We start from the raw sequence: 56,133 nt of genomic DNA, 5'->3' as shown, positions 1-56,133 counted from the left end.
CCCGATGGCGGACGACGTCCACCAGTGGGAGAACGACGAACTCACCGAGGCCGAGCGCCAGCTCGTCGAGTGGAACCTCGGGTTCTTTTCGACGGCCGAATCGCTCACGGCGAACAACCTCGTGTTGGCCGTCTACGACTACGTCACGGCCCCCGAGTGCCGACAGTATCTCCTTCGGCAGGCGTACGAGGAGGCGATCCACACGGACACGTTCATCTACTGCTGTGACTCGCTGGGATTCGACCCCGAGTATTTATACGGGATGTACGACCGGATCCCGGCGATCCAGGCGAAAGACGAGTTCGTCGTCGACCTGACCCGCGCCATCGACCGCCCGGACTTCACGATCGAGACCGAGGACGACGTCCGCGCGCTTCTCCGCGACCTCGTCGGCTTCTACGTGATCATGGAGGGCGTGTTCTTCTATGCCGGCTTCGCGATGATGCTCGCGTTGAAGCGGCGCGGAAAGATGGTCGGCGTCGGCGAGCAGTTCGAGTACATCATGCGCGACGAGTCGCTTCATCTGAACTTCGGTATCGACCTGATCAACACGCTCAGGGAAGAGCACCCGGGCGCGTGGACCGACGACTTCGAGGCCGAAATCGCCGAACTGATCGCCGAGGCGGTGCGACTGGAGTCGACCTACGCCGAGGAGGCCTGCCCCCCGGGACTGCTCGGGATGTCCGCCGAGGGGTTCATCGAGTACGTCGAGTACATCGCGGACCGCAGACTCACCCAACTCGGAATGGACGAGCAGTTCGGCACGGAGAACCCGTTCCTGTGGATGTCCGAGGCGGTCGATCTCAACCGCGAGGCGAACTTCTTCGAGCGGCAGGTCACCGAGTACCAGTCCGGCGGATCGCTTGACTGGTAGGCTCTCGAAGGCGACCATCTCGAAGCCGACGAATACGGCGGTTTCAGGACCCTGGACTCTCGCTTTCCGACTCCAGCTCGATGTCCCGATCGGCCTCTCGAGTCGCTGCCTCCTGCCGGGACAGGTCGACGTCGCGGGCGGTGTCGGCGTCCCGCGTCTCGTCGGTCCGGAGGTCGCTGTCGGCGACCGTGTCGAGCTGTTCGAGGGCGCTCTCGATGTCTTCGAGCCCCAGCAGCTTCTCGGTCTCCTCGTCGAACTCCCTGCTCTCTAACCCGTCCATCTGCTGGACGTCGGAGCCGGAGAGCGCCTTGCCGTAGCGGCCGACGAGGCTGGTGAGCTCCTGCGGGAGGACGAACNGGAGCCGGAGAGCGCCTTGCCGTAGCGGCCGACGAGGCTGGTGAGCTCCTGCGGGAGGACGAACGTGGTGGACTCGCCTTTGCCGATCTCTTCTAAGGTCTCCATGCCGCGTTCGATGATGGCGCGTTCGCCCATCGATTCGGCGGAGCGCGCGCGGAGGACGGTGGAAATCGCGTCACCCTGCGCTTCGAGGATCTGGCTCTGCTTTTCACCCTGTGCGCGGATGATGTTCGACTGTTTGTCACCCTCGGCCTGCTCGACCGCGGAGCGGCGTTCCCCCTGCGCTTCGAGGATCATCGCGCGGCGGCGGCGCTCNATGTTCGACTGTTTGTCACCCTCGGCCTGCTCGACCGCGGAGCGGCGTTCCCCCTGCGCTTCGAGGATCATCGCGCGGCGGCGGCGCTCGGCGCCGGTCTGTTGCTCCATCGCGCGCTGGACCTCTTGGGAGGGACTCACTTCGCGGACCTCGACGGCCTCGACGCGGATCCCCCACTCGTCGGTCGGCTCGTCCAACTCCTCGTTGATCCGGTCGTTGATCAGTTCGCGCCGGGAGAGCGTGTCGTCGAGTTCCATGTCGCCGAGAACGGCCCGAAGCGTCGTCTGTGCGAGGTTCGAGACGGCGTTCTTGTAGTCGTCGACTTCGAGGAAGGCCTTCTTCGCGTCCATCACCTTGATGTAGACGACGGCGTCGGCGGTCACCGGCGAGTTGTCNTTCTTGTAGTCGTCGACTTCGAGGAAGGCCTTCTTCGCGTCCATCACCTTGATGTAGACGACGGCGTCGGCGGTCACCGGCGAGTTGTCCCGCGTGATCGCCGACTGGCGGGGGACGTCGAGGGTCTGAGTCCGCATGTCGAACGCGTAGGTGCGGGAGACGAACGGGGGGATGAGGTGGACGCCGGGCTGGAGGAGCTTCCGGTACTCGCCGAACACGGTTAGCGCCTTTTTCTCGTAGGCGTCGACGATTTCGACCGCGCTGATGACCGTGACCGCCGCGACCAGGATCGCCAGCGCCGCGACGCCGAACACGAGACTCTGACTGAGGAGGGCGAACCCGACGAGGAGGGCGACGCCGAGCGCCGTGTACTGCCACACTGCATCGGGTATCGCCTCGACGGCGTCTCCCATCTCGAAGGGCTCGTTGCGCGGACCTTGGGTTCCCATGACCGATCTTACGGGGCAACGCTGTTAACGGTTGTCACGAGAACCGCAGAGAACGGAGATTTCGGCGGCTGGACACCGAACGAGCGTCCGATTCGGGCTCCGAGAGACTCCGCCGGCCCCCTCGGGCCCGCGTCGGGGTCCGAGATAGCGGCATCGCCCGCGGTCGACGGGCCGTTTTAAACGTCCGGCGTGCGCATCTCCGATAATGCCATCCGACGAAGACGACACGGCTCACGAGTTCCGTACGCGAAGCGTTCACGCCGGCAGCGACCCGGACCCGGCGACCGGCGCCCGGGCGACACCGATCTACCAGACGACCTCTTACGAGTTCGAGGACGCCGAGCACGCGGCCCGGCTCTTCGCGTTAGAGGAGGCTGGAAACGTCTACTCGCGGATCATGAACCCGACGAACGCCGCGCTCGAAGAGCGGATCGCCTCCCTCGAAAACGGCGTCGGCGCCGTGGCCACGTCCTCGGGGATGGCGGCGTTCGATCTGGCGAACTTCATGCTCGCTTCCGCGGGCGACAACGTCGTCTCCTCGTCGGCGCTGTACGGGGGGACTTACACCTACCTCACCCACTCAGTCGAGCGCCGCGGGGTGACGACCCGGTTCGTCGACCCGCTCGACTACGAGGGGTACGCCGACGCCATCGACGAAGACACCGCCTACGTCCACATCGAGACGATCGGGAACCCCGCCTTGGTCACGCCCGACATCGAGCGGATCGCCGACATCGCCCACGACCACGGCGTGCCGCTGCTCGTCGACAACACGTTCGCGACCCCGTACCTCTGCCGACCGCTCGATCACGGCGCGGACCTCGTCTGGGAGTCGACGACGAAGTGGCTCACCGGAAACGGCACCACCGTCGGCGGCATCCTCGTCGACGGCGGCTCGTTCCCCTGGGGCGAGTACCCCGAGAAGTTCCCGGAGATCGCCCAGGACAACCCGGCGTACCACGGGATCAACTACGTCGAGGCGTTCGGTGACGCCGCGTTCACGTTCGCGGCGGTCACCCGAGGGCTTCGCGACCTGGGCGACCAGCAGTCGCCGTTCGACGCGTGGAACACGCTCCAGCAGACCGAGTCGCTCCCGCTCCGGATGGAGCGGCACTGTGAGAACGCCGGGATCGTCGCGGAGTACCTCGAGGGACACGACGACGTGGCGTGGGTGAACTACCCCGGACTGGAGAGCCACGAGACCCACGACGAGGCGAGCGAGTACCTGGAGGGCGGCTACGGCGGCATGATCACCTTCGGGCTGGAGGGCGGCTTCGAGGCCGCGAAAGCGACCGTCGAGAACGCGGATCTCGCCTCGCTGCTCGCGAACGTCGGCGACGCGAAGACGCTCGTCATCCACCCGGCCTCGACCACTCACCAGCAGTTGACCGAAGAAGAGCAGGAGGCCGCGGGCGTCACCGGCGACATGGTACGGCTCTCGGTCGGTATCGAGGACCCCGCCGACATCGTCGCCGACCTCGAGGCGGCGATCGAAGCGTCGAGCGCGTAGACCGGCTTCCGGCCGGCCGTCTTCGCTTATAAGTCGTCGCCGTCGAACTTCCAGAGCCCGGCCAGCGGCGGGGCGATCGTCCAGAACACGAGCATCGACACCGCGGAGATCTGCTGGTTGAGTCCCTCGCCGCTGAACAGCTGTTCGCCGAGGAACGCGTTGGACAGCAGTTCGACGCCGGTCGTCGGGTTCGAGACCTGCAGGAACACGCCGACCTGCTGTTGGGAGACCGGCAGCGGATCGACGAGTCCGCTCGCGGCGTCGAGGAACTGCCCGGTGACCGCGCCCCACAGCAGCACGAACAGGACGTAGATCGACACCCCGCCGATGAGCGCCTGCCGCTGGGTCGTCGCGGCGGCCGAGCAGCCGACCGCGATGGCGACGAAGACGACGCCCAGGACCGCGGCGAAGACGGTGTACCCGAGGTAGGCGCCCGCGTTGAACGTCGAGAGCTGCCCGAGCTGCGAGAGCGCGATCAACACGACTGCCGGCAGGAGGAAGCCGGTGAACACCGCGAGCGACAGCGCTGCGCCTCGTCCCACGACCTTCCCGAAGACGACGTCCGCGCGGGAGTGCGGGAGCGACAGGAGTAGCTTCAGCGAGCCGGACTCGCGCTCGCCGCTCACGGCGTTGTACCCGACGACGACGCCTACGAGCGGGACGAGCGTCGTCACGAGGAACGGCCCGACGGCGAAGCTCAACAGGAACTCCGTCGCGAACTCTCCGCTCGGGCCGCCCGGCCTGAGAACGGCGGCGAACACGGCGACGAGCAGCGAGAACAGCGCCACGAGGATCAACATCCCGCGCGAGCGCACCGTGTCTTGGAAGTCCTTCTCCGCGATGGCGACGAGGCTCATCGGGCCACCTCCTCGGCGTCGGTGGCGGCATCGGTGTCGTCGGTGTCGTCAGCGTCGGTGTCGTCGGCGTCGCTGCTCCCCCCGCTTCCGTCGACACCCGGCGCGTCGCCCTCGGTGTACGCCAAGAAGAGGTCCTCCAGCGACGCCTCCCGCGTGTGGAAGTCCCGCACGACGACTCCGGCGTCCTCCAGCGCGGCGATCACCCGCGTCTTCGCGTCGTCCGCACAGCTCACGACGAGCGTGTTGCCGTCGCGGTCGACTCGGGTCACTCCATCGAGGTCGCGGACCGCGTCCGTCGCGGCGGCGTCCGCGTCGCCCACCGCGATCTCCAGCGTCTCCTCGCTGCCGACGGCCTCGCGGAGCCCCTCGACGGAGTCCTCCGCGACGAGTTCGCCGTCGCGGAGGATACCGACGCGGTCGCAGACGGCGTCGACCTGTTCGAGGATGTGGGATGAGAAGAAGACGGTCGCGCCGCGGTCGGCCTCGCTCTGGACGATCTCGCGCATCTCCTTCGCGCCGGCGGGGTCGAGCCCCGAGGACGGCTCGTCGAGGATGAGCAGGTCGGGCTCGCCCACCAGCGCCATCGCGAGCGCGAGTCGCTGGCGCATCCCCTTGGAGTAGCCGCCGGCCTTGCGGTCGGCGTCCCCGAGGAGTCCCACGCGCTCCAACAGGGCGTCGGGGTCGTCGTCCGTCTCTTTCGATCGAACCGCGAACTCGACGTGTTTTCGCCCGGAGAGCCGGTCGTACACCGAGAACCCGTCCGGGAGCACGCCGGTTCGCCGGCGGATCGCGACGCCGTCGGCGGTGGCGTCCTGGCCGAGCACGCGCACCGTCCCTTCGGTCGGTCGGACCAAGTCGAGCACCATGTCGATCGTCGTCGACTTGCCGGCCCCGTTCGGGCCGAGGAAGCCGTACACTTCCCCGTCCTCGACGGTCAGATCGAGGTCCCGGACGGCCGTGACGTCGGCGAACTCCTTCGTCACGCCCCGCAGTTCGATGGCGGTCATACGCACCCGTTCTTGCGTCGTCGGATAAAGGGTTGCGGGTCGTGTCGACCCGACGACGGGAGCTGCGACCCGTTACTCGCCCTCGGCTCCCGGCGGCCACTCGATCCCGCGTTCGGCCAGGAACTCGGCGAAGGCGTCCTCGTCGAGCACGGGCACCCCCTCGCTATCGGCGTCGCTTCGCTTCGACCGCCCGGGGCTCTCGCCCGCGACGAGGTAGTCGGTGTTGCCCGAGACGCTCGACGTCGCGTTCGCGCCGTGCGCCTCGACGTGCGCCTGCGCCGCGCCCCGCGTCACCGACAGCGACCCGGTGAAGACGAAGGTGAGCCCGTCGAGGGGCAGCGGCGCGTCGCCGTCGCTCCCGGTGTCGACGGCCTCGGGCTCGACCCCGCGCTCGCGAAGCCCCTCGATCGCGGCGCGGTTCTCCGGGGTGTCGAAGAAGTCGCGGATCGACGACGCGACTTCGGGGCCCACGTCGTCGACCGCGCGGAGGGCGTCCGCGTCGGCGTCCATGACGGCGTCCAGCTCGCCGAAGTGCGTCGCGAGCGCGCGCGCCGTGGTTGCGCCCACGTCCGGGATCCCGAGTCCGGCGAGGAACGCGTCGAGCGGCGGGTCTCGGGTCGCGTCCAGCTCGGCGACGAGGTTCTCGGCGCTCGTCTCGCCCCAGCCGTCCAGCGCCGCCAACTCCTCGACGGTCAGATCGTACAGGTCCGGCAGCGACTCGACGAGCCCCGCCTCTCGAAGCTGCTCGACGCGCTCGGGGCCGAGCCCCTCGACGTCGAGCGCGTCGCGGCGCGCCCAGTGTTCGATCGCCCGGTCTAACTGGGCCGGGCAGCCGAGCCCGCCGGTACAGAACGCGAGCGGCCCGTCGCGTTCGACCGGGGCGCCACAGACCGGGCACGCCTCGGGGAACGCGTAGGTCCCCTCAGAGCGCTTCTCGACCACCTCGGGGACGTAGGGGATCACGTCGCCGGCGCGGTAGATCCGCACTCGATCGCCGACGTTCACGCCGAGCGCCTCGATCTCGGCCGGGTTGTGCAGCGTCGCCCGCGAGACGCTGACGCCGCCGACGTCGACGGGCGACAGCTCCGCGACGGGAGTGAGCCGCCCGGTGCGGCCCACCTGCACGGTGATCCCGTCGACGGTCGTCGTCGCGGTGCGGGGCGGGAACTTGTAGGCGAACGCCCAGCGCGGCGCCCGCGCGGTCGACCCGAGCGCCTCCCGCTTCGCGCGGTCGTCGACCGCGATCACCACGCCGTCGATCTCGTAGTTCAGGTCGTCGCGGTCGGCCATGAGGCGGTCGCGGTACTCGAGCGCGTCCTCGATGTCGCCGACGCGCTCGACCCGGTCGGCGCGGCGGAGCCCGAACGCGTCGAACGCGTCGAACTCCTCCCAGTGGGTCTCGGGACGCTCCGGGGGGTCGGCCTCCTCGTCGCCGGTTTCCCACGCCATTACGTCGAAAAAGAACACGTCGAGGGGGCGCGTCGCGACGACCGCCGGATCGAGTTGTCGGAGGGTTCCGGCCGCGGCGTTACGGGGGTTCGCGAAGGGCTCCTCGCCGCGCTCGATCAGCTCCTCGTTGTACGCCGAGAAGGCGTTGCGGGGCATGTACACCTCGCCGCGGACCGCCAGCCGGGCAGGGGGGTCGCCCCGGAGCCGCCCGGGGACCGAGCGGATCGTCCGGACCTGCTCGGTGACGTCGTCGCCCTCGATGCCGTCCCCGCGGGTCGCGGCCCGGGCGTACTCGCCGTCCTCGTAGACGACCTCGACGGAGAGTCCGTCGAACTTCGGCTCGCAGACGTACGCCGTCTCGTGGGGGTCGAACCCGGCCGCCTCGAGTCCGCCGCGGACGCGCTCGTCGAACGCCCGGACCGCGTCGGCGTCGGTCGCGTTGTCGATGGAGCGCATCGGCGCGACGTGCTCGACGGTCCCGAGCGCGTCGAGCGGCTCGCCGCCGACCCGCCGGGTGGGCGAGTTCTCGGTCGGGAGATCGAACGCTTCCTCGAGCTCCTGTAACCGGGTGAACAGCCGGTCGTACGTCTCGTCGGCGATCAGCGGGTCGGCCTCGACGTAGTACCGGTGGTCGTGCTCGCGGATCGCCGCCCGGAGCGCCGCCGCCTGGGCTTCGGCGGCGTCGCGGGAGAGCTCCGACGCCGGCTCGAACTCGGTCGGCGGCGCCTCGACGTACGGGTTCTCGTCCGGGTCCGCGTGTCGGCTCGGGGACCCGGCTGGGGGCGGGCTCGTCATCGGTCGATCGTTGCGACGGCTCGGGTTAAAAACGATTGTTCGGCGGCGACGCGGCCCTCAGACGACGCGTTCGCCGGCGGCGAACACCGCCTCGGGGTTCCGCCACGCCGAGACGTCCTCGGCGGGGTCCGCGTCGAGGACGACGAGGTCGGCGCGGTACCCCTCGGCGACGCGGCCGACGTCGTCGAGTCCGAGCAAGTCGGCGGCGTTGACGGTGGCGGCCTCGAGCGCGCCCGCGGGCGAGAGCCCGTAGTCGACCATGTACGCCAGCTCCTGTGGAATGTCCGCGAAGAAGTTGAACGGGGTGCCGGCGTCGGTGCCCATCGCGATCGTCACGCCGGCGTCGAGCGCGTGGTCCCACGCGTCGTCGAAGTGGTCGGCCGCGTCTTCGGCCTTCTCGACGGCCTCCTCGGGGATCCCCGCCTCGACGCCGTTGTCGACGATGCCGCGGAGCGCGCTCGCGGTCGGCACCCAGTAGGTGCCCTGCTCGGCCATCATCTCGGCGGCCTCCCGGTCCATGAACGTCCCGTGCTCGATGCTCGTGATCCCGGCTTCGACCGCGTTCTTGATCCCCTCGGTGCCGTGGGCGTGGGCCGCGGTCGGCGTGTTCGTCGGGGCCGCCGCGTCGGTGAACGCCGCCAGCTCCTCGGGGGTGAGCTCCGGCGCTCCGGTCACGGCTCCCTCCGTGAGGACGCCGCCGGTCGCCATGCACTTGAGCACGTCCGCGCCGTCGTGGAGCTGCTCGCGGGCCGCCTTCCGGACCTCGGCCGGACCGTCGGCCTCGCGGCCGAACCAGTTGCCGTGGCCGCCGGTCATGATCACGTTGCGGCCGCAGGCGACGACCCTCGGCCCGTCGATCTTCCCGTCGGCGACCGCGTCGCCGGCGTCGAGCGCGAGCGTCCCGCGCGCGCCGAGGTCCCGGACCGTCGTGACGCCGGCTTCGACGGCGTCCCGGAGGTTGCTCGCGGTCCGGTAGCTGGCGGTGTAGTCGCTGTCGGCGACCGCGGTGGCGACGTCCGGTCGCCCGTCCATCATCACGTGGACGTGCGCGTCGATCAGCCCCGGCGCGATCACCGCGCCGTCGACGTCGATCTCGGTCGCGTCGTCCGAACCGCGTCTGCGCTCGTCGAGCGCGTCCGCGACGCCGTCGCCGACCGCGACGATCTCGCCGTCGGCGATCGCCACGTCGGCCGCCCGCGTCCCGTCGACGTCCGCCACGCGCCCGCCTCGTAGTACGTACATACCGTATGAGAGTCGGTTCAACGGGTAAACGCTCGGGTCGCGGTAGCCCGCGTCCATCCGTCCGGCAGCATGTCAACCACCCACACATATAACTGATCAGACGTGGATCTCTCGCTCATGGCAACTGAACGTCAGGAGGACGCCAGCGGTGGATTGTACGAGCGGCGGATCGGGACGCCGCGGACCGGCAACGAGGTGAACGGCTACTGGCTGTTCGGGTTCGGCGTGTTGCTCGGGCTGCTCGGGGTCGTCGCGTTCCTGCTCACCGAGTCGGCGACGACGGGGCGCGGCATTGCGTACGCGCTCGCGGCCCTGGCGCCCCCGTTTATCATGCTCGGAGCGGTGATCCGCTTCCCGCTCCGGCGGCTCGGGACGGTCCTCGGCTATCTGGGCGCGGCGCTCAGCTTCCTCGCGGTGGTCTGGTTCGTGAGCATCTTTCCGGGCGGCTGGCCGACGGCCACCGGTGACACCGGGGTGATCGCGCTGTACGGGATCGGGCTGATCCTCGTCGGCCTCGCCGGAACCGTCGTGCCGCTGCTCTCGGACCCGGTGTACGAGGACTACGAGCGCATGCAGGCGGAGACGACCGAGACCGCCGCGGAGCGGGACGCGACGAGCGAGGAACTGACCGCGGTCCGCGAGGATCTCGACGCCGCGCGCGGCGAGTTGGCCGCCACCGAGGAGCGCGTCGCGGAACTGGAGGCCGAAGCGGAGGCGGCACAGGCCGAAGCGGAGGCGGCACAGGCCGACGCCGACACCGCCCGCGCCGAGGCGGCGACGCTTCGCGAGAGCAAAGCCCGCTTCGAGGTGTTCGAGGACGCGGGCGGTAAGCCTCGCTGGCGGCTGCGCCACCGCAACGGGAACGTCATCGCGACCGCCGGACAGGGATACAGCAGCCGCGGGAAGGCCCAGCAAGGGCTCCACAGCGTCCGACGGAACGCGCTCGGGGCCGGCCTGCTCCGGATCGACACGCCGGTCGCGGCCGCCGAGGCGATCGCCGCGGACGACGGTCCGGAACCCGCGGACGCGGCGGACCCGGAGGTGGCTATCCCGGCCGCCGACGGCGAGGTCGCGAGCGACGCGACGTTCGAACTGTTCGAGGATGCGGCCGAGGAGTGGCGCTGGCGACTCCGCCACGACAACGGGAACGTCATCGGCGACTCGGGAGAGGGGTACGCCTCGAAGTCCAACGCGAAGCGCGCGCTCTCTCGCGTCCGCGAGCACGCCGCCGCCGCGGACTATCTCCGCGTCGATCCCGCCGCGTTCGAGATGTACCGAGACAGGGGCGGCGAGTGGCGCTGGCGGCTCATCCACGAGAACGGAAACGTGCTGGGCGACTCGGGGCAGGGGTACTCCTCGCGGTCGAAGGCCCGGCAGGGACTCGACAGCGTGCGGTCGAACGTCGCGGCGGCCGGCGTCGAGGAACCGGGGGCCGACGGTGCGGAGGTCACCGGCGACGGTACCGGCGCCGCCGGTGCGGGCGCGACCTTCGAACTGTACGAGGACGCGGCCGGAGAGTACCGCTGGCGCCTGCGCCACCGCAACGGGAACATCGTCGCCGACTCCGGTGAGGGGTACGCCTCGAAGTCGGGTGCGGCGGACGCGATCGAGCGCGTCCGCGAGTACGCCCCCGACGCCGACGTGTTAGAGGTCGGCAACGCGGCCTTCGAGATCTACGAGGACGCGGCCGAGGAGTGGCGCTGGCGCCTGCGCCACCGCAACGGGAACATCGTCGCCGACTCCGGTGAGGGGTACGCTTCTCGGTCGAGCGCGGTCGAGGCGGTCACGAACGTGAAAGACGCCGCGCCCGGCGCGGACGACGAGACCGTCGAATAGGACCGAACGCGCCGGCGCACCTTTTATATTCAACTGCTCACGACGCCGCCAAGAGCTTCAGCCGCAGGTCGCGCTCGTCGATCTCGTATTTAAATGCCGGATGGCCGTCGACGAGGACGTACGGGACGCGCTCGCCGTACTCCTCGGCGAGCGCGGGGTCCTCGTCGACGTCGACCATGTCGAGATCGATCGCCACGCCGAGGTCGGCCGCGGTCTCCTCGATCGTCTCGCGGGCGACGACGCAGAGCGAACAGTCTTCGCGGGTGTACACCGTGACGGGGACCGCCTCGGTTTCGCTCATTACCGACAATCGGGGCGGCGGCGACGAATCGGTTTCGGTCAGCGTCGTTGTTCGGACCGGGACGCGCGCTCGCGCTCAGAACACGCCGCGGTCGCCGTCGAGCTGCTGTCGCCCGCTGATGACGGTCGGGGTGCCGCCGGTCTGGATGATGTTGAACGCGGTCATCAGGTCCGACCGCGAGATGATCCCGATCAGCTCGTCGCTCTCGTTGACGACCGGGAGGCGGCCGACGCCGTTCTCCTGCATCGTCTGGAGCGCGGTCATCGCGTCGACGTGGGGGCCGATCGCCACCACGTTGTCCGCCATCACCTCGCCAACGCGGTAGGCGTCCCGCTCGACGTCGCGCACCGACCGAGCGTCTTCGAGCGTCACCATCCCGACGAGGTCCTCGCCGTGCAGCACGGGGTAGCCGGTGTGCCGCTCCTCGAACATCCGCTGCATCAGCTCCGAGACGGAGGTGTCTTCGGTGACCGTGTGAAGCTCTTCGCGCGGCGTCATCACGTCACCGACGGTAACGCCCTGGAACGCGGCTTTCAGCGTCGTCTGCTGGGCCTCGCCGGAGGCGGCGATGTAGATGAAGAAGGCGAGCACGATGAGGAGCAACTGGAACGTGAACAGGCCGATGAGCCCCATCAGGAAGGCGAAGCCCTTCCCGATCGAGGCGGCCCGCTGGGTCGCCTGCGCGTGCGGCTGGTTCCGCGCCAAAAGCGCTCGGAGCACTCGCCCGCCGTCCATCGGGAACGCCGGGAGCATGTTGAACACCGCGAGTACGATGTTCAGGAGCGCGAGGTAGCCGAACACGAAGAGCACCGCGTCGGCGCCGATGGGCGCGACCGCGAAGACGACGTAGCAGACGAGGCCGACGGCGACGCTGACGAGCGGCCCGGCGATCGCGATCCAGAACTCGTGTTTCCAGTCCTCGGGGAACTCGGCGAAGCTGGCGAGCCCGCCGAGCAGCCACAGCGTGATCGATTCGATCTCGTAGCCGTACCGCATGGCGACGATCGAGTGGCCAAACTCGTGGAGGAGCACGCCGCCGAACAGGCCGAGCGCGGCCGCCAGCCCCAGCGCCCACGGGGTGAGTCCCGCTTCGATCGCGGTCGGGTCGATTCCGGCGCTGAGGCTCTGGTTCATCACTTCGGCGATCATCCCGATCTGTGAGCCGATGAGGTACGCGAAAAGCGGCAGTACGATCAGGAACGTCCAGTTGAGTCGGACCGGGATGTCGAGGACGGTCCCGATCTTGAGTCCACGCATATCCCCGAGTTGGGCGGGTGACTGGTTAAATACCCGGGCGACTCCGCGCGCCGTCGCCGGTGCCGCGCCGGACCGGTCATCTCGCTCCGTGCTCGCGTGTCTCGCTCCGTGCTCGCGTGTCTCGCTCCGCGATCGTTTATGCCGCTTCGCGTTCCACCGTCTCGTATGCGAGACACGACCATCGACTCCGAGGAAGGCGGCCCGACCGATTCCGGGGAAGCCGACGCCGCCGGTCCGGTGATCAAACGCGGCGCCGAGATCGATTACGAGCCGGTCGACGCCGCCGAGGGGCTCCGCAAGGGCGTGCTCCTCGACGCGTCGGACGGCGCGCCGCACTTCGCGATGCGCCGGTTCGAACTCGACGCCGGGGCCGAGGTCCCCCGGCACACGAACGCGGTCGAACACGAGCAGTACGTGCTCGCCGGCGAGTACGTCGTCGGGATCGGCGAGACGGAACACCGGGTGAGCGCGGGCGACGCGCTCCTCATCCCGGCGGGCGTCGAACACTGGTACCGGAACGACGGTGACGACCCCGGGGCGTTCATCTGCGCGGTGCCGAACGGGGACGACACGATCGAACTCGTCGAGTAGCGCGGACGCAGTGGCGTGCCGGGCGCGGCGTCGCGGCGAACGGAGCGAACGGGGCGACCCCGGCCCGCCCTCCTCGATCGTCTCTACTCGATCGTCCCGACCCGGTCGGCGACGTAGCCGAACTGGTCGCGGTAGCCGTACGGCGACAGCAACACGGGGTAAAACGGCTCTTCGGCGCGGATCTCGTCGCCGTCGGCGGCCGCGAACGGGTCGCCCGCCTCCACGCGCTCGAAGTTGCGCGCGAACACCTCGTACTCCTCAGCCTCCGGTTTCGGGATCCGGTCGCGGAGCCGGAACACCGCGACGTCGTCGCGCCCGCCCGCGTCGACCACGTCGTCGGCGCCGGGGGCCGGCAGCACGCCGGTCGCGGTCAGGAACGCTCGGGTCAGCCAGTAGGCGTTGTCGGCGGCGGCCTCGGAGCCCTGCAGCCCCGCCTCGACCTCGAGCGTGTGCGGGTGCTCGATGAGTCGCCCCTCGGTGAAGGCGTCCGTCTGGATGACGACCTCGACCGGGAGGTGGGGCGCGACCGCGCGAGCGACCTCGTCCATCGAGTCGATGACGGCGAACGGCTCGGCGTACGACTGCGTCGAGTGGATCGCGAGGGTGGTACACCCCTCGACCTCCTCCAGCAGGCGGGCGGCGAGTCGCGATTCGAGCGCGTCGGCCTCGGGATCGCCGGGGAACGCTCGGTTGAGGTCGGTGTCGAGGTAGCGAACCTCGGCGTCGAGCGCCGCTTCGTTGGCGATGATCAGCCGCACCGGTCGTTCGACGTCCGGCTCCGTGTCGAGGAGTCGGCGGACCGCACGGGCGCCGCAGGGCTCGTCGCCGTGGATCGCGGCGACGACCGCGACCTCGGGCTCGCCGTCGCCCAGTTCGTACACGTCCATACCCACCGCAAGCGGCCGGCTGATAAGTGGTGTTCGGATCGACCGCGCGACCGGTGACGGCCGCGACCGGTGACGACCGCGACCGGTGACGGCCGCGACCGCACCGGACCCGGCGTCTCAGTGTCCCTCGTCGATGCGCTCGGCGTACTCGTAGTCCGCTGGGTACGCCGTCGGCCGCGCGCCGTCGATGGTGATCCGCCACCCGTCGAGCTCGTCCGGGTCCTCGAGGGCGGCCCGCAGCGTCTCCCGAACGTCGTCGACGTCGACCCCGTAGAAGTCGCCGGGCACGCCGCGGAGGTACTGGAGCGCGGTCTCGAACAGCGACCGCATCCCGTCGTCGTTCTCGAAGTCGACGTGCTTGTACGCCCCCGCGGCGACCTGCACCATCCCGTGGAGGTAGGCGGACTCGACGGTCCCCGACCCGTAGTTGTACCACTCGTCTTCGAAACAGTCGTGCGACTCGTGGTAGTCGCCGGCGTTGAACAGCCGGACGCCGTGCTCGGTCGCCCGCCGGAGGGTCGCGTGCTCCCAGTAGCCGCCGGCCGCTCCGTTCTCCGCCGACCCGTCCGCCGCGTGCCACCCGGTCGGATTCCCGAGCGGCGGGGCGACGCCCGGGTCGCGGGTGTGCTCGTCCATGCGGCCCCGTCTCGCGCGCAGCGACCTAACGGTTTCGCGGCGGCGCGCGTTGCGGCCGGATCGAACGGTTCTTTCCCCGGCCGGGCGTCGACTCGGCCGATGGACGTGGGCCTCCCCTTCGCGATCGGCGCCGCGCTCGTCTGGGGCGTCTACATCTTCGTGCTGAAGCGCTCGTTCTCCGGCTATCCGCCGGCCGGGCTCACGGTGCTTATCAACGCCGCCGCGATCGCGTGGTTCCTCCCGGTGACCGTCGCGACCACCGACTTTGGCGGGCCGAGCCCCGTCGATGACCCCGCGGGTGCGCTCGCCGCCCTCGGTCAGTCGATCGCGGGCGTCGACCCCGCTGCCGTCGCCGTCGTCGCCGGGACCGCGGCGGCGACCGCGGCCGCGTTCGTGCTCTTCCTCCGCGCGATCGAGACGGGGGACGTCTCGTACGTGACGCCGATCAACAAGGTCGTCCCGATGTTCGTGCTCCCGCTCGAGGTGCTGTTGCTCGGCGAGGTGCTCGCCCCGATTCAGGTCGCCGGGGTTCTCGTCGCCACGGCGGCGGTGTACGTCGCGAACTACGAGCCCGGAAGCTTGCTCGCGCCGATCGCCGGCGCCGTCCGCTCCCGGCCCGCGCAGCTCGCGCTGGTGAGCGCGGCGTGTTACGCCCTCGCCGACCTCGGGAAGCGCGTGGCGCTCCAGGAGCTCGCGATCCCGGGGACGCTGTGGGTGCCCCTGCTGCTCGCCGCCGCCGGACTCGTGCTCCTCCCCGGGGCGATCCGAAACCCGCCCGCGGTGACCCGCCGCGACGCGCCGAAGTTCCTCGCCGCCGGGGCCGTGGTCGCGATCGGCGAGCACCTGACGACCGTCGCGTTCGCGGCGCTGCCCGCGAGCGTCGCCTCGCCGGTGATAAACACGCAGGCGATCGTCGCCGTCGTCCTCGGCGGTGTCGTCCTCGGCGAGCGCTACTTCCGGATCCGACTCTTGGCGGCCCTCCTCGCGGTTATCGGTGTGACGATGATCGCGCTGTGAGGCGGCCGTCGCGTTTCACCCACAACACACGTTACGTTGGGGCTCTGATCCCCGGTATGCAACGGGACGTGAACCAGGATCCCTGGTACGCCGAATCGATCGTCTCCGCGCTCGGCGACGGGGCGTACGTCCTCGACGCGGACCGGAATCGCGTGTTCGTCAACGATCGGCTCCGCGAGGTAACCGCGTTCGGCGACGACGTCCTCCACGGCAAACACCCGGAGCGGGTCGTCGCCGAGGGGTACTGGAGCGAGGAGATGGGCGACCGCTACCGCGCGGCGGTCGAGCGCGTGCTCGCGGGCGAATCGACCGACGAGCGGGTCCAACTGACGACGACCCTCGGCGACGGATCGACGGTGACGACGGAGACGCGGCTCACGCCGCTCACCGGCGACGAAAACGCGCCAGTCGCCGGCGGGGACGCGTCGAGCGGCGACGTGATCGGCGTCGTCGGCGTGATCCGCGACGTGACCGACCGAGTCGAGCGCGAGCGCGAACTGGAACGACTCAACCAGCGGCTCGAACGCCTCGCCGGCTTCCTGTCGCACGACCTCCGGAATCCCGTCTCGATCGCGCAGGGATACCTCGAACTGGCGCGAGAGACGGACGACATCGACCGTCTCGATCCCGCGGACGACGCGCTCGACCGGATCGAGTCGCTGATCGACGACGCGCTCGTGATGGCCCGGGATCCGGAGTCGATCGAGACCGACGCCGCCCCGGTCGACGTCGGTGACCTCGCGACCGACTGCTGGGAGTCCGGTGACTTCGGGGAACCGGCGGCCGACGCCCGCCTCGTCGTGGAAGGCGGGGCGACCGTCCGGGCCGACCCGTCTCTGCTGCGTCGGGCGATCGGAAACCTGATCGGCAACGCGGTCGAGCACGCGGGCGAGTCGCCCACCGTGCGCGTCGGAGTCGACGACGAGGGGATCTACGTCGGCGACGACGGGCCGGGGATCCCAGCGGACGAGCGCGAGGCGGTGGCCGGGTTCGGCGTTTCGAACGACGGCGGGACGGGAATCGGTCTCGCCATCGTCGAGCGCGCTGCGGCCGCCCACGGGTGGTCCCTCGAACTCGGCGAGTCACCGTCGGGTGGGGCCGAGGCACGGCTGGTCGGCGCCGAACCGACGGGATAAAGGGGTGTGCCGTGTAACGCTCGGTCGCGTGCGAGGGTAGCCAAGCCCGGAAACGGCGGCGGACTCAAGATCCGCTCCTGTAGAGGTCCGTGGGTTCAAATCCCTCCCCTCGCATCGCCGGGGTCCACCCCCCGTGATGCGGAAGAGGCTCGCTGGAGCGCTCTTCCCTCGCAAAACTCTCACAGACCGAACGCGACGAGCGGCGGCGCTTTATAAATGGGGCCGAGCGTGGCGATCGGTGTCGTCGATCGCTGTGTCACACCACTCGGTGCGGTGGCGCGTGCCGACGAGCGCCCGGAGGGTGCGAGTCGCACGCGCGAGGGAGGCGGCGGGCCGGCGCGGCTCCGCCCGCGCCGGGCCGTCCGCCGAGGCTGGGGAGGCGTGAGGCTGCGGTTGCGGTCTCGCATTTATAAGTGACCGGCTGGGGCTTCAGACGTGTCCACCGCCGCTCCGCCGGTCTCCACTTATAAGCGATCGACTGGGCCTGTGGAACCGTTCACCGTCGTCCGTCGTCACCTATGTATACGCGATCGACCCAGCGCGAGCCCGGCGAACGCGACGACGCCCAGTTGGACGCCGACGCCGACGGCGGACCCGACCGCCGAGACCGCGGTCACCGCGCCCTGCTGCGGCTCGACCCACAGCAGGATCGCGGCGGTCCCGACGAGGGAGACGACCGCGGCGACGACGCCGGCGGCCAGCGCCGTCGCGCCGACGTCGACCCCGTCGCCGCGCCGCCCGACCCCGTCGCCGCGCCGCCCGACCCGGTACGCGGCGCCGAGAAGGAGCCCGTACACGAGGACGAACGCGACGGCGCGCCCGCCGAGCGTGTACAGCGTGAGCGCTCGCGGGCTCGGGACGCCGACGGACGATTCGAGGACGACGGTCGGGACGCGACGCGTGAGGCTGATCGCGGCCGCGGCGACGGCGGCGACCGCGGGAGGGATCGGGGACCAGTTCACGACCCGATCACGGCCGGAATCCGTTGTGAGCGTTACGGTCCGTCGGATCGTCCGTGCCGGGTCGGACCGTTTCGACTCGCGTGCCGACCGCACACAGCCTCGCCGTTCGCGCCGCGATCGGCGATCTGACACGATCGTCCACCCGAAACGAAGGGTCCGAAACGGTTTTGCCGGCCCCTGACGGACGGTCGATATGCCAACGGATCCCGACACAGGGTACGACCCGTCGCTGGGTCGGAAGTTCGTGTTCGTCACCGGCGGCGTCATGTCCGGGCTGGGGAAGGGGATCCCCGCCGCCAGCACCGGGCGGCTCCTCGCGAACGCCGGCTTCGACGTCACCGCGGTGAAGGTGGACCCCTATCTCAACGTCGACGCCGGCACGATGAACCCGTACGAGCACGGCGAGGTGTACGTTCTCAAGGACGGCGGCGAGGTCGACCTCGACTTGGGCAACTACGAGCGCTTCCTCGGCACCGACATGACGTTCGATCACAACGTCACCACGGGGAAGACGTACCAGCACGTCATCGAGCGCGAGCGCGCCGGTGACTACCTCGGCAAGACCGTCCAGATCATCCCGCACGTCACCGACGACATCAAGCGACGCATCCGAGAGGCCGCCGAGGGGTCGGACGTGTGTCTGATCGAGATCGGCGGCACCGTCGGCGACATCGAGTCGATGCCCTTCTTGGAGGCGCTCCGGCAGTTCGCCAGCGAGGAAGACCCCGAAGACATCCTCTTTACGCACGTCACGCTCGTGCCGTACTCGAAGAACGGCGAGCAGAAGACGAAGCCGACCCAGCACTCGGTGAAGGAACTGCGGTCGATCGGGCTCCAGCCCGACATCCTCGTCGGGCGCTGTGCGGACAAACTCGACCCCGACGTGAAAGAGAAGATCGCGCTGTTCTGTGACGTGTCGACGGACGCCGTCTTCTCGAACCCCGACGTGGAGGACATCTACCACGTCCCGCTGATGGTCGAAGACGAGGGCCTCGACGAGTACGTGATGGAGCGGCTCGGAATCGCCGACGAGGCGCTCCCGAAGGCGGAGCGCTCGACCGAGTGGCGCGAACTCGTCACCCGCGACCGCGAGACGGAGATCGACGTCGCGCTCGTCGGCAAGTACGCCTTGGAGGACGCGTACATGTCGATCCACGAGGCGCTGAAACACGCCGGGATCCAGACGGAGACCGAAGTGAACGTGCTGTGGGTCGACGCCGACGAGACTCGTGACCACCACAAAGAGCGGCTCGCGAGCGCGGACGCCGTCGTCGTCCCCGGCGGGTTCGGCTCTCGGGGGACCGACGGGAAGATCGAGGCGATCCGCCACGCCCGCGAGAACGACGTGCCCTTCCTCGGGCTCTGTCTGGGCTTCCAGATGGCCGTCGTCGAGCACGCGCGCAACGTCCTCGGTCTCTCCGACGCCCACTCCGCCGAGCTCGATCCCGACACGCCGCACCCGGTCATCGATCTGCTCCCCGACCAGTACGAGACGGAGGACATGGGCGGGACGATGCGGCTCGGCGCTCACGTGACCGACATCGAGCCGGGCACGCTCGCGGCGTCGGTGTACGGCGCCGACTCCTGCACCGAGCGTCACCGTCACCGGTACGAGGTGAACCCCGAGTACATCGACCGGCTGGAGGCGGACGGGCTCCACTTTTCGGGGCGCGCCGGCAACCGGATGGAGATCCTCGAACGCGCCGATCACCCGTTCTTCTTCGGGACGCAGGCGCACCCCGAGTTCCGGTCGCGGCCGGACCGGGCGAGCCCCCCGTTCGTCGCGCTCGTCGAGGCGGCGCTGGAATCGACGGACACAACCGAGCGGAACGCGGACGTGAGGCTATAGATGGTCGAGACGGAGGCGTTCATCGACGAGGCGGTAACGGAGATCCGAGAGGCGATCGGCGACGCGAACGCGGTGATCGCCCTCTCGGGCGGTGTCGACTCCTCGGTCGCGGCGACGCTCGCGTACGAGGCGGTCGGCGACCAGCTCACCCCGGTGTACGTCGACACGGGGCTGATGCGGAAAGGCGAGACCGAGGAGATCCGCGAGACGTTCTCCTTTATGGAGTCGCTGCGGGTGATCGAGGCGCAAGACCGGTTCTTCGACCGGCTCGCGGGCGTCACCGACCCCGAGGAGAAGCGCCACGTCATCGGCGAGGGGTTCATCGACGAGTTCGAGACCGTCGCCCGCGACGTCGGTGCCGACTACCTCGTGCAGGGGACGATCTACCCCGACCGCATCGAGTCGGAGGGGAACATCAAGTCGCACCACAACGTCGGCGGACTCCCCGACGTCGTCGACTTCGAGGGAATCGTCGAGCCGGTGCGTGACCTGTACAAAGACGAGGTCCGCGAGGTCGCCCGCGAACTCGGCTTGGAGGAGGTCATCTCCGAGCGGATGCCGTTCCCCGGCCCCGGACTCGCCGTCCGGATCGTCGGCGAGGTCACGCCCGAGAAGGCCGCCGTCGCCCGCGAGGCGACCCACGTCGTCGAGGAGGAACTCGAAGAGTACGACCCGTGGCAGGCGTTCGCCGCCGTGCTCGGGAAGGCGACCGGCGTGAAAGGCGACAACCGCGTGCACGGCTGGGTCGTCGCCGTCCGCTCGGTCGAGAGCCGCGACGGGATGACCGCGCGCGCCCAGGAGATCGACTGGAGCACGCTCCAGCGGATCCAGAGCCGGATCACCGGCGAGAACGAGACGGTCGCGCGCGTCGTCTACGACGTGACTCACAAGCCGCCCGCGACGATCGAGTACGAGTGATGGCGGACCAGCCCATCGCCGTCGTCGCCGGCCCCGACGAGCGCGGGCTCGGCGAGGAACTCGCTGCGCTCGGCGTCGAGATCCGCCGGATCGACGGGCTCGTCACCGCGGAGACGCTGACGGAAGCGGGTATCGAGGCGGCCGACTACTTCGTCCTGACCGACGTCGACGAGGCGACCGGGATCCCGATCGCAAAGGAGCTGAACCCCGACGTGTTCGCGGTGACGTACGCCGAGCGATCGCTGCCGGAGTTCGTCGCCGGCGTCTCCGACCTCGCGATCGATCCGGACCTGATGGACCCCGCGATGGTCGCCGCGGAGCTATATCACGGACCGATCGACGAGTAACGGTACCGAATTCGCGGCGGTCGCCCCCGCGGAACCGAGCTATTTACCGCTCTCACTGGTACTGTTCATCCCGCCACTGCTCTCACCGTCACTGCTCTCGCCGTCACTGCTCTTCTCGCCACTGCTCTCACCGTCACCGCTCGTGTCGACGCGCCGCCGCTGGCGGACGGACAGCCACACCGCACAGCAGAAGGCCGCCGCGACGGCCGCCGTCGTGAGCGAGAACGCGATCCGGTAACCGGCCTCGGTGTAGACGACGGTTCCGGAGACCACGTCACCGGTTCGATACCCGTCGAGGACGACGCCCATCATGGTCGGGAGGACGGCGCCCCCGACGAATCCCGCTCCGTTCACGGTCGCCGTGGCGACGCCGCTCGCCTCGGCCGGGTACCGTTCTTTGATTATCGGGAGCGCGAGCATGACGAATCCGAGGCTGAACCCGACGAGGAAGAACACGCCGGCGACCGCGGCGAGCGGCGGATCTCCGAGGGCGGGCACGACCGCGAGCACGAGCGTGAACAGCCCGAGCCCCGCGATCAGCGGTCCGTGACGACGACCGATCCGGTCGGAGACGCGCCCCATCGCGGGCGCACCGATCAGCATGCCGACCGCCCCCGCGAGCGTGAAGTACGAGGCCGTCGTCACGTCGAGCCCGTACACGACGACGAGGTACGGCACGCCCCAGAGCCCGATCACGGTGAGGATCGTCCCCATCGCCGAGAAGAAGACGACCGACAGCAGCCACTGGTCGAGGTCGCCGAGCAGCGTTCGGAGGTGTGCGCCGGTCTCGCGAAGGCTCGCCGTGCGCTGCTTCGGGACGTTCTCGATCGGATCGAGTCCCGCGTCGCTCGGCGAGCGACGAACGAGCGCGAACACCGCGATCGCCGCCGCCAAACCGACCACGGCGAGCGCGCGCACGGTCGGCCGCCATCCGATCTGCTCGATCGCGACCGCTAACGGGACCGTCGCGAGGATCGCGCCGAGTCCGGCGATCCCGGTCGTCACGCCCGTCATCGTCGCGAACTCGTCGACGCGGAACCAGTTCGCGCAAAAGCGGAGGGTGGCGATGAAAATCACGCCGCTGCCGAGCCCGATCACCGCCCGCGAGAGGAACGCCGTGAGGTAGCTATCGCTGAGCGTGAACGCGACTGCACCCGCGCTGAGGACGACTGCCCCCGCCGCCCCGACGTACCGCGCGCCGTATCGGTCGGCGACGACGCCGGTCGGGATCTGCACGACCGCGTAGATGAAAAAGAAGGAGGCGTGGAGCGTCCCGAGCTGTGACGCCGAGATCGCGAACGCGTCGACCAGTTCTTCGGACAGCACCGCCGTCGAGAGCCGGTGGACGTTGACGAGAAGGAAAACGACCGCCAGCGACCCCCACCCGAGCCAGCGGCGCTTCGTGGGGTCGGTGAGCGCGCTCATGCGCGATGATCCGCAATCCCGGGCCTAAAAGCGTGGCACACCGGAAAGCGAGGGAGGAACGCCCGCTCTTCGCAGGTCTGATCGGCCGATCAGGCCGACGCCATCTCTTTTTCGAGGTCGCGGAGCCGCTCGATTCGGTTCTCCGTCGACGGGTGCGTCGAGGCGATCCGACCGACGAAGCCGGCGCGGACCGGGATGATGAAGAAGGCGTTCATCTCCGCCTCCTCGCGGAGGTCCTCTTTCGGTACGCGGTCCATCCGGCCGTCGATCGTCATCAGCGCCGAGGCGAGCGCGCCGGGCTTACCCGTGATCAGCGCCGCGCCGCGATCGGCGGTGTACTCGCGGTACCGCGAGAGCGCGCGGATGAGCAGGAACGAGACCGCCCACACGAGAAGCGACACGAGGATCGCGACCACCACGGGCGCGCCCTGCCGGTTGTCGCCGCTGAACAGCCATCCCCACCGCACGATGAAGAAGGCGATAGTCGAGAGGAACGAGGCGATGGTCATCACCATCACGTCGCGGTTCTTCACGTGCGCGAGCTCGTGAGCGAGCACGCCGTCGAGTTCGTCCTCGTCGAGCACCTGCAGCAGTCCGGTCGTCACCGCGACCGTCGCGTTCTTCTTGTTCCGGCCCGTCGCGAACGCGTTCGGCACCTGCGTGTCGGCGACGGCGACCGTCGGTTTCGGGAGGTCGGCCTGCTGGCTGAGTCGGTCCATCCGCCGGTGGAGGTCCGGGTACTCCTCGGGGCTCACTTCCCGGGCGCCCATGCTCCGCAGGGCGAGCTTGTCGCTGAAGAAGTACTGCGCGATCGAGAACGCGCCGAGCATGATCACGGGAAACAGGAAATCCCCGAAATACAGGCTCAGCACGCCGACGAACACGACGTAGAGGGCAAAGAGCAGAAACATCGTGAACGCCATCCGCCCACGCAGTCCCCAGTCCGTCTTCCATTCCATACCCGTATTTTACCTCTCAGTCGGTTAAAGACTGCCGGAGACGGCGACGGAGACGGAGACGGCGACGGCAGCGCTTTTCACCGGCCCCGGCTGACCCGCAGGCATGGAGACCGTTCTCGTCACCGGCGGCCGCGGCGCCTCCGGGCGCTGGATCGTCGACCGACTCGCAGGCGACTACGAGGTCGTCGTCGTCGATTACGAGCACCCAGGCCTCGACGCCGATCCCGAATCGAACATCTCGTTCCGCGCGGCCGACCTCGCCGATCGGGGCGAGGCGCTCGACACCGTCGCCGCCGTCGACCCCGACGCCGTCGTTCACTGGGCCGCGATCCCCGTCGCCGGCACCCACCCCGACGGCCGGGTGTTCGAGACGAACGTCCACGCGGCGAAGAACGTCCTCGACGCTGCGGGCCGGGCGAACGCCCGGATCGTGCAGGCGTCGAGTGACGGGGCGTACGGCTTCTTCTTCGCCGATCCGACGCCGCTCCCCGACGAGCTACCGATCACCGAGGACCACCCCCTCCGCCCGGAGGACCCGTACGGGCTCTCGAAGGTGACCGCGGAGGCGGCCGCCGGCGCAGTCGCGCGCCGCGAGGGCGTCCCGGCCGTGTCGGTCCGGCCGTCGTGGATCCAGCGCCCCGGCGAGTACGGCTGTCGGAGCGAGGAGTACGTCGGCGACCTCGACGCCGGCGCCGGCAACTTCTGGTCGTACGTCGACGCCCGCGACGTCGCCGACCTCGTCGCCGCCGCGCTCGCGGGGACCGCGGGACCGGACCCGGCCGTCGCGCCCGGCACCCACGAGGCGGTCAACTGCGTCGCGGCCGACAACGCGCTCGGTCGGCCCCTGCTCGGACTCCTCCGAGAGTCGTACGACGAGGCCCCCGACGACTGCGCGGTCGAGCCGGGCGACGACCGGAGCGCCTACGCGATCGCGAAGGCCGACCGGCTGTTCGGGTGGATGCCGTCGCATTCGTGGCGAGAGGCGGCCGACGAGGCCGTCCCCGAGCCGACGCTGTTCGAGGGGTAGGCCGCCGAGAACGCGCTGTGCCGACCCAATACTTGCCGCGACGAACGACCTCCCTCAGGCCTCGGTCTGCGGCGCCTCGGGGGTCTGCGTCGCTTTCGACGGCGAATCGACTGCCGACCGAGCGTCACTGACGGCAGCGTATCTGCCCACTGTCGGTCGCTTGATGAGGCGACGTCCCGTCGAGTGAGCCCATGAGCAAGGCAGATCCCACCGAACGGTTCGCGGTATCGGCCGAGAGCGAGAGCGAGACGAAGACGGTCGTCGAGGCGCGCGACTTCGAATTCGTCGTCGACGAGCCGGCGGCGCTGGGTGGGACGAACGAGGGACCGAACCCCGTCGAATACCTCATCGGCGCGTGGGCCGGCTGTCTCAACGTCGTGGTGCACACCGTCGGCGAAGAGCGCGGGATCGACCTCGATAACGTCGCGATACATATCGAAGGCGACCTCGATCCCCGGAAGTTCCTGGGCATCGACGAGACTACCCGAGCGGGATATCAGGAGGTCAACGTGCGAATCGAAGTCGAGTCCGACGCCGACGAGGAGGCGCTGGAAGCGTTAGGCGCGGCGGTCGAGGAGCGGTGTCCGGTCGGCGACAACATCGAGAACCCGACGCCGACAGACGTGACTCTCGAAGCGGCCTGAGACGCGGCTCTCGAAACAGCTTGAGCAGTCACGCGACAGAAAACCGATCCAGCTGATCTTAAATCGTCAAGATCGCGTTGACGAGCGTCCGCGTCGCGATCGCTGTCGCCGCGCCGAGCCACGTCAGCAACACGAAGTGGATGTAGCCGTTCGCGGGGTTCCCGCCGTCGATCCGCCGGATCATCTGCGAGGAGAGCGCGGCGTTGAACAGGACGACGGTGAGAAGCAGGTACTCGATCAGCGGGATGTCGTACGCGCCGGGGTAGACGATCTGGCCGATGTCCATCTGATCGAGATCGAAGTCAGCGGTCAGGTCCGCGAGGATCGCGACGATCTCTAACCCGATGAAGAACGCGAACGTCGCCGCCGCCGTGATCCCGTACAACAGCCCGATGAACGTCATCGCCGCCTGTCGGCGCTGCTCGCGAAGCTGATTCACGGCGTTCATGTTCTTCGAGATCAGCTCGCCGAGCATCTTCGGGTCCCCGCCCATCTGTCGCCCGACGAGATACATCTCGGAGAACTTCTGGATGAGATACGATCGGGTGTCGTACGTGAATGACTCCCACGCACCCTCGGTGCTGATGCGCATGTTGAGCCGCCGGTAGAGGCGCTCGATGGCGGGCGAGAGGTCGCCGAAGTTCTTCTCGCGGAGGGTGGTCAACACGTCCGTCGTCGTCGACTGCTTGGCGCTCTCGGTCGCACCGAGCGCACGGATGAACGAGGGGAACTCCCCGTCGCGGGCCGTGATCCCCTGTTCCTCGTTCCGGAGAACGATCCCCGTGATGATGAGCGGCGAGATGGGAACCGCGAGGTACAGGGGGAGTCGTACGTCGTCGATGAACCACAACAGCCCGGGGAGCCCCGGGCCGTAGCCGAACATCCCGGCGGCCGTGATCCCGATGATCAGAAACGAGAGCCCGCCGCCGATCCCCAACGACGCCCACAGCTTCAGGTCGCCGGGCGCGCGTTCGTCGGGGTGAAACCATATCGGGTCGTACGGCGAGGTCGCCCGGATCATCGCGTAGAAGCCGAGCTGGACGAAGACGAACAGGACGATGACGGCCGCCACGGTCGCGGTCGGGTCGTTTCCGGTCAGGATCGGGAGGACGATGGCGAAGACGAGCGCGAACGTCATCGAGAGGATCATCGACATGTACAGGTCCTTCATCACCTCCAGGTTCGCCAGCGAGGACTCGTACAGCGTCTCGTACTTCGCGAGCATGACGTCCTGTTCGGAGACGAGGAACTCCTCTAACGACTGTCCGGCGCCCATCGTGTAGCCGAGCCGATCGAAGAAGTCGGCCATCGCGTCGGAGGGGACCTCTTCGGCCCGCCGGCGACACGCGTCGTCGAGGCTCTGGTTCCACGTGTCCACGAGGTGGACGACGCGGGCGATCTCCTCGGCGGCAACGCCGTACTCCTCTTCGCGCGCCAGCGTCCGGAACACCTCCATGCGGTCGATGTTCGTCGTCGACAGCACCGTCATGTGCGTCATCACGAGGTGCAGTTGGTTGTCGATCTGGTTCTCCAGGCTGGAGAGGTAGATCTTCGGGTAGATGACCGCCGACACCAACACCAGCCCGCCGAACATCGGGACCGGCACCCGCGCCGCGAAGGGAAGCGGGAGGACGAACAGTCCGACCACGCTCGCGACGAAGACGAGGATCGCCGGGATCAACACGGCCGCGACGTACTTCCGCTTGGAGATGTCGAGCTTGTCGTACGAGTCCAAGACGTCGGCGGTCAGGCTCGCCGCCGTCGCGAGCCCGTCGCCGACCTCTTTGACCGCCATGGCTACCTGACGTTCCGGTGCATATCAAAGGGGAGTCCCTCGACGCCGTCGCGCTGGAAGGCGTCGATCGCGTTGTTCACCTCGTGGTAGCCCAAGATCCCCTCCTGTATCATCCGCTCTATCAGTTCGGCGCGGAACGACAGGTCGTCGTAGATGTCGCGCGTGTCGGCGTAGCCCAGCAGCGTCGCGATCTGCTCTTCGAGCACGTAGGAGTTGTTCATCCCCTGAAAAACGATCTCGTCTTCGACGGGGTCCCAGCTGAAGACCTCGCGGGTGACGACCCCTTCCATCTCCTTCGAGTACCCCTCGATCTCCTGGACGCTCGTCACCCGCCGGAGCACGTTGTCGCCCTGTTTCACCCGGTTCTGGAACAGCGCCACGTCGGCGTTGTCCATGAACGTCTCCGGGACGTTGATCGGCTCGGAGGTGAACCGCTGGATCATCGAGACGATGTCGGACGCGTGGAACGTCAGCATGACCGGGTGACCCGTCTGGGCCGCCTGGAACGCCATGCGACCCTCGGCGCCGCGGACCTCGCCCACGATGATGTAGTCGGGCCGCGACCGCAGCGCGGCGGCGACCAGATCGAACATGTCGACGTCGGAGCTCCCCTCGCCGCCGCCCTCGCGGGTCAACAGCTGTTGCCAGGTGTTGTGCGGCGGGATGACCTCGGCGGTGTCCTCCGCGGTGTAGATCTTCGAGTCGCTCGGGATGTACGAGAGGATGGCGTTCAGCGTCGTCGTCTTCCCGGACGCCGTCTCCCCGACGACGAACACGGTCTGTTCGTTTTCGAGACAGAGCCAGAGGTACGCGGCGAGCTCCGGCGAGAGCGTCCCCCAGTTGGTGATCTGGTTGATCGACAGCGGCACCTCCTCGCCCTGCCGGATCGTGAGCGAGGAGCCCTTCAGCGAGACGTCGTCGGAGTAGATGATGTTGATACGCGACCCGTCGGGAAGCGTCGAGTCGACGATGGGGTCGGAGTCGGACAGCGGATCGCCGATCCGTTCGCCCATGTTGCGCAGCCAGTTGTCGAACTCCTTCGGGGTGCCGAAGTCGACCGTCGTCTCCAGCATGCCGTAGGTCCCGTGATCGACGTGGCACTCGTGGGGGCCGATGACGTGAATGTCCTCGTTCGCCGGGTCGCGCATCACCGGCTCCAGCGGTCCGAGCCCGACGATGTCGCGGTTGAGTCGGTATCGGATGTTCTCGTACGTCTCCTGCGTGACGGAGAGTTTCCCCATGTTGAGCACCTTCGAGAGCCCGCCGCGCCACCCGCTCAGGCCGTCGTCGATGTGCGTGACTTCCTCTAACAGCTCCTCGATGAGGTCGTCGTACTCCGCCTCGGAGTCCGGGGCGCTGTGCTGGCCGCTCACCGCGAGCAGCCGGTTTTTCACCTCGTTGAGGATCGTCGCTTCCGGGCCGGACACCTCCGGTTCGATGGCGTAGTACTTGGTGTCCTGCCCGAGGTCGCCGTAGATGTGGCTGTAGATCGGACCGCCGACCGGGTAGATGACGTTCGGTCGGTTAGACTCGTACTCCGATTTCGGCTCCTCGATGAACTGCGGGAACTCTCCCGTGATCTGTTTGAACTCGCGGAGGTGCTCTCGGAGGTGCGGCCGCTGCATGGCGGCCTTCCGGAGTTCGTCGGACGGTTTCGCGGTGCCGTGTTCGGTCATTGTCTCTGTCTCCTCGGTGACCTGTCGTCGCGGTCGGTCGCGTCCCGCACGAGCGAGACGACGGGGCCGTCACGTGCCATCGGGTTCATCACGCGACGCTGCGGCTCTCGATGACGATTCCGGTTCCCGATCGGACCGAGAAGCCGATCGTGTCACCGACCTGCTCGCCCATGCCGGCGAACCGCTTCACGTTGATCTGCCGGCGGATGTCGTTGCCGACTTCGATCATCTGCAGCTGGAGGAACACGTCCGCGATAGACCGGAACGGACCGATCGCGTCGTCGTCGACGGCGGAGGGGTCGACGGTCAACACGACGACTTTCCCCTGTGAGATGATGTTCCGGAAAAAGGAGATGATCTCCAGGGCCGCCTGCCGCTCCTCGTTTTTCCGGACAAGCGCCTCGAACGTCGGGTCGTTCCGGAAGATGGCGTCGAACGTGTCGAGGAAGATGACGTCGGAGTTCCACATCGCTTCCGCGTTCATCAGCCGCTTGAGCAGCTCCTTCCGCTCGCCGTCGCCGTCGGAGAACGCGCCGCCCGAATCGAAGTCGGCGTGTAAAAAGAGGAGCTCCTCGTTCAACAGCGGCTTCACCATGTCGTACTCCAGCGAGTGCATCTGATCGATAAACCCGCGGACGGTGAGCTCCGTCGACATCATCGTCACCGACGCGCCCTCCTCCACGAGTCCGTAAGCGAACCGCTGGGAGATGGCGCTTTTCCCCGCGCCGTAGTCGCCCTCGATGAGGACGATGCTCCCGCGGGGGATTCCGCCGCCCAGCTCCTTGTTCAGCCGGTCGCGCTCTCCGAGTCCGATCGAGAGGAGGTTGTTTCCACGTGGCATCTCAGTTGGCCTCCGTCCGGAACTGGAACAGCTCCTCGTCGCCGTTGATCGTGAGGTACACTCGGTGGTCGGTCCCGGGCTCGAGGGTCTCGTAGCCCTCGATCTCGCTGACGTTGATCGTTAACTGTAGCACGTCGCCGCGGCTCCACGCCGCGCCTTCGCCGGCCGAGAGAAGCTCGCCCGTCGTCGCGTCCGGTCGGACGAACTGGCCGTCGAACATGACGTCGAGTCCCGACCCGTCGGGCGCGAGCCGATAGGTGCCGGTGTTCTTTATCAGAAGCGTGACGTTCTCGTCGCCGCTCGCGTTGTACACCCCCGCGTTCGGGTCGGAGATGACGGTCACGTCGGTCCGGAGCTGCTCGGTCGCGTCGAGCCCGGCGTCGTCGACGGCCGCGCTCACGCGGTCGACGCCCGTCGTGATCGTGCCGACGACGCCCGCGGCGATCACGAGGCTCGCAATGAACAGGATGAGGTGCGAAACGGGAACGCTCGCCATCTATCAGCTCACCTCCGTGACCGTCGCGGCGTCGCGGACGCCGGATTCGACGACGAGGATGACGCGGGTCTCGCCGGTCGTGACGGCCGTGTCGAAGTCCGTCCCGTGTTCGAGGGTCACCGTCAGCTCCTCGCCGCCGAGCCAGAGCTCGGTGTCGCCGTCGCCGTCGACCGCGGTCGCCGTCGCGTCGGCGCCGAGGTCGACGTACTCGTTGCCGACGACGAGCGTCGCGTCGGTCACGACGAGACCGACGGCGCCGTCGTTGCTGGCGTCGATAGTGAGTTCGCTCGTGGCGCCGTCGTAGGTCGCGTTCTCCACCGTGAAGTCGGTGTTCTGCCGTTCGAGCGACCGCTCGTGCACGCCGTGTTGGGCGTCGGTGACCCGATCGAACCCGTTGGCGGCGACGGGGTAGAACGCGGTGAACGCGAAGAACAACCCCGCGACGATGATCGCCGTCGACGCGGAGACGCTAACACCCATCTCCCCACCCTCCGTCGGCCGGGTCGGCGCGGTCGGAACGCGGGTTCGGATCGTTCATGGGTCGAGTGGAGCCGCTGTTCCGCTCGCGGCCGTTCGCGCGCTGCTCGCGGTCGTCCGAGGTGGACGTGTCGTCGGGCCGGTCGACGGGATCGGACTGACCCACTTCCTCGCGGTGACCGTTACGCTCTCGGTGCCCGTCGCCCGCCGAGCGGCCGCGCCGGTCACGGTCGTCGCGTCGATCACGTCGCCCGCGCCCGTCGGACCCGAACGCGGGAGCGCCGCCGCCGACCAGCGAGCCGCCGGCGAGGTCGTCCCACCGGTCGAGCAGTAGCAGGTGGCCGCTCGTCCCGTTGAGCTGGGTCACGTACCGGAGGCTGCGGGTGTGGTGTTCCCGAACGAGCCGGTCCGTGCCGGGGCGGTCGACGAGATTCCGGTCGATCGTCCCGAACCCGGAGAGGAAATCGCGGAGCCGCGCGGCGGCGTCCGGACCGACCCACTCGATGCGCTCGTAGTAGTTGATCGCCCGTACGGCGTCGGTGACGTCGCTCTCGGAGACGAGGAACTCCAGCCACTCCATCACGAGGAGGTCGCCGACGTAATCGCCGGGGAGCTCGGTCAGGTACGGCTTCCCGCGGCCGCCGGCGAGGTCGTCCTTCCGAACGTACTCGAAGCCGTCTCCGCTCGCCTCGGCCGGGTCGCCGCCGGGCCGTTGTCCCCGAGTCCGCTCCGGCTCCGGATCGGGCTCGGGATCCGGCTCGTCGAACTCGACGCCCCCGGACTCGTCGAACGAGTCCGTTTCGCCGTCGAAGCTCTCGCCGAAGTCGTCGTCAAACGAGTCCGTTTCGTCGCCGAGGTCCTCGTCGAACGGGTCGTCCGCGTCCTCGTTCCCGTTCTCGTCGGCCCAGTCGGCCTCCCCGGCGTCGTACTCCTCTTTCAGCTCGCTGAAGCTCTTTCCATCGTCGTTCATATCGTCTTCGTCGTCCGCCGCCCCCGCTTCGGACGCGGCGTCGGCGGAGTCGCCGTCGTCCGTGTGGTCACCGTCCAGTTCCTCGTCCAGCTCGCCGAAATCGTCGTCTTCGTCCTCGAAGTCGTCGTCGAGCAGATCGTCGTCGAAGAACCCGTCGGCGTCCGCGTTCGCGACGTCCTCGTCGAGATCGCCGTCCTCCTCGTCCTCCTCGTCGTCGTCGAAGAGGCCGAACGAGCCCTCCCCGCCGCCGCTGACGCTGTCGAACCCGCTCGAATCGTCGACGAACGGGTTGATTCCGCGGGTGACCATCTCGTAGATATCGAGGAGGTTCCGAACGTCCTCTTCGATGTCGTCGACCGCGGCGGAGATCTCCTCGTTTTCCGACCGCACCGTCGACACCGTCGAGGAGAGCGAGGAAACCTCGTTTTCGAGGTCGTCGAGTCGCTTTTCCAGTTCGTCGGTATCGGCGCCGCCGCCCCCGCCGTCTTCGAACCCGTCGTCCCACTCGTCCATCCCGTCGAAGTCGTCGAAGCCGTCGCCGCCGCCCATACCGCCGCCACCCATGCCGTCACCGCCCATCCCTCCGCCGCCGAAGGGGTCATCGCCGCCGTCCATGCCTCCCGCGTCGTCATCGTCGGAACCGCCGTCATCGAGGAACCGATCGAGGACGCTCGCGCCGACGAGCCCCAGCGTGGCGACTGTCCAAGCAGCGGTTGGGGCTCCCCACACTGGTAGTTCGAGGCCCATTACCACATACGACCGGCAGTGCACACTTCAATTCACCCCTCAAAATATCAGCTGTGAGAAAACACGCGACCCGGTCGGGCCGCTCGCGGACCGTCGACCCCCGTTCCCGACTCAGATCGTTCGTTCGAACCCGTCGGCCGCTCGGACGACCAGCCGCCCCTCGGCGCCGAACCGAACCGTCCGACCGACGTCCTCGCCGACGTCGCGAGCGACGATCGGAATGCCGGCCGCGTCCAGACATCGCTCGACGCGTTCGACGTTCCGCGGTCCGACGGCGTCCGTGAGATCCAGCATCTCGGCGCCGCCGGCGATGCGGGCCCGCAACCGCCTCGGATCTGCGCCCGCGTCGCGCAGCGCCGCGACGAGGGCTTCGATACCGCTGTCGACGTACTTCCCGGCGCGAGCGGTGGGGCGTTGCTGCCCGTCTTCGGTCGGCAACATCGCGTGTAACAGCCCGCGGACGCCAGCCCGGGTGTCGACGAGCGCCACCGCGACGCAGGAGCCGAGCCCGCTGGTCGTCAGCGTCTCCCCCTCGGTCGCGACGGCCAGCTCGCCGACGCCGACCTTGATTCGACGCGAGTCGGTGCCGATTCCCGACCCGCGGCCACGCGACACCGGTCGGTGAGTCACGGCTCCGAGAGTCGCGCGAGCGCCGCGGCCAGTTCGCGCTCGTCCGGGAGCGCGTACACGTCACACCGCGCCTGGACGCCCTCGGTCCGTATCGCGGCGTCGATGACGAACCCGTAGTCCTGCCGCCGGCTCAGCTTGGCGACCAGCGGGCTCATCGCCGACGCGCCGATGTCGTGGACGAACTCGGGCGGCGAGTGGCTGATCGACGTGCCGAGCACGTTCGCCCAGCCGTCGATGAACCCGCTCGTCATCACGTTTCCGAGCTCGCACAGCGCGTTTTCCGCCATCCCGCCGAGCGGTTCGTCGGGCTCGGTGGGGAGCATCGCCGCGGCGATCTTCGCGGCCGACTCCTCCTCGAAGAGGATCGCGAGGTAGCCGCTCGGATCGCCCCGGAGTTCGAAGACGGTCCCCGCGTGCGGCTCGGTACCGACCTCCGCGGGCACGTCGGCGAGGGGGACGAATCGGAGCCGACTCACGTCGACGCTCGTCTCCAGACCGGTCATCATCGCGATGTTGTCCGCGGCGTTCGCCGAGCCCCGCTTCGCCAGCGACGCGAACGTCGACAGCGACTCGTACGGGATCGCCGTGGTTCCGCCGCCACTCGACTCGGCCGCGGTGTCACCGCCCCCAGCGCCGGTGGCTCCGGCGCCGGCGGCCCCCTTCGCTCCCGGTGCCGCGGCGGGGGCGGTCTTCCCGACGACGAGGTCGCGGAACGGTCCGGAGTCGGGCAGCATGTATATCGAGAAATCGAGGTCCGTCGCCGTCGCGTCCAGCCGGCTCTCGAAGAGGAACACCCCGTCACCGGCGAGCGCGCCGTCTGGTAGGACGGACGCCCCGTCGGCCTCGAAGTACCGCGGCGGCGTCATGTCGATCGCCTTTCCGAGGTAGTTCGCCCAGCCGTCGAGGAACCCGCCGAGCGCGATGTTACCGACCTCCGTTACCGCGCTGCGTTCCATCGCCTGTCCGCCCGGCAGCAGCGAGAGGAGAGCGTCGGCGTGGGCGGCGTCGAACGCGAGGACGGCCTCACCCTCCAGCCCGCCGCGAAGGCCGACGCTCACGCCGATCGACTCGCGGCCGGCGAACGATTTGGCGAGGTCCTCGCCGCTGGCGACGCTCGCACCGGTGACTTCGACGGCGAGGTCGGTCCCCGTGAGCGAGGCGAGCGCGCCGGCGGCCTGCTCGGCCCCGCGTTCGGCGAGTCGGTTGCAGGCGCCGAGCGCCCGGACGTCGACGCGCATTAGACGGCCGATCCGATGGCGTCGAGCACGTTCGGCTTCTGGAACGGCTTCGTGATGTACCCCTCAGCGCCGGCCTTGATGGCGGCCTTCATCTTCTCTTCCTGGCCGACGCTGGTGCACATTATCACCGTCGCCTCCGGATTCTCCTCCATGATCTCCGTCGTCGCCTCGATCCCGTCGCGGATCGGCATCACGATGTCCATCATCACGAGGTCCGGGCCGTGTTCTTCGTATTTGTTGACCGCTTCTACGCCGTTTTCAGCCTCGCCGACGATCTCGAACTCCCCGTCGAGGATCTCTCGAAGGAGGTTCCGCATAAACTCCGAATCGTCCGCGATAAGCACGCGCGTAGCCATGATTACCTCAAAGACGGCCCAGCGACCACTTAACGACTCCCCCGCGGTTCTCAGCGCTGAGAACCGATCCCGTCTCCGGCACCCTGCGGGGGGATCCGGCGGGGAGACCGTCCGCGGGAAAACCGGCGGAAGGGCCGATCGTCACACCCAGTGTCCGAGGAGGTACGTCGCGCCGACGAGGACCGTCCCGCCGAACGTCTCTCGCGTTCCGATCCCGAACGGGAGCAGCGTCCCCGGCGCCCCGTCGGGACCGTCTTCGCCCGGCGCCTCTCCGTCGCTATCGGCTCCGTCCGGAGATTCGCCGTCTGGGCGCTCGTCGCTCGAACCGTTCGGCTCCGACTCGTCGCCGTCAGCATCGCCCGCCCCGTCCTCGCTATTCTCGGCGTCGGTAGTGTCTCCTCCCGTCTCGTCGGTCTCTCTCGAGCCGTCTGCGTCGCCCTCGCCGACGCGCGTCACCGCGGGATCGGCCTCAACGGTCAGCGTCCCGTTCACCCTGTCTCCGTCGATGACGAGGCTGTACGGGTACTCGCCCGGTTCCAGGTCGGCGTCGATCCCCGCGAACGTCTCGTTTTCCGAGCTCTCCGGCGCGACCGTGACGTGACGCTCTTCGACGATCGTCCCGTTGCCGACGTCGAGCGACAGCCGTTCTCGGTTCTGCAACTGCCCGACGTTTCGCACCGTCGCAGAGAGGTTCCCCAGCGACTCGCCCCGAGTCACCGTGAGGTTCGTCGTCGTCCCGTTCGCCAACCGCAGTCGTGCGGGGTCCGTGGCGTTCTCGACGACGAGGATCGTTCGACTGTCCTGCAGCGACTGTCCCCGGTAAAGCCGGTAGTTCGCTTCCGTTCCGGGATCCACGTCGGTAAGCCCGCTGTCCAGCGAGAAGCTCCCGTTAGCGACCGCCAGATCGGACTCGGTCCGCGAGGGGCTCTCGTCGTCGTCCCGAACGATCGTCGCCGACAACTCCGCCGCGGGCAGAATCGAGGTCGTCCCGGTGACGGTGCCGTTGCCGCTCTCGACGAGGATCGTACGATCGTCGGTGACGTGGTCGTACCGGAGGTACCGCTCCCGGACGCTGAAGGACGCCTCGGCGCTGACCCGACCGTCTGCGGTTTCGTGGTACGGGTACTGCGCCGACACCCGCTCGTCCGTTGCCGACGCCGCGTCGAACGCCGTCGGGGGACCTCGATCATCGCGATCGTCGAACGCGTACCGCTCGCCCTCGGTTCCCTCCAGCGCGAACTCGACCGCGTACTCGTCGCCCGGATCGGGGCCGTCGGTGAACGGGCCGCCGTCGCTCGTGTCGATCGCGAGGTAAAACCGGCTCGGTGCCCGATCGCTGTCTCCGCGTTCGAGCGCGTCTCCGTCAGCGAGAAACAGGGTGACGTCGTCCGGGTCGGCGTCCGCGAGATCGAGTTCCGTGCGGTGTTCGTTCCGGCCGGGGTTCGTCTGCCGGACTCGTAGCGAGACGCCCTCCTCGGCCTCGAGGAGGTCGACGAGGACCCGGTGGTCGATCGTCGTTCCGGCCTCGATCCCCTCGCCCGTCCGGTTTTCGGCGAAGTGCGACAGGGCGCCCCAGAGACCGGTCGATTCGAAGCCGAGCACGACGCGGTCGCCCTTCGTCACCGCCGTGCGGTCGACCCCGTTCTCTCTGAGTGCGCCGATCGACTCGCCGCCGTCGTCGCCGTCGGCGATCACATCCGCGTCCTGAGTCGTGAACACCTCGACCTCGTCGTGGAACGTCGGCTTCTCCAACACGAGGTCGGACTCCGCGGCGACCTTAACCGGGTCCACCGCCCCGGACTCTCGGACGATGAACGTCCCGTTCGTAACGGCGAGCCGGTACCGCTGCGGGACCAGCGGTCGCGCGAGGCCGCCTGCACCGGTCGCTCCGGAGAGCTCCGTGCGAAGCTCCGTGAGGTTTCCGGCAATCGCGTCGCCGTCCTCGTTCCTGAATTCGAGGTCACAGGTCACGGTGGCGTCGCTACAGCTGTCGACGTTGCTCTCGTTCGTCCCGAGAAGCCGCGTGTTGATCGTCGTGGACGAGCCGCTCACTTTGAGAACGTCGACGAACCCGACCGTTCCGCCGTCGTCGGTGATCCGGTTCCCGCCGACCAGCAGGTACGCGGTGTCGTTCCCCGAGGCGTCGACGACGTGTCTGATCTCCACCGGATCGCCCGCCGTTCCGGTGTACACCGATCGGCTGAACGCCCCGCTGATCTCTCGACGGGTGGCGTCGTCCGATTCCGCCGCTTCGTCGGTCGTGATCGCCGAGGCCGTCCCGCCTTCGTCCGTCGTCGTCGCTCCGTCGGCCGACATCGCTCCGCCGGCCGGTGTTGCATCTTCTCCCCCGAGAGTCGCCGCGGCGGGCCCAGTGGCCGCGGCGCCGAAAAGCGAGAGGAACACTGCGAGCGCGACCAGCACGACGCGGAGTGTCGAAAGCCGGGATCGCAGCGCGACGGTCCCGTTCTCTTCTTCCGGGCCGTTCCGAACGCGCCCGTTACAGGGGTCCGCTCGCCCGCCATTGTGATCGGTCGTCGTCCGATCGGACCGATTCGTGCCGTCCGGTGGAACTCTGGAGGTCATCGTGGTGTCGATCTCGTCGTCACGGGGCCGAATCGCGCGAACGGCTCGCCGTAGGTTGGTACACGGTCGGGATCTCAACGACTAAAGCGTACCCTCCCGATTATCGCCTCGGAGAAACGCAGCCGGCTGTCGCGGTTCGGCTCGGGCCGAATCGGTAGACTGCGGCGGGATCGCTCCCACGGGCGAGCCCCGAAGAGTTAAGCCCGACCGCGGCCCGGTTCCGATGAGGATGAAGACCTGTCCCCGGTGTGAGTCGTCGATCGACGACGGAGCGCGCTACTGCATCGACTGCGGCGCCCCCCAGACCGAGCCGGCGGCCGAGGAGCTGGACGAGTACGTACAGCGACAGGCCCAGCAGGTGGCCGCCGAGTCCGGAGGTGGAGCCGTCGGGGGTTCCGGCGGGGAGGGACAGACGGGCGGCAACGGCGACAGTTTCGCCTCGATGGCGGAACTCACCGACCGCGAACAGCTCTGGCGACGCGGCTGCTACGTCGCCGGGTACGGAACGATCGTGGTCGCGCTCACGCTGGTCCCTCAAATCGGGGCATTCCCCCTGATACTCGGGGGCATCGCGATCCTCCCGCCGATCCGCCGTCTGACGGCGGAGCCGCTCGGGAGCCCGCTGAAGCGCGAGGTGATGGCCGGGCTGTACGCGATACTCTCCCTGCTCGGCGCGCTGCTGCTGGTCTTTTTATAACCTGTCCTGGTCTCACTCGATCCGGAACCCGCCAGCATCCTCCGCCGCGCTGACGAGGTCGCCGATGCTGTCGCTCGCCGTGAGCCCCTGGCTCGCCGCGAACCGCTTTATGGCGACCGCCGGCAGATCGACGGTCGTCTCGGAGGCGACCAGCAACAGCCCGAGCGCTTCCGGGGTCGGCGAGCTCGGGCCGGCGTTCGACGCGAACCACGAGACGAGAGTGTCGAACGTCGCGGTCACGTCGTTCGAGACCATCCGCTGCCGCGTGGTGTCGCCGTCGACGTGCAGCGTCGCGTCGATCCCGTAGGTGAACCCGTCGTCGTCGAAGGACGTGGCGAGCCACCGGCTCACCGCCTGTCGGTCGACTGTGGCCCCGCCGGCGCTCCCGGCGCCCCGGGCAGTACCCTCGACGGCGCCAGCCCCGGCCGCGTTCGTTCGTGGGTCTCCGCCCGGAGGACGCCGCGCCGCGGGGCTCTCGGGGTCGGCGGCGGTGAAGCCCGTCTCGTCGGCGGGCGAGCCGCTCGGCCGCGCCCGACCGACGTTGGGTCGGCCGTTTGTCCCGACGACGTACCGGCTCTCCCCGATCTCGACGACGGTCTCGTCGTCGGTGAAGTCGAGCTCTTCGGGGTCGGCCGGTGGCACGTCCGGATCGGCCGCCGGTGCGTCGTGGTCACTCATGACGTAGCCGTTATCGCGCGAGAAAATAGGTGTTCCGGGCGGAGCGATTCCGCCGGCACAGTGGTTAGGGGGCTGTTCGAGGCTCGTTAGAGCCGGACCGCTTCACCGCCCTCGTTGAAGAGGTCGGGTGCGCGGAGCTCGACCGTCGTGGTCGCGCCCGAGGGCGAGACGATGTCGAGCGCCGACTGGTCGCCCTGACCAAAGATGTCGCCGTCGTCGCTGCCGAACGGAGCCTCTTCGGGGTTGAAGACGAGCGTGAACCGCTCGTCGTCGTTCAGGACCGCATCGCTTGCAGGGACGAAATTCCCGCTGGAGTTCTGGACGGCGAACTTGCCGGCCTGGATGTCCGTCGCGTTGTTAACCGTCTGGTCGGAGGTGTTCGTGTTGTTGAACACCAGATTCTCCTGTCCGTTCGGACCGACCGCCTGCACCGTCGCGGTACTCAGATCGATCTGATTGGAGCCGGCCGCGCCCGAGACGCCGACGCGGATCGCGGAGAGGTTCGTCGGGTTGTCGCCGTCTTCGGCGATGCCGACGGTGCTCGTCACGTCGATCCGCTCGGACACGAGGTCCGTGCTCTCTTGACCGGTCGCTTCGGCCTGCGACTGCAGGAAGCCGGCCGTATTTATCAGTACGCCCGCCGCGATGGCCGCCACCAGCACCATCGCGATGAACACGATGAGCGTGCCGATACCCACCTGACCGCGGTCGCCGTCGTCGTCAGTAATGAACTCGAACATCGTTAGAGCCTCACCGAGGTCTGGTCGTTGGTCAGCGTCGTCGGGACGCGGATCTCCGCGGTCGTCGTCGCGCCGGATCCCGTGGTGAACGTCACGGACATCCGGTCGCCCTCTGCGAGGGCGCTGTAATCGGGGAGGTCGTCTCCTTCGACGTCGACGGTCACTAGCGCTCGATCGCTGCTGTCGGTCAGTACATCGTCATCGGCGCCGAGGATGTTCTCGACGCTCGTGTTGAGATCCTCAACTTGGATGGTCTCTTGCCCGTCCGATCCGAGGAACTCGATCGTCGTCTGGTTCAGATCAATGAATCCCGAGCCCGGGGCCTTCGCGACCACGAAGTTGAGCTCGTCGACCGTGTTATCGGTCACGTTGCCGGACTGGCTCACGATCTGGATCCGATCGGAGACCTGCGAAGTACTCTCTTGACCCGTCGCTTCCGCCTGCGTCTGCAGAAAGCCGGCCGTATTTATCAGTACACCCGCCGCGATCGCCGCCACCAGGACCATCGCAATGAATACGATGAGGGTCCCGATGCCCACTTGACCGCGGTCGTCGTCGGTAGTTGCGTCGAACATTTGTATCTCGAACGCCCGTGAGGTCCGCTCCCGGGCTCTATTCAGCGAGAGGTCAGACCTGTTGATAAGGTATCGGTCCAAGATATTGGATGTAATAATCGGCAGACGTAGAATAGATATCTCTCAACACTACTGGAAAATGACAATAAATTGTTTCGAATCGAAGCGTTACAGCCGGACCGCTTCGCCGTCCTCGTTGAAGAGGTCGGGTGCGCGGAGCTCGACGGAGGTGGTCGCGCCCGAGGGCGAGACGATGTCGAGCGACGAGGAGTCGCTCTCACCGAAGTACTCATTGGAGTCTACGCCACCACCGAACGGCGCTGTTTCGGGGTTAAACACGACGGTGAATCGCTCTTCGTCATTCAGGACCGCTTCACTCGCGGGGACGAAGTCTCCGCTGGAGTCCTGCACGGCAAACCCTCCGTCCGGGATGTCACTGGTATTGGTCAGGACGGTAGCACCGCTTTCCACGGTCGTGTTAGTCTGGTTTGTCCCGGTGAAGATTAGGTTCTCCTGTCCATTCGGACCGACAGCCTGTATCGTTGCGGAACTCAGATCGATTTGGTTGGATCCCGCGGCGCCGGCGACACCGACGCGGATCTCCGCTAGATTACCGGTGCTGCTGTTGTTCACGATTCCGACTGAGCTCGTTACGTCGATGCGCTCAGAGACGAGATCCGTACTCTCCTGACCCGTCGCTTCTGCCTGCGATTGCAGGAATCCGGCGGTGTTGATCAGCACACCAGCGGCAATGGCGGCGACGAGTACCATCGCGATGAACACGATGAGCGTGCCGATACCCACCTGGCCGCGGTCGCTGTCGTCGTTAGTAATGAATTCGAACATTGTTACAGCCTCACCGATGTTTGGCCTTTCGTCAGCGTCGTCGGGACACGGATTTCGGTCGTAGTCGTCGCGCCGGAAGCTGTAGTGAACGTGGCCGAAACGCGGTCACCAGAGCTGATGTTGCCGTAATCAACTTCACCATCATCGAGATCAACATTAACCTCGGCCCGGTCGCTGCTGTCGGTCAGGACGACGTCGCTGGTGGTGGGGTCCGTGAAGATTGTTACACTACCACCGAGATCATCCAGCTGGAACGCCACCTGTCCGTTCGCTCCGATGAGTTCCACGCTCGTCTGATTCAGGTCGATACTGCCGGCGCCGGGTGCCTTCGCGACGACGAAGTCGATCTCGTCGACACCTTGACTCCCGTTAACGTCCGTAACATTACCGGACTGACTCACGACCTGTATCCGGTCGCTCACCTGACTCGTACTCTCTTCGCCCGTTGCCTCCGCCTGCGTCTGCAGGAAGCCGGCGGTGTTGATCAGGACGCCGGCGGCGATCGCCGCCACCAGCACCATCGCGATGAACACGATGAGTGTCCCGATACCCACCTGACCGCGCTCTTCCTCGTCGGATATGGTTTCGAACATTGTGTGTTGCGTGGGCCCCCGGCCTGCCCGGCGGGCGTTATCGTTAGGGAGTCGAAATTCCCTATTAAAGACACTGTGCTGGTTATCTGATCTGATAAAACTGTGCAGTCATGCGATTATCGGGTTATTTTTACGGCGATAGTTTATATAATTATTAACGACGATTCGACGCGATTCTCGACAGTGAATATTTGGGTGTCGTCGTCGTGACGGGGGCGAAGCGGACGGGGTTGCTCGCCGATCGGTCCGCCGACCGGAGCCGATCGGCGCGGGCTCGGCGCTACCGCTCTTGGAGCCGCGACAGTTCGGAATCCGGGATGACGAACTCCCGCGTGCCGGGTTCGTAGACGGCCAGGCTCCCCGCGACGAGCGCCATCGACGCCGCGATCAGGCCGGTGTTGACGAGCAGCAGCGCCTGCGCGTTGCCGAAGGCGGTCCGGAACGCGGCGACGGGCGTCGCCACGGCGGCGACGACGACCAGCCCGAACCCGACCGCCAGGTACGCCATCGCCGTGCGGCCCGACGACCGATACGCCGACAGCGCGAACGCCAACAGCGTCGCGCTCGCGCCGGCGAGAATGGTGGTCGTCACGAGATACAACCCCTCGATCAGTTCCATACGCACCCTGTTCGGAGTCGAGTTATAAACCCACGGTGGCGGCTATCACCGCCGATAACACGGCGAATCTGCATTCACCGACGATCGAACGGTACGACTCTCGACGCCGTCTCGTGGTGTCTTTTCGGATCCTACGGATCACCGGTATCCTTTTAAGCTGTAAAAATCAACAACGATAACGTGAATGGTGGGGGACGATCTGATCACGGTGCTCGGCAACAAGTACAACACGGACATCCTGACGGCGACGGGGGACGCGAAGTCCGCACAGGACCTGAGCGACGAGCTCGAAGTCCCGATCGCGACGTGTTACCGCCGGATCAACGAGCTTGAAGAGGCCGATCTGCTCGAACTCCACGACCGGCCGCTCTCCGACGAGCATCGCCGCGTGAAGGTGTATCGGCGGAAAGTCGACGGCGTCGGTGTCGACTTCCGCGACGGGCTCACCGTCGAAGTCGAAGAGCGATCCGCCGTGAAAAACCGCCTCGACGACGTGTGGCGCGACCTCTCGTCGGGCCAGTAGCGGTCACGGAGCCGACTCCGGGGCGCCCCGGGCCCACCCAGTCGACTCGATGCTTAAAACGACGGCTCGTCAGATCGCCCCATCATCGAGAACCCGCCGGCCCGCTCGTGGACCGTGATCCCTCCCTCGCCGATCTCCATCGGGAAGATGTCGGTGTCGATGTCCTGTTTCCGCATCTTCGCCACCCACACGTACCGGTTGACGCCGGAGTCGGTCGGCGTCTGGATGAAGTAGATGTTCCCGTCGGTGAGGAAGTTCTCCAGCCCCACCTCGGTGTCGGGGAACACCGCCCCCTGCTCGTTGATAAGCAGCGAGGTCAACCCGTTGGCCTTGAGGATGTCCGAGAACTTCAGCAGGTACGTCCGCTTCTCCTGTTCGGCGTCGAAAAAGAGCTGGAACATCGACAGCGAGTCGAGAACCAGCCGGTCGAAGTCGCCGTCTTCGATGGTGTCGAGCAGCCGGTCGACCGCCGTCGAGAAATCGGTCTCTCTGAGCATCTCGCGTTTGTCCAAGATCACGATATCGCCGTCGTCGACGGCGTCGCCGAAGCCCTCGAGCCCGATCGACTCGGCGGCGCCGCGGATGTCCGTCTCGTCCTCCTCGAAGGAGACGTATACGCCGCGCTCGCCGTGTTCAGTAATGCCGTGGTAGAGGTACTGGATCCCGAAAATGCTCTTTCCGGTCCCGGGGTTCCCGGAGACGAGGACCGTCGACCGCTCCGTGATTCCGCCGGTGAGGATCGAGTCGAGCCCCTCGACCCCGGTGGAGACGAGTTCTGACATTCGTCTCGTCTTTGGCGACGCGAGTATATAAAAGACGATCCGACGGAGCGCCGTCTCGGTCGGCGGCAGTCGCCGACCGATCGCCGGCACGGACGGCGACAGCTTTATTTCTCGACACACTAGCCATCCTGTATGCCCGGTGAAGCGTGTCCCGTCGCGTCCGGCGGTGATCGGCGGTGAGCACTCCGTCCGTCCTCGTCGTGGAAGACGAACCCGACATCGCCGCGCTGTACGCGGGCTTCCTCGAAGAGCGGTACGACGTCGCGACCGCCGAGACCGCCGCCGAGGCGATCGACCGGGTCGACGGCGAGATCGACGTCGTGCTGCTCGACCGACGGCTCCCCGACGGGAGCGGTGACGACGTTCTCGAACACATCCGTGAGTCGGGATACGACTGTCGCGTCGCGATGGTCACCGCCGTCGAGCCCGATTTCGACATCATCGGGATGGGCTTCGATCTGTACCTCACCAAGCCCGTTAGCCGCACGAAGCTGCTGGCGGCGATCGACACCTTGCTGACGCGCAGCGAGTACGACGGCCTCGTGCAAGAGGCCGCGGCGCTCGCGAGCAAGCGCGCGGTTCTCAACTCGCAGAAGCCGGCGGCCCAGCGCGAGGGAAACGAGTCGTACGCCGAACTGGTCGATCGGTTGGCGGCCCTCGACGCCGACATCGACGACCTCGGCGAGTCGCTCTCTTCGGACGACTATCGCGCGATGTTCCGCGACCTCGGCGAGGCCTAAGCCCGAGGCCGCGTTCGCCGCTCGACGTCGCGTTCGCCGCTCGACGCCGGACGTCCCGTCCTCACGACAGCTGTTCGCCGACGAGCCGGTCGGCCGCCTCGACGAACGCGTCGCGTGTGTCGGCCGGAATCGTCGCCCCGGCGGCGACGTCGTGACCCCCGCCGTCGCCGCCGACCGACTGACTCGCCTCGCGCATCACGACCGAGAGGTCGAGTCCCTGTCGGACCAGCGCGTGCGAGCCGCGCGAGGACACTTTCAGTTCCTCGGCGCTCTCTTCGGCGAACGCGATCACCGGCTTGGACCGATCGACGGCCGGCGACCCGATGGCCATCCCGGCGATGATACCCACGATCGTCTCGCGGATCCGCGACCCCGCGTCGAACCACTGGAGGTTGTCCTCGTGAGTGACGCCTTCCGTCTTCACCCACTGGAGCCCCTCCGAGAGGTTCCGCCGGTGCGTGCGAAGGAGTCGCCGCGCCTCGGCGAGCGCGTCGCCCCGATCTCCGAGACACACGGCGAGCCCCACGTCGGCTCGGTCGTAGCGGGCGGTGGCGTTGAGCAACGTGGAGAACTCGCTCACGTCCCGCAGCTCCGTCCCCGGCTCCTCGTCGACGAGCGTGTAGGAGGTGCCGACGAGTGCCTCGATCCGATCTGCGGGGACGCCGGACGCGACGGCGCGACGCATTAACGCAGACGCGAGCGTCCGTCGCTCCTCGCCGTCGAGGTCGACCCAGCGGCGCCACTCGCCGTCGCGTTTCACGTCGATGTCGAGGTCGGTCAGGAACGCGATCGCGCCCGCCTCGTCGTTCGACACGCCGGGGATCTGCACGTCCGACGCGTACTCCAGCAGCTTCGGGAGCGGTCGGGTCTGCCGGCCGTACAGGTCGAGGTCGGTCCGCGTTTCGACGACGGCGGCGTCGACGCCGTCGGCGACGATCGCCTCGTTGGCCCCGACGAGGCCGCCGTCGGAGTCCTGCATGTCGCCGACGGCGCCGACGATCGCCAGCGCGGCGAGGTCGCGGTTGTCGCCGTCGGGGCCTTCGAGCGCCCGGGCGAGGACGTAGCTCGCGCCCGCCCCCGACAGCTCGCTCGCGCCGTTGATCCCCTCCAAGAGCGGGTTGAGGTGGAACTCGGTGTCCGCGTCGGCCGGCTGGTGGTGATCGGCGATGATAGGGGTGAAGTCGCCGGCGGCCTCGCGGTCGGCGATCACGTCGAGCTGTCCGGAGCCGAAGTCGGTGAAAAGCACCGTCTCGAACTCGCGGGCCGCGATCCCGGCGATCGACGCCTCGTCGAGCTGCTTCTCGAAGACGACCTCGTGGTCGATCCCGGCGCGAGCGAGGGCCGTGGAGGCGATCGCGGCGCTGGTGAGCCCGTCCGCGTCGATGTGAGAGGCGAGCAGGACGCGGTCCGCCGACCGGAGTCGGTCGGCGCAGGCGTCGGCGCGCTCAGCGAGGTCGGGTACGGGTGTGCCGGCGGCTGCCATTACCGCTCGTTGGCGCGTCGTGGGGGATAAACTGTCGCTTCGAGCCCTCAGCGCCCGCCGACGAACGCGGCGGTCGCCTCGCGCCACTCCCGGATCACGGCGTCGTCGGACTCCGCGTCCCACGGGTCGATATCGCCCGTCGATTCGAGCGCGTCGGCCGCCCGGCGAACGCCCGTCTCGAAGTCGATCGTGTACGCGAAGCCGAGGTCTCGCTCGGCCTTCGCGTTGTCGAACACGGTGGTGTATCGGAGATGGTCGGCGAGCAGGTCGGTCCGCTCGGGAAGCCGTTCGCAAAGCAGGTCGGTCGGCACGTGGACGAGTTCGGGCTCGGGGGCGTCGAGGGCGCTCGCGACTCGACGGTGGTACTGGTTCCAGGTCATCGGCTCCCCGCTCGTGACGTGGTAGGCCTCGCCGTGGGCGGACGCGTTCCCGACGGCGCCGACGAACGCGCCGGCGACGTCGTCGCGGTGACACGGTCCCCACAGGGCGGTGCCGTCCCCGTGGACGATCACGGGCTTCCCCTCGCGGATCCGGTCGAGGTAGTACGTTCCCGACCCGAGCGTGTGGAGGACGGGGCCCCGGTCGCCGTAGGTGCTCCACGGACGGATCACGGTCGTCGCGAACGCGTCGCCGTGCGCGTCGAAGAAGACGTCCTCGGCGGCGGCCTTGTCGGCGGCGTAGTCGCTGACGGGCGCCGCGTCGGTCTCCGACTCTCGGGGCGCGGACTCCGTGATCGGCTGGTCCGCCGGCGGCCGCCGGTAGACGTCGACCGTCGAACAGAAGACGTACTGGTCGGCGACGCCGGCGAACGCGTCGACGGCGTCGCGGGCGGTCTCGGGGCCGAAACACACCATGTCGATCACGCAGTCCGGGTCGACCTCGGCGGCGACTCGATCGAGATCCTCGCGACGGCTTCTGTCACCGTGTCGGAACCGAACGGCCTCCGGAACGTCCGCGTCGGTGGTTCCGCGGGTGAACGCGACGACCTCGTGGCCGGCCGCGACGAGCTGTCGGGCGATCCCGGTGCTGATGAGTCCGGTTCCGCCAATGATGAGCACGCGCATGATCGCCGTCCGCTCCGGACGAATAAAAAGCGACCACGAGACGCCGACGCCCGCGCGGCCGACAGAGGCATCACTTGCCGTAACTGACGGTTATAGATGTCTGAGGATATATGCACTACACACATGACACGTGGGTTCAACACCCGGAGTCTCCACGCCGGCGCCGAGCCCGATCCGGCGACAGGAGCGCGCGCGACCCCGATTCACCAGACGACCTCCTTCGTCTTCGACGACGCGGACACGGCGGCCGAGCAGTATGCGCTCCGGGCGGAGGGCCACATCTACTCCCGGCTCTCCAACCCGACGGTGAGCGTGCTCGAAGACCGGCTGGCCGACCTGTCGGGCGGGTCCGACGCGGTCGCGACCGGCTCGGGGATGGCGGCGTTCGACGCGATCGCGACGGTGCTCGCGAGCGCGGGCGACAACGTCGTCGCCAGTTCGGAGATGTACGGCGGGACGGCCGCGTACCTCACGAGCATCGCGAGCCGTCGCGGGGTCGAAGCGCGGCTCGTCGACACGCTCGACTACGACGCGTACGCCGACGTGATCGACGAGAACACCGCGTTCGTCCACGTGGAGACGGTCGCGAATCCCTCGCTCGTCACGCCCGACTTCGAGCGGCTCGCCGAGATCGCCCACGAGAACGCCGTCCCGCTCGTCGTCGACAACACCTTCGCGAGCCCGTACCTCTGTCGGCCGTTCGAGCACGGCGCCGACATCGTCTGGGAGTCGACGACGAAGTGGATCACGGGCAACGGGACGACCGTCGGCGGGATCGTCGTCGACGGCGGCCAGTTCCCGTGGGACCACCCCGACGCCGACTACGACGAACTCGACGGCCAGTCCCCCGCCTACCCGATCGACTTCGTCGAGCAGTTCGGCGACGCCGCCTTCGCCAACGTCGCCCGCCAGCGCGGGGTGCGCCCCACCGGCGGCCAACAGTCCCCGTTCGACGCGTGGCAGACGATCCAGGGACTCAACACGCTCCCGCTCCGAATGGACCGGCACTGCGAGAACGCCCGGACCGTCGCCGAGTTCCTCCGGGGCGACGACCGGGTCGACTGGGTGACGTACCCCGGCTTCGAGGACCACCCCACCCACGACAACGCCGCCGAGTACCTCGACGGCTACGGGGGGATGGTCACGTTCGGTGTCGACGGCGGCTACGAGGCCGCCAAGACGTTCTGTGAGGCCGTCGATCTGACGAGCTTCCTCGCGAACATCGGCGACGCGAAGACGCTCGTCATCCACCCCGCGTCCACCACCCACGCGCAGATGGACGAGACCCAACAGCGGCTCGCCGGGGTCTTCCCGGACATGCTCCGGCTCTCCGTCGGGATCGAGGACCCCGACGACGTGATCGCCGACCTGGACCGCGGGCTGGCGGCGGGCGAACGCGCCGCGACGGGCGAGGAGGGGAGATCCGAATGAGCGCGACGCCGTCCGAGGACGGAATCGCCTCGCTCGGCGAGTTCGCCTTCGAGTGCGGGCAGTCGGTCCCCGACTTGGAGGTCGCCTACGAGACGCACGGCGAGTTCGACGGCGACAACGTCGTCTTGGTCTGTCACGCGCTCACCGGCAGCCAGAACGTCGCGCGGTCGCCGTCGCCGGAGCGAGACGCCGGGCAGGCGGGCCAGGCTCGGGCGTGGTGGGACGACATCGTCGGCCCCGGAAAGGCGATCGACACCACGGAGTACTACGTCGTCTGCGCGAACGTCCCCGGCTCCTGTTACGGCACCACGGGACCGACGAGCGAGCGCCCCGCCGACCTCGACCTCTCCGATGCGCCCGACCACGACCGCTGGGGGACCGCCTTCCCGCCGGTCCAGGTCGAAGACTGGGCGCGCGCGCAGCGCCGCCTGCTCGATCACCTCGGCGTGGGGCGGCTCCGGGCGGTCGTCGGCGGGAGCGTCGGCGGGATGAACGCCCTCGAATGGGCCAAGCGGTACCCTGACGACGTCGACCGCGTCGTCGCCATCGCGACCGCCGGCCGTCTCGACGCGCAGTGTCTGGCGCTCGACGCGATCGCCCGTCGGGCGATCCGCGCCGATCAGCACTGGAACGGCGGCGACTACTACGGCCCGGACCGGCCGTCGCCGGACGAGGGGCTCGCCATCGCGAGACAGATCGGCCACGTGATGTACCTCTCGAAGGCGTCGATGGAGCGGAAGTTCGGCCGCCGGTCGGCGGGTCGCGACTCGTTGACCCGCGAAGACGGCGACCTCGGGCTCCCGCCGGAGCCGACGGCGGCGTTCTTCCCGTACCGCGAGGTCGAGTCGTACCTCGACTATCAGGCGGAGGGATTCAGCGACCGCTTCGACGCCAACAGCTACCTCTACCTCACGCGTGCGATGGACGAGTACGACCTGTCGGCCGGTCACGGGAGCGACGCCGACGCGCTCGCCGCCTTCGAGGGCGAGGCGCTGTTGATGAGCTTCACCGCCGACTGGCACTTCACCGTCGAGCAGTCGACGTCGCTGGCGAGCGCCTTCCGCGAGCGCGACGTACCGGTCGCCCACCACGTGATCGACTCGGAACACGGCCACGACGCGTTTCTCGTCGAGCCCGAGCACGTCGGTCCGCCCCTTCGCGACTTCCTCGCCGAGGGGATCGCGGGCCGCACGGTCTCCGACGACGGGAGCGGCGAGACGGACGGCGGGCGGACCGCCCGCCCGAAGCGCGATCACGCACCCGTTCACTCCAGTCTCTTCCGGGGGTAGGTCCGCGCGAGACGGCGCCCTCGCTCCGGACCGGCCGTCGCGAATAGCTCATGATCAACCATGATAACGTTCATTGTTCTCGACCTCGTGGTACGGAAGGTATGCCCGGTGGACACTCACAGACGCTCCGACCGTTCCTGTGGCGCGCGCAACGACTGTACCCCGACACCGAGGTCGTCTCCCGGACCCACGAGGGCCGCACGCGACACACCTACGCCGAGTACGCCGACCGGACGGCCCGACTCGCGAACGCGCTCGACGAGTACGGGATCGAGCGCGGTGACAGGGTAGCGACGTTCTGTTGGAACCACACCCGTCACTTCGAGACGTACTTCGGCGTGCCGAACACCGGCGCGCAGCTCCACACGATCAACCCGCTGCTGCCGGACGAGCACATCCGGTACATCGTCGACGACGCCGCCGACGAGATCGTCTTCGTCGACCCGTCGCTCGCCGGGAAGCTCGCGTCCGCGGCCGAGGGCGCGGAGGAGTTCGCCGACGTCGACTTCGTCGTGATGGGCTCCTCGGAGATCGACGAGATCGACGCGACCCCCTACGAGGCGTTCATCGCCGACCAGCCGACCGAGTACGACTGGCCCGAACTCGACAGTGATCAGCCCGCCGGCCTCTGTTACACCTCCGGAACGACGGGAAAGCCGAAGGGCGTCGAGTACACCCAGTCGATGCTGTGGAGCCACACGATGGCGTCCCAGACGCCGCAGGGGATCCCGATGGAGGACTCCGACGTGGTCATGCCGGTCGTCCCCATGTTCCACGTCAACGCGTGGGGGATGCCGTTCACCGCGACCGCGGCGGGCGCGAAGCACGTGTACCCGGGGCCGTCGCCGGACCCGGCCGACCTCGCGGCGCTGATCGAAGAGGAGGGCGTGACGATCTCGGCGGGCGTCCCCACCGTCTGGCTCGGCCTGCAGGAGTACATCACCGCGGGCAACGACGTCGACCTCTCCTCGCTCGACACCGTGATCGTCGGCGGCGCGGCCGCGCCGCGGTCGCTGATCGAGTGGTACGACGACCGCGGCGTCGAGGTGCTCCACGCGTGGGGGATGACGGAGCTGTCGCCGATCGGCACCGTCTCGCACCTCACCGCCGACCTGCGAGACGCCGACTACGACACGCAGGTCGACAAGCGGTCGAAACAGGGGCTCGTCGTCCCCGGCTTGGAGTTCCGAGTCATCGATGAGGACGGCGAGGAGATCCCGTGGGACGGTGAGGCGTTCGGCGAACTTCGAATTCGCGGGCCGTGGGTCACCAAGGAGTACTTCGCGCGGCCGGACGCCAGCGAGGAGTCGTTCGTCGACGGCTGGCTCAAGACCGGCGACGTGGTCACCGTCGACGAGGACGGCTACCTCCAGCTCGTCGACCGGACGAAAGACGTGATCAAGTCGGGCGGCGAGTGGATCTCCAGCGTCGAGTTGGAGAACGCGATCATGGCGTACGACGGCGTGAGCGAGGCTACCGTCGTCGGCGTCCCCCACGAGCGCTGGCAGGAGCGCCCGGTCGCGTTCGTCGTCGCCGCCGACGGCGTCGACCGCGAGGCGCTCGTCGACGAGATCGAGACCGGCCTCCGCGAGGAGTACCCGAAGTGGTGGGTGCCGGACGCGGTGGAGTTCATCGACGAGGTGCCGAAGACCGCCACCGGGAAGTTCTCGAAGAAGGACCTCCGGGAGCAGTACGCCGACCAGTCGCTCGTCGAGGGATCGGTGCCGGAGTCGGACGCCCCCGAGCAGGAGTAGGCTCGGTCGGCCCCGCTCCGTCCCTCGGTAGCTGACAGTCCCGATTTGGCCGCGGTCAATACAGACACCGCGGCGATCGAGAGCGGGAGTGGGTATATGACTGGGTGGAGGCGGCCATTTATAACTGAGCGAGTGGCGTTGCTGTCGATCGTTTATAAATCGTTACTGGCGCGGTGAACACCTCCAAAAGCCCCAGCCGCGAGGGCGGTGCACGCTCGCTGCGCGCCTCACTCGGTCGCTAGCGCTCTCTCGTTGCGGTGCTTACGTCGCCTGCGCAGCCCTCGCGGCTGGCCCTTTTGAATCCCAACCCGAACCGCTCCGCAACCGCAGCCTCACACCTCCCCAACCTCGCGGCTCCCTGCTCGCGGCTTCGCCGCTCGCCATCGAGGTGCTCACTCCGTTCGCACCTCGCACCGCTCGCCGCGTCCCTCGTGCTCGGATTCGCGCCGCGTTGCGGCGCTCACCGGAGCGCGCCGACCGCGGTTATCTATTTATAAACAATTACCGCCACCGTTCTCGGTTATTTATATACTACGTCGCCGTCTGCGGTCGACAATACTCACTCCCGCTCTCGTTCAGCAGGCCCTTTTCAACGACTCGCTGGTTCAGGCGGAACTGTCTCTGGAGAAGGGTATTCCGACAGAACCGGCCGATCCGATACCGGTCGAGGACGCGTTATTCGGCGCGCTCGCCGACGACCCACTTGTGCGAGTAGCTCTCGCCGCAGGTGCAGTGAGCGTACGCGTGGACCACGTCGCCCTCGGCGTAGAGGCCGCCGACCTCCTCGTTTTGCGCCTCCGCGAAGGCGAAGACGAACCGCACGTCGTGGTCGTCGTCGGGGGCTTCCTCGGCGAACGGGCACTCTCCGCCGTCGAGCGATCGGGCGATCGTCCCCTCGGCGCCCATCGCGGTCTTCGCGAACTCCATCGCGCCCATGCCCGTGCCGGCCTCGAACGCCGACCGACCGGTCTCGCCGTCGAGGATCAGCAGGACGCCGTCGTCGGTCTCGGTACCGACGTTGCGGAGCCGAGAATCGTCGTCGAGGGACGCGTCGCTGAGGAACAAGACGACGTCGTCGAGCCGCTCGCCCGCGAGGAACTCGTCGAGTTTGCTCATGCCGGCCGGAGGCACGTGAGCCCTAAAAGGGGTGCGAGTCGTCGCCGTCCGACGCGCGGATCCCCGTCGCAAGCGCGTCACGCCGCGATCGATGCCGACGCGACTGGAATCGGGGTAAGTGTTAATACGTACCACTGAGATCCGTCCCCTGATGAGCGCGCAATCACCATCCGAAGACCGACTCGTCGAGTGGGCGCGTCTGGTCGACGAGGACGTCCCCGAAGAGCTCCGAGAGGACCGCTCCGCCGAGAGATAACTTTCACCCCGCTTCGCGAAGCCTTTAGGCCGAAGGCGGCGTAGGCCCGCCGATGGCGACCGAGGCCGCCGGAATCGACCGACCCCTGATCGTCGACGACTTCCTACAGCGGCGCCGCTACCAGCTCCAGCTGGCTGACGCCGCGGCCGACGACCACACCCTCGTCTGTCTCCCGACCGGCCTCGGCAAGACGACCGTGAGCCTGCTCGTCACCGCCGAGCGCCTCCACGAGGCCGGCGGGAAGGCCCTCTTTTTGGCCCCCACCAAACCCCTCGTCCAGCAGCACGCGGACTTCTACCGCGAGGCGCTGTCGATCCCGGCCGACGAGATCGTCGTGTTCACCGGGGACGTGAAGCCCGACGACCGCGCCGCGGTGTGGGACGACGCGCGGATCGTGATCGCGACCCCGCAGGTCGTCGAGAACGACCTCGTCGGGAACCGCATCTCGCTCCGGGACGTGACGCACCTGACGTTCGACGAGTGTCACCGCGCGACCGGCGACTACGCGTACGTGTACATCGCCGAGCGGTACCACGCCGACGCCGCCGACCCCCTCGTCACCGGGATGTCCGCCTCGCCCGGCGGCGACACCGAGGAGATCCAAACGGTCTGTGAGAACCTCGGCCTGCGGAACGTGGAGGTGATGACCGAAGCGGACGCCGACGTCGACGAGTACACCCACGACACCGACGTGCGCTGGGAGCAGGTCACCCTCCCCGACGAGGTGATCGTGATCCGCGACGCGCTCAACGAGGTGATCACCGACCGGCTAGAGAAGCTGAAGTCGCTCGGCGTGACGAACAAGACGAGTCCCGACCTCTCCCAGCGCGACCTCAACGAGATGCGCGGGAAGCTCAAGAAGATGATGGACAACGACCAGTCGGACGGCTACAAGGGGATGTCCACCCACGCCGAGGTGATGAAGCTCCGGCGCGCGACGGAGCTGGTCGAGACCCAGTCGGTCGAGTCCGTTCGCCGGTACTTCGAGCGGCAGCGCGAGGCGGCCCGATCGTCGGGCGCGTCGAAGGCGAGCCAGCGGATGGTCGCGGACCCGAAGGTGCGCGAGGCGATGCGGAAGGCGGAGTCGTTCGACGGGCTCCACCCGAAGTTCTCGAAGGCCCGGATCCTCTTGGCGGAGACGCTCGGGATCAACGACGGCGAGCGCGCCATTCTCTTCACTGAGTCCCGCGACACCGCCGAGGCGCTCGTGGAGTTCCTCTCGACCAGCTTCGCCGTCCGGAAGTTCGTCGGACAGGGCGACAAGGAGGGCTCCGACGGGATGAGCCAGAAGCAACAACAGGAGACGCTCGACGAGTTCAAAGCCGGCGCGTTCGAAGTGCTCGTCTCCACCTCGGTCGCGGAGGAGGGGCTTGACGTCCCCGAAGTCGACCTGGTCTGCTTCTACGAGCCCGTTCCCACCGCGATCCGGTCGATCCAGCGGAAGGGGCGGACCGGCCGACAGGCCGAAGGGCAGGTCGTCGTTCTGATGGCCGAAGACACCCGGGACGAGGCGTTCTTCTGGATCTCCCGGCGCCGCGAGAAGAAGATGGCCAACCAGCTCGCGGAGCTGAAAGCCGCCACCGACGACATCGAAGACACCGTCGGCGACGACGGGCAGGCCGGGCTCGACGCGTTCGGCGGGGGATCCGGGAGCGAGAGCGATGCGGAAGCTGACGACAGCCCGGCTGAAAACGCCGACAGCGACACCGAAGTCGATGACGGCGGCGCTGCCGACAGCGACGACCCCGGACTCACCGACTTCGCCGAGGAAGCGCGGGCCAGCGAGGAGAGCGCCGACGATGGCGAGGCGACCGACGAGGCTGAAGCGAGCGAGGGCGACAACGACGCCGACGGCGTCGTCGCCACCGCCGGCGTCGAAGACGGCGTGGAAATCGTCGTCGACCAGCGCGAGCTCGACTCCTCGATCGCGAAGAGCCTCTCGACGCGGGACGGGCTCGTCACCCGGCTGGAAACGCTCGCCGTCGGCGACTACGTGCTCTCTGACCGGGTCGCCGTCGAGCGGAAGTCGGCGGCGGACTTCGTCGACTCGATGCTCGATGCCGACCGGTCGCTGTTCGAGCAGGTCGGCGAACTCTCGCGGGCGTACGCCCGCCCCGTGATGGTCGTCGAGGGGACGAATCTCTACGGTCAGCGCGATATCGATCCCAACGCGATCCGCGGCGCGCTCGCGTCGCTGGCGGTCGATTTCGACGTGAGCGTTCTCCGAACCGAGGGGGAGACCGACACGACCGAACTGCTCGCGACGATCGCCCGCCGCGAGCAGGAGACGCGCGACCGGGAGGTGAGCGTCCACGGCGAGAAGACGACGAAGACCCGCGCGGAACAACAGGAGTACGTCGTCTCCGCCATCGCCGATATCGGCCCCGTCACGGCCCGTACTCTCCTCGAACACTTCGGTTCGGTCGAGGCCGTGATGACGGCACCAGAGGACGACCTATTGGACGTCGACGGCGTCGGCCCGGTGACCGCAGAGCGGATCCGCGAGGTCGTCGGCGCGGACTACGAGTGATCCGCGCGGCGTGAAACGTGTCCGTTAGTCGAATCCGCTTATCAGGGTCACCACCCACTGACCGAGGTCGTACTCAGATCGAACTTCTACCTGCGTCACCCACTTCACCCACTGGAACCCGCGGCGGTCGGGCGCGACGAGCCGGGCCGGTGCGCCGTGGCCGTGACGCAACCGCTCCCCGCCGACGTGGGTCGCGAGCAGGGCCTCCCTCGCCTCGTCGAGCGGGAGACTCCAGCGGTACCCCGTGACCGAGGTGAACCGGACGTAGGCGGCGTCCTCGCCGACGTCGCCGGCGGCGTCGAGGAGGTCGCCGACACGGATCCCGCCCCACTCCTGAACCGTGTACCAGCCGCTGGTGCAGTCGAGCAGCGCCTCCGTCTCGTGACCCGCCGCGAGTTCGTCAGCGGTCAGTTCGACCGGCTCGCTCACGAGTCCGTCCACACGTAGCCGGTAGTCCTCCCGGTCGATCGGGTCCGGATCGTCGGCGACCCACGAGGTGATCGGAAACGAGCCGTTTCCTTCGCCGTCACGGGGCTGCGATCCGGTGAACCGTCGATCCGCACCGGGGGTGTCGAACAGGTCGTTGAGGGCTTCCTGTATCCGGTAGACCACGGCCCCGGCGGCCAGAAGGACGGTGTAGCGCACGGCGGTCCGGCGACGCTCGAAGTCGACTCGTCGGGGAGCCCGAAATCGGGTCGCGGCGTGGGCGACGACGAGCGGGAGGAGTGCGAGTCCGAATCCGACGTGGACGGAGAGCAGGGTCCAGTAGGAGATCCGGACGTCGAGCCCGAACACCCAGACGATCCCCGTGGCGAGCGACCCGAGGGCGGTGACGAGCGTCAGGACCGACAGCGCGGTCGATCGCCGCCACAGGTTCGGGTTCGTGAGGCGGCGACGGACTCGCGCGAGCTTCCACGCGAGCAGCGCGACGATCCCGACCCCGAGCGCGCGGTGCAGCCAGAACAGCGGCCACCCCTCGGGGACGCCCACGGTGAACGAGACGAGTCCGGTCACGACCTCCGCCGAGACGAACAGCAGCAGCGACCAGTCGACGGCGCGCGGCGGCGACTCGAGCCGGTCGAGCGCCGCGCGAAGTCGGGAGTCCGCCTTCATCCCGATCGTGTTATGCGTTACCGAGGTAAAAGTCTCGTCACAGCTCGTACGTCTCGCCGTCGACCGCCAGCGGCTCTTCGAACGCCTCCTCGGGCGGGTAGAAGTGCGCGAGGTGGACGAGCCGCGTCCGGTCGGCGTTCAGCTCGTCGGCGAGCGCCAGCGCCCCCTCTCGGGTCATGTGCTTCGACCCGAACGTGCGGGGGACGCCGTCGGGCCCCTCGTGGCGCCCGCCGATCGGGTGGTGTTCACAGAGCGACGCGGGGACGATGGCGTCGGCCAACAAGAGGTCGGCGTCCGCGAGCGCCTCGCGGGAGGCGGCCGGGATGTCGTAGCTCGTGTCGCCGGTCAGCGAGAGCTTCGCACCCGTCTCCGGGTCCTCGATGACGGCCCCGAAACAGAGCAGCGGCGGGTGGTCGACGGGGACGAATCGGACCTCGAACCCGCACGTCTC

Annotated in this window: 51 protein-coding genes, 1 tRNA gene and 1 pseudogene (1 of these 53 only partly in view); 19 read left to right on the top strand and 34 right to left on the bottom strand. The window is 68.2% G+C overall.

The window, feature by feature from the left end; all coding sequences use genetic code 11:
* Positions 1-874 carry the 3' portion of a ribonucleotide-diphosphate reductase subunit beta gene (locus C461_RS12355; RefSeq protein WP_008001717.1) on the top strand. Its footprint begins 119 nt before the window's first position, so only the last 874 of its 993 coding nucleotides appear in the window; its start codon lies beyond the left edge, outside the window; it ends in the stop codon at positions 872-874.
* A gap of 43 nt (positions 875-917) precedes the next feature.
* Here C461_RS12355 and C461_RS12345 read toward each other — a convergent pair.
* Positions 918-2,392: pseudogene (locus tag C461_RS12345) on the bottom strand (SPFH domain-containing protein).
* Between the two features lie 205 nt (positions 2,393-2,597).
* Between C461_RS12345 and C461_RS12340 the strand changes: the two are divergent.
* Positions 2,598-3,902, top strand: a complete 1,305-nt coding sequence (locus C461_RS12340) for an O-acetylhomoserine aminocarboxypropyltransferase/cysteine synthase family protein (RefSeq protein WP_008001711.1) — start codon at positions 2,598-2,600, stop codon at positions 3,900-3,902.
* A gap of 26 nt (positions 3,903-3,928) precedes the next feature.
* On the opposite strand, the gene C461_RS12335 is transcribed toward C461_RS12340, so the two are convergent.
* The 4 genes from C461_RS12335 to C461_RS12320 form a co-directional block, all read right to left on the bottom strand.
* A complete protein-coding gene (locus tag C461_RS12335; RefSeq protein ID WP_008001710.1) occupies positions 3,929-4,759 on the bottom strand; it encodes an ABC transporter permease in 831 nt (276 codons plus the stop codon).
* Positions 4,756-5,766: an ABC transporter ATP-binding protein gene (locus C461_RS12330; RefSeq protein WP_008001708.1), complete on the bottom strand. Its 1,011-nt coding sequence runs from the start codon at positions 5,764-5,766 to the stop codon at positions 4,756-4,758. Before C461_RS12330 ends, C461_RS12335 begins: the two co-directional genes overlap by 4 nt.
* A gap of 72 nt (positions 5,767-5,838) precedes the next feature.
* Positions 5,839-8,010, bottom strand: coding sequence for an NAD-dependent DNA ligase LigA (ligA, locus tag C461_RS12325; protein WP_008001706.1), 2,172 nt, complete (start codon positions 8,008-8,010; stop codon positions 5,839-5,841).
* 57 nt (positions 8,011-8,067) lie between these two features.
* Positions 8,068-9,252: a metal-dependent hydrolase family protein gene (locus C461_RS12320; protein WP_049906659.1), complete on the bottom strand. Its 1,185-nt coding sequence runs from the start codon at positions 9,250-9,252 to the stop codon at positions 8,068-8,070.
* Between the two features lie 117 nt (positions 9,253-9,369).
* Here C461_RS12320 and C461_RS12315 point away from each other — a divergent pair, with 117 nt between their 5' ends.
* Positions 9,370-11,088, top strand: a complete 1,719-nt coding sequence (locus C461_RS12315; RefSeq protein ID WP_049906639.1) for an HVO_2922 family protein — start codon at positions 9,370-9,372, stop codon at positions 11,086-11,088.
* 37 nt (positions 11,089-11,125) lie between these two features.
* Here C461_RS12315 and C461_RS12310 read toward each other — a convergent pair whose 3' ends face one another.
* Both C461_RS12310 and C461_RS12305 read right to left on the bottom strand, forming a co-directional pair.
* Entirely contained in the window at positions 11,126-11,389 is a 264-nt protein-coding gene (locus C461_RS12310) for a glutaredoxin family protein (RefSeq protein WP_008001701.1), read from the bottom strand.
* Positions 11,390-11,464: 75 nt separating this feature from the next.
* Positions 11,465-12,646, bottom strand: a complete 1,182-nt coding sequence (locus C461_RS12305; protein ID WP_008001699.1) for a M50 family metallopeptidase — start codon at positions 12,644-12,646, stop codon at positions 11,465-11,467.
* 165 nt (positions 12,647-12,811) lie between these two features.
* Between C461_RS12305 and C461_RS12300 the strand changes: the two genes are divergently transcribed.
* Complete coding sequence (locus C461_RS12300) at positions 12,812-13,237, top strand: cupin domain-containing protein (RefSeq protein ID WP_008001697.1); 426 nt, start codon at positions 12,812-12,814, stop codon at positions 13,235-13,237.
* 83 nt (positions 13,238-13,320) lie between these two features.
* Here the strand turns inward: C461_RS12300 and C461_RS12295 are convergent, their stop codons facing one another.
* Positions 13,321-14,124 (bottom strand): succinylglutamate desuccinylase/aspartoacylase domain-containing protein, encoded by an 804-nt coding sequence (locus tag C461_RS12295; RefSeq protein WP_008001694.1) that lies wholly within the window; start codon positions 14,122-14,124, stop codon positions 13,321-13,323.
* A gap of 117 nt (positions 14,125-14,241) precedes the next feature.
* Positions 14,242-14,760: a DUF309 domain-containing protein gene (locus C461_RS12290; RefSeq protein ID WP_008001692.1), complete on the bottom strand. Its 519-nt coding sequence runs from the start codon at positions 14,758-14,760 to the stop codon at positions 14,242-14,244.
* A 99-nt stretch (positions 14,761-14,859) separates the two neighbouring features.
* Here C461_RS12290 and C461_RS12285 point away from each other — a divergent pair, with 99 nt between their 5' ends.
* The 3 genes from C461_RS12285 (at position 14,860) to C461_RS12275 (ending at position 17,027) form a co-directional block, all read left to right on the top strand.
* Positions 14,860-15,777: an EamA family transporter gene (locus C461_RS12285; protein ID WP_008001690.1), complete on the top strand. Its 918-nt coding sequence runs from the start codon at positions 14,860-14,862 to the stop codon at positions 15,775-15,777.
* Positions 15,778-15,833: 56 nt separating this feature from the next.
* On the top strand, positions 15,834-16,913 hold the full coding sequence (locus C461_RS12280) for a PAS domain-containing sensor histidine kinase (RefSeq protein WP_008001688.1): 1,080 nt from the start codon (positions 15,834-15,836) through the stop codon (positions 16,911-16,913).
* Between the two features lie 30 nt (positions 16,914-16,943).
* Positions 16,944-17,027, top strand: a tRNA-Leu gene (locus C461_RS12275).
* A 398-nt stretch (positions 17,028-17,425) separates the two neighbouring features.
* Here the strand turns inward: C461_RS12275 and C461_RS12270 are convergent.
* Entirely contained in the window at positions 17,426-17,875 is a 450-nt protein-coding gene (locus C461_RS12270) for a hypothetical protein (RefSeq protein WP_008001686.1), read from the bottom strand.
* A gap of 193 nt (positions 17,876-18,068) precedes the next feature.
* Between C461_RS12270 and C461_RS12265 the strand changes: the two genes are divergently transcribed.
* From C461_RS12265 to C461_RS12255, 3 genes are read left to right on the top strand one after another with little or no spacing between them, the layout of a single operon-like run.
* Positions 18,069-19,724, top strand: a complete 1,656-nt coding sequence (locus C461_RS12265) for a CTP synthase (RefSeq protein ID WP_008001685.1) — start codon at positions 18,069-18,071, stop codon at positions 19,722-19,724.
* The gene (gene guaA, locus C461_RS12260; RefSeq protein ID WP_008001682.1) at positions 19,725-20,642 is read left to right on the top strand and encodes a glutamine-hydrolyzing GMP synthase; all 918 of its coding nucleotides are present in this window, start codon (positions 19,725-19,727) and stop codon (positions 20,640-20,642) included.
* Entirely contained in the window at positions 20,642-20,989 is a 348-nt protein-coding gene (locus tag C461_RS12255) for a DUF7126 family protein (protein WP_008001681.1), read from the top strand. Before guaA ends, C461_RS12255 begins: the two co-directional genes overlap by 1 nt.
* Positions 20,990-21,028: 39 nt before the next feature.
* On the opposite strand, the gene C461_RS12250 is transcribed toward C461_RS12255, so the two are convergent.
* The gene (locus tag C461_RS12250; RefSeq protein WP_008001678.1) at positions 21,029-22,414 is read right to left on the bottom strand and encodes an MFS transporter; all 1,386 of its coding nucleotides are present in this window, start codon (positions 22,412-22,414) and stop codon (positions 21,029-21,031) included.
* Between the two features lie 89 nt (positions 22,415-22,503).
* The gene (gene htpX, locus C461_RS12245) at positions 22,504-23,373 is read right to left on the bottom strand and encodes a zinc metalloprotease HtpX (protein ID WP_008001676.1); all 870 of its coding nucleotides are present in this window, start codon (positions 23,371-23,373) and stop codon (positions 22,504-22,506) included.
* A 103-nt stretch (positions 23,374-23,476) separates the two neighbouring features.
* Here htpX and C461_RS12240 point away from each other — a divergent pair, with 103 nt between their 5' ends.
* Complete coding sequence (locus C461_RS12240; RefSeq protein WP_008001675.1) at positions 23,477-24,400, top strand: NAD-dependent epimerase/dehydratase family protein; 924 nt, start codon at positions 23,477-23,479, stop codon at positions 24,398-24,400.
* Between the two features lie 191 nt (positions 24,401-24,591).
* The gene (locus tag C461_RS12235; protein ID WP_008001673.1) at positions 24,592-25,044 is read left to right on the top strand and encodes an OsmC family protein; all 453 of its coding nucleotides are present in this window, start codon (positions 24,592-24,594) and stop codon (positions 25,042-25,044) included.
* A 58-nt stretch (positions 25,045-25,102) separates the two neighbouring features.
* Here the strand turns inward: C461_RS12235 and flaJ are convergent, their stop codons facing one another.
* From flaJ to C461_RS12185, 10 genes are all read right to left on the bottom strand, one after another.
* Complete coding sequence (flaJ, locus tag C461_RS12230) at positions 25,103-26,839, bottom strand: archaellar assembly protein FlaJ (protein WP_008001670.1); 1,737 nt, start codon at positions 26,837-26,839, stop codon at positions 25,103-25,105.
* A gap of 2 nt (positions 26,840-26,841) precedes the next feature.
* Positions 26,842-28,515, bottom strand: coding sequence for a type II/IV secretion system ATPase subunit (locus tag C461_RS12225; protein ID WP_008001669.1), 1,674 nt, complete (start codon positions 28,513-28,515; stop codon positions 26,842-26,844).
* Between the two features lie 88 nt (positions 28,516-28,603).
* Positions 28,604-29,356 (bottom strand): ATPase domain-containing protein, encoded by a 753-nt coding sequence (locus tag C461_RS12220; protein ID WP_008001667.1) that lies wholly within the window; start codon positions 29,354-29,356, stop codon positions 28,604-28,606.
* A gap of 1 nt (position 29,357) precedes the next feature.
* Complete coding sequence (locus C461_RS12215; RefSeq protein ID WP_008001664.1) at positions 29,358-29,852, bottom strand: flagellin; 495 nt, start codon at positions 29,850-29,852, stop codon at positions 29,358-29,360.
* A 3-nt stretch (positions 29,853-29,855) separates the two neighbouring features.
* Positions 29,856-30,332 carry a flagellin gene (locus C461_RS12210; protein WP_008001661.1) on the bottom strand — a complete coding sequence of 159 codons (477 nt, stop codon included), beginning with the start codon at positions 30,330-30,332 and terminating at the stop codon, positions 29,856-29,858.
* Entirely contained in the window at positions 30,322-32,046 is a 1,725-nt protein-coding gene (locus C461_RS12205) for a FlaD/FlaE family flagellar protein (protein WP_049906636.1), read from the bottom strand. The genes C461_RS12210 and C461_RS12205 overlap by 11 nt, the downstream gene beginning before the upstream one ends.
* 111 nt (positions 32,047-32,157) lie before the next feature.
* A complete protein-coding gene (locus C461_RS12200) occupies positions 32,158-32,676 on the bottom strand; it encodes a chemotaxis protein CheD (protein ID WP_049906633.1) in 519 nt (172 codons plus the stop codon).
* Positions 32,673-33,914 carry a chemotaxis protein CheC gene (locus tag C461_RS12195; RefSeq protein WP_008001656.1) on the bottom strand — a complete coding sequence of 414 codons (1,242 nt, stop codon included), beginning with the start codon at positions 33,912-33,914 and terminating at the stop codon, positions 32,673-32,675. The genes C461_RS12200 and C461_RS12195 overlap by 4 nt, the downstream gene beginning before the upstream one ends.
* The gene (gene cheY / locus C461_RS12190) at positions 33,914-34,270 is read right to left on the bottom strand and encodes a chemotaxis protein CheY (RefSeq protein ID WP_008001654.1); all 357 of its coding nucleotides are present in this window, start codon (positions 34,268-34,270) and stop codon (positions 33,914-33,916) included. Before cheY ends, C461_RS12195 begins: the two co-directional genes overlap by 1 nt.
* 141 nt (positions 34,271-34,411) lie before the next feature.
* On the bottom strand, positions 34,412-36,853 hold the full coding sequence (locus C461_RS12185; RefSeq protein ID WP_008001653.1) for a BGTF surface domain-containing protein: 2,442 nt from the start codon (positions 36,851-36,853) through the stop codon (positions 34,412-34,414).
* 229 nt (positions 36,854-37,082) lie between these two features.
* Here C461_RS12185 and C461_RS12180 point away from each other — a divergent pair, with 229 nt between their 5' ends.
* Positions 37,083-37,550: a zinc ribbon domain-containing protein gene (locus C461_RS12180; protein ID WP_008001652.1), complete on the top strand. Its 468-nt coding sequence runs from the start codon at positions 37,083-37,085 to the stop codon at positions 37,548-37,550.
* 12 nt (positions 37,551-37,562) lie between these two features.
* On the opposite strand, the gene C461_RS12175 is transcribed toward C461_RS12180, so the two are convergent.
* The 6 genes from C461_RS12175 to C461_RS12150 all read right to left on the bottom strand — a co-directional run bounded on the left by C461_RS12175 (position 37,563) and on the right by C461_RS12150 (position 41,601).
* The gene (locus tag C461_RS12175) at positions 37,563-38,228 is read right to left on the bottom strand and encodes a DUF7500 family protein (protein ID WP_008001650.1); all 666 of its coding nucleotides are present in this window, start codon (positions 38,226-38,228) and stop codon (positions 37,563-37,565) included.
* 86 nt (positions 38,229-38,314) lie between these two features.
* Positions 38,315-38,968: an archaellin/type IV pilin N-terminal domain-containing protein gene (locus tag C461_RS12170; protein WP_008001649.1), complete on the bottom strand. Its 654-nt coding sequence runs from the start codon at positions 38,966-38,968 to the stop codon at positions 38,315-38,317.
* Between the two features lie 2 nt (positions 38,969-38,970).
* On the bottom strand, positions 38,971-39,543 hold the full coding sequence (locus C461_RS12165) for an archaellin/type IV pilin N-terminal domain-containing protein (RefSeq protein ID WP_008001647.1): 573 nt from the start codon (positions 39,541-39,543) through the stop codon (positions 38,971-38,973).
* 168 nt (positions 39,544-39,711) lie between these two features.
* Entirely contained in the window at positions 39,712-40,389 is a 678-nt protein-coding gene (locus C461_RS12160; RefSeq protein WP_008001645.1) for an archaellin/type IV pilin N-terminal domain-containing protein, read from the bottom strand.
* 2 nt (positions 40,390-40,391) lie between these two features.
* Complete coding sequence (locus C461_RS12155; protein ID WP_008001643.1) at positions 40,392-40,982, bottom strand: archaellin/type IV pilin N-terminal domain-containing protein; 591 nt, start codon at positions 40,980-40,982, stop codon at positions 40,392-40,394.
* Between the two features lie 280 nt (positions 40,983-41,262).
* Positions 41,263-41,601 carry a hypothetical protein gene (locus tag C461_RS12150; RefSeq protein ID WP_008001641.1) on the bottom strand — a complete coding sequence of 113 codons (339 nt, stop codon included), beginning with the start codon at positions 41,599-41,601 and terminating at the stop codon, positions 41,263-41,265.
* A gap of 184 nt (positions 41,602-41,785) precedes the next feature.
* On the opposite strand from C461_RS12150, the gene C461_RS12145 reads away from it, so the two are divergent.
* Positions 41,786-42,124, top strand: coding sequence for a helix-turn-helix domain-containing protein (locus tag C461_RS12145; protein WP_008001639.1), 339 nt, complete (start codon positions 41,786-41,788; stop codon positions 42,122-42,124).
* 53 nt (positions 42,125-42,177) lie between these two features.
* On the opposite strand, the gene C461_RS12140 is transcribed toward C461_RS12145, so the two are convergent.
* The gene (locus tag C461_RS12140) at positions 42,178-42,906 is read right to left on the bottom strand and encodes an RAD55 family ATPase (RefSeq protein WP_008001637.1); all 729 of its coding nucleotides are present in this window, start codon (positions 42,904-42,906) and stop codon (positions 42,178-42,180) included.
* Positions 42,907-43,082: 176 nt separating this feature from the next.
* On the opposite strand from C461_RS12140, the gene C461_RS12135 reads away from it, so the two are divergent.
* On the top strand, positions 43,083-43,646 hold the full coding sequence (locus C461_RS12135; RefSeq protein ID WP_008001634.1) for a HalX domain-containing protein: 564 nt from the start codon (positions 43,083-43,085) through the stop codon (positions 43,644-43,646).
* Positions 43,647-43,707: 61 nt separating this feature from the next.
* On the opposite strand, the gene C461_RS12130 is transcribed toward C461_RS12135, so the two are convergent.
* Together C461_RS12130 and C461_RS12125 are read right to left on the bottom strand one after the other, a co-directional pair.
* Positions 43,708-45,129, bottom strand: coding sequence for a single-stranded-DNA-specific exonuclease RecJ (locus C461_RS12130; protein WP_008001633.1), 1,422 nt, complete (start codon positions 45,127-45,129; stop codon positions 43,708-43,710).
* Between the two features lie 47 nt (positions 45,130-45,176).
* Positions 45,177-46,193: an NAD-dependent epimerase/dehydratase family protein gene (locus C461_RS12125; protein WP_008001632.1), complete on the bottom strand. Its 1,017-nt coding sequence runs from the start codon at positions 46,191-46,193 to the stop codon at positions 45,177-45,179.
* A gap of 123 nt (positions 46,194-46,316) precedes the next feature.
* On the opposite strand from C461_RS12125, the gene C461_RS12120 reads away from it, so the two are divergent.
* The 3 genes from C461_RS12120 (at position 46,317) to C461_RS12110 (ending at position 50,667) form a co-directional block, all read left to right on the top strand.
* Complete coding sequence (locus C461_RS12120; protein WP_008001631.1) at positions 46,317-47,624, top strand: O-acetylhomoserine aminocarboxypropyltransferase/cysteine synthase family protein; 1,308 nt, start codon at positions 46,317-46,319, stop codon at positions 47,622-47,624.
* A complete protein-coding gene (metX, locus tag C461_RS12115; protein WP_008001630.1) occupies positions 47,621-48,913 on the top strand; it encodes a homoserine O-acetyltransferase MetX in 1,293 nt (430 codons plus the stop codon). Before C461_RS12120 ends, metX begins: the two co-directional genes overlap by 4 nt.
* 101 nt (positions 48,914-49,014) lie before the next feature.
* Positions 49,015-50,667 (top strand): long-chain fatty acid--CoA ligase, encoded by a 1,653-nt coding sequence (locus C461_RS12110; RefSeq protein WP_008001629.1) that lies wholly within the window; start codon positions 49,015-49,017, stop codon positions 50,665-50,667.
* A gap of 675 nt (positions 50,668-51,342) precedes the next feature.
* Here C461_RS12110 and C461_RS12105 read toward each other — a convergent pair.
* The gene (locus C461_RS12105) at positions 51,343-51,783 is read right to left on the bottom strand and encodes a DUF5807 family protein (protein ID WP_008001628.1); all 441 of its coding nucleotides are present in this window, start codon (positions 51,781-51,783) and stop codon (positions 51,343-51,345) included.
* A gap of 308 nt (positions 51,784-52,091) precedes the next feature.
* Between C461_RS12105 and C461_RS12100 the strand changes: the two genes are divergently transcribed.
* Entirely contained in the window at positions 52,092-54,569 is a 2,478-nt protein-coding gene (locus C461_RS12100; RefSeq protein WP_008001625.1) for a DEAD/DEAH box helicase, read from the top strand.
* Between the two features lie 24 nt (positions 54,570-54,593).
* Here the strand turns inward: C461_RS12100 and C461_RS12095 are convergent, their stop codons facing one another.
* Entirely contained in the window at positions 54,594-55,682 is a 1,089-nt protein-coding gene (locus C461_RS12095; protein ID WP_008001624.1) for a molybdopterin-dependent oxidoreductase, read from the bottom strand.
* Between the two features lie 37 nt (positions 55,683-55,719).
* Positions 55,720-56,133 (bottom strand): MBL fold metallo-hydrolase (locus C461_RS12090; protein WP_008001623.1); only part of this gene is annotated, 414 nt, incomplete at its 5' end.

Origin of the sequence: Halorubrum aidingense JCM 13560 (assembly GCF_000336995.1) — an archaeon.
Taxonomy (GTDB): domain Archaea; phylum Halobacteriota; class Halobacteria; order Halobacteriales; family Haloferacaceae; genus Halorubrum; species Halorubrum aidingense.
This window is presented reverse-complemented; position numbering and strand designations above follow the sequence as displayed.

Excerpts from the sequence above, each read along its gene's own strand:
- C461_RS12340 (WP_008001711.1), top strand. The coding sequence starts at position 2,598 with ATGCCATCCGACGAAGACGACACGGCTCACGAGTTCCGTACGCGAAGC.
- C461_RS12335 (WP_008001710.1), bottom strand. The coding sequence starts at position 4,759 with ATGAGCCTCGTCGCCATCGCGGAGAAGGACTTCCAAGACACGGTGCGC.
- C461_RS12330 (WP_008001708.1), bottom strand. The coding sequence starts at position 5,766 with ATGACCGCCATCGAACTGCGGGGCGTGACGAAGGAGTTCGCCGACGTC.
- ligA (WP_008001706.1), bottom strand. The coding sequence starts at position 8,010 with ATGACGAGCCCGCCCCCAGCCGGGTCCCCGAGCCGACACGCGGACCCG.
- C461_RS12320 (WP_049906659.1), bottom strand. The coding sequence starts at position 9,252 with ATGTACGTACTACGAGGCGGGCGCGTGGCGGACGTCGACGGGACGCGG.
- C461_RS12315 (WP_049906639.1), top strand. The coding sequence starts at position 9,370 with ATGGCAACTGAACGTCAGGAGGACGCCAGCGGTGGATTGTACGAGCGG.
- C461_RS12310 (WP_008001701.1), bottom strand. The coding sequence starts at position 11,389 with ATGAGCGAAACCGAGGCGGTCCCCGTCACGGTGTACACCCGCGAAGAC.
- C461_RS12305 (WP_008001699.1), bottom strand. The coding sequence starts at position 12,646 with ATGCGTGGACTCAAGATCGGGACCGTCCTCGACATCCCGGTCCGACTC.
- C461_RS12300 (WP_008001697.1), top strand. The coding sequence starts at position 12,812 with ATGCGAGACACGACCATCGACTCCGAGGAAGGCGGCCCGACCGATTCC.
- C461_RS12295 (WP_008001694.1), bottom strand. The coding sequence starts at position 14,124 with ATGGACGTGTACGAACTGGGCGACGGCGAGCCCGAGGTCGCGGTCGTC.
- C461_RS12290 (WP_008001692.1), bottom strand. The coding sequence starts at position 14,760 with ATGGACGAGCACACCCGCGACCCGGGCGTCGCCCCGCCGCTCGGGAAT.
- C461_RS12285 (WP_008001690.1), top strand. The coding sequence starts at position 14,860 with ATGGACGTGGGCCTCCCCTTCGCGATCGGCGCCGCGCTCGTCTGGGGC.
- C461_RS12280 (WP_008001688.1), top strand. The coding sequence starts at position 15,834 with ATGCAACGGGACGTGAACCAGGATCCCTGGTACGCCGAATCGATCGTC.
- C461_RS12265 (WP_008001685.1), top strand. The coding sequence starts at position 18,069 with ATGCCAACGGATCCCGACACAGGGTACGACCCGTCGCTGGGTCGGAAG.
- guaA (WP_008001682.1), top strand. The coding sequence starts at position 19,725 with ATGGTCGAGACGGAGGCGTTCATCGACGAGGCGGTAACGGAGATCCGA.
- C461_RS12255 (WP_008001681.1), top strand. The coding sequence starts at position 20,642 with ATGGCGGACCAGCCCATCGCCGTCGTCGCCGGCCCCGACGAGCGCGGG.
- C461_RS12250 (WP_008001678.1), bottom strand. The coding sequence starts at position 22,414 with ATGAGCGCGCTCACCGACCCCACGAAGCGCCGCTGGCTCGGGTGGGGG.
- htpX (WP_008001676.1), bottom strand. The coding sequence starts at position 23,373 with ATGGAATGGAAGACGGACTGGGGACTGCGTGGGCGGATGGCGTTCACG.
- C461_RS12240 (WP_008001675.1), top strand. The coding sequence starts at position 23,477 with ATGGAGACCGTTCTCGTCACCGGCGGCCGCGGCGCCTCCGGGCGCTGG.
- C461_RS12235 (WP_008001673.1), top strand. The coding sequence starts at position 24,592 with ATGAGCAAGGCAGATCCCACCGAACGGTTCGCGGTATCGGCCGAGAGC.
- flaJ (WP_008001670.1), bottom strand. The coding sequence starts at position 26,839 with ATGGCGGTCAAAGAGGTCGGCGACGGGCTCGCGACGGCGGCGAGCCTG.
- C461_RS12225 (WP_008001669.1), bottom strand. The coding sequence starts at position 28,515 with ATGACCGAACACGGCACCGCGAAACCGTCCGACGAACTCCGGAAGGCC.
- C461_RS12220 (WP_008001667.1), bottom strand. The coding sequence starts at position 29,356 with ATGCCACGTGGAAACAACCTCCTCTCGATCGGACTCGGAGAGCGCGAC.
- C461_RS12215 (WP_008001664.1), bottom strand. The coding sequence starts at position 29,852 with ATGGCGAGCGTTCCCGTTTCGCACCTCATCCTGTTCATTGCGAGCCTC.
- C461_RS12210 (WP_008001661.1), bottom strand. The coding sequence starts at position 30,332 with ATGGGTGTTAGCGTCTCCGCGTCGACGGCGATCATCGTCGCGGGGTTG.
- C461_RS12205 (WP_049906636.1), bottom strand. The coding sequence starts at position 32,046 with ATGGGCCTCGAACTACCAGTGTGGGGAGCCCCAACCGCTGCTTGGACA.
- C461_RS12195 (WP_008001656.1), bottom strand. The coding sequence starts at position 33,914 with ATGCGCGTCGACGTCCGGGCGCTCGGCGCCTGCAACCGACTCGCCGAA.
- cheY (WP_008001654.1), bottom strand. The coding sequence starts at position 34,270 with ATGGCTACGCGCGTGCTTATCGCGGACGATTCGGAGTTTATGCGGAAC.
- C461_RS12185 (WP_008001653.1), bottom strand. The coding sequence starts at position 36,853 with ATGACCTCCAGAGTTCCACCGGACGGCACGAATCGGTCCGATCGGACG.
- C461_RS12180 (WP_008001652.1), top strand. The coding sequence starts at position 37,083 with ATGAAGACCTGTCCCCGGTGTGAGTCGTCGATCGACGACGGAGCGCGC.
- C461_RS12175 (WP_008001650.1), bottom strand. The coding sequence starts at position 38,228 with ATGAGTGACCACGACGCACCGGCGGCCGATCCGGACGTGCCACCGGCC.
- C461_RS12170 (WP_008001649.1), bottom strand. The coding sequence starts at position 38,968 with ATGTTCGAGTTCATTACTGACGACGACGGCGACCGCGGTCAGGTGGGT.
- C461_RS12165 (WP_008001647.1), bottom strand. The coding sequence starts at position 39,543 with ATGTTCGACGCAACTACCGACGACGACCGCGGTCAAGTGGGCATCGGG.
- C461_RS12160 (WP_008001645.1), bottom strand. The coding sequence starts at position 40,389 with ATGTTCGAATTCATTACTAACGACGACAGCGACCGCGGCCAGGTGGGT.
- C461_RS12155 (WP_008001643.1), bottom strand. The coding sequence starts at position 40,982 with ATGTTCGAAACCATATCCGACGAGGAAGAGCGCGGTCAGGTGGGTATC.
- C461_RS12150 (WP_008001641.1), bottom strand. The coding sequence starts at position 41,601 with ATGGAACTGATCGAGGGGTTGTATCTCGTGACGACCACCATTCTCGCC.
- C461_RS12145 (WP_008001639.1), top strand. The coding sequence starts at position 41,786 with ATGGTGGGGGACGATCTGATCACGGTGCTCGGCAACAAGTACAACACG.
- C461_RS12140 (WP_008001637.1), bottom strand. The coding sequence starts at position 42,906 with ATGTCAGAACTCGTCTCCACCGGGGTCGAGGGGCTCGACTCGATCCTC.
- C461_RS12130 (WP_008001633.1), bottom strand. The coding sequence starts at position 45,129 with ATGGCAGCCGCCGGCACACCCGTACCCGACCTCGCTGAGCGCGCCGAC.
- C461_RS12125 (WP_008001632.1), bottom strand. The coding sequence starts at position 46,193 with ATGCGCGTGCTCATCATTGGCGGAACCGGACTCATCAGCACCGGGATC.
- C461_RS12120 (WP_008001631.1), top strand. The coding sequence starts at position 46,317 with ATGACACGTGGGTTCAACACCCGGAGTCTCCACGCCGGCGCCGAGCCC.
- metX (WP_008001630.1), top strand. The coding sequence starts at position 47,621 with ATGAGCGCGACGCCGTCCGAGGACGGAATCGCCTCGCTCGGCGAGTTC.
- C461_RS12110 (WP_008001629.1), top strand. The coding sequence starts at position 49,015 with ATGCCCGGTGGACACTCACAGACGCTCCGACCGTTCCTGTGGCGCGCG.
- C461_RS12105 (WP_008001628.1), bottom strand. The coding sequence starts at position 51,783 with ATGAGCAAACTCGACGAGTTCCTCGCGGGCGAGCGGCTCGACGACGTC.
- C461_RS12100 (WP_008001625.1), top strand. The coding sequence starts at position 52,092 with ATGGCGACCGAGGCCGCCGGAATCGACCGACCCCTGATCGTCGACGAC.
- C461_RS12095 (WP_008001624.1), bottom strand. The coding sequence starts at position 55,682 with ATGAAGGCGGACTCCCGACTTCGCGCGGCGCTCGACCGGCTCGAGTCG.